Raw genomic sequence first — 54,896 nt, 5'->3', positions numbered from 1 at the left:
GCTGCCGACGTCACGATGCGTGAAGCGCTGCTCGATGCCTGTTTTGGCGAGACCCGCCATGACCGGACCTGCCAGCGCCTGCGCGACGGACGTGCGCCCGCCGCAGGCCTTGCCCTGTCGGCGACGCGCGAGGGCAAGCTCGTGGGAACCGTGCGGCTGTGGCACGTCAGCGCCGGAGGCAGGCCCGCTCTGGTCCTCGGACCGCTGGCGGTGGACCCTGCCTGCCGCGAGCTCGGGATCGGCGCCGCGCTGATGAATCAAGCGCTGGCCGCCGCCCGGGCGCGCGGGCATGCCGCCGTCATCCTTCTCGGCGACGCGCCCTACTACGCCCGCTTCGGCTTCTCGGCCGAGAAGACCGGCGCGCTCGCCCTGCCCGGCCCGTTCGAGCGCGACCGCCTGCTGGCGATCGAGTTCACCGACGGCGCGCTCGATGGCGCCGAGGGAATGATCGTCCCGACCGGAGCTGCCCTGTCCAAACGGAGGATAGTTCGCGGCCTCGAGGCGCGCGCGGCCTAAGGGATCGCCATGATGGCGACGACCGAAGCCGCGTTGAGCGGCAACGCCCGGTCGCGCCTGCGCTGAGCTCTATTCCTTTGGGGTTGCGCAGGCCCGAGAAACGCCCTTTAACCCCACGAAATTCCCCCTTTCAGTCGAGGCCGAACCCATGTCCCGTCGCCTGATCTCCACCGGATCCCCCTTCGAGAAGACCGCCGGCTACAGCCGCGCCGTGGTCGATGGCGAGTTCGCCTTCGTCGCGGGAACCACCGGCTACGACTACACCACGATGACGATGCCATCAGATGTCACGAGCCAGTCACGCAACTGCTTCAAGACCATCGAAGCCGCCCTGAAGGAGGGCGGATTCGAGATGGCCGACATCGTCCGCGTGACCTACTACCTCACCGACGCCAAGGATGCCGACGCCCACTTCGCCGTCTGCGGCGAGGTCCTCGGCGAGATCCGCCCGGCCGCAACGCTGCTCGTCGTCTCCGCGCTGTACAAGCCCGAGATGAAGGTCGAGATCGAAGCCACCGCCAAGCGCCGCAGCGCCTGATCCACCCCTCACCCTTTGTCCGCCAGCACGTTCCGGAGAAACCATCCCATGAGCCCTCCCTCGCAGATCTACGCGAAGATCACTGGTCCCATCGTCATGGTCGGCTTCGGCTCCATCGGCAAAGGCACCTTGCCGATGATCGAGCGGCACCTCGATTACGACAAGTCGCGCGTCACCGTGATCGACCCCAAGGACGAGGGCCGCAAGGCGCATTGCGAGAAGCAGAATGTGCGCTTCATCCAGAAGGCCGTGACAAAAGACAATTATCGCGAGCTGCTGACCCCGCTGCTCACCGAAGGCGGCGGCCAGGGCTTTTGCGTCAATCTCTCGGTCGACACCGGCTCGACCGACATCATGGAGCTCTGCAACGAGCTCGGCGCGCTCTATATCGACACCGTCAACGAGCCCTGGCTCGGCTTCTATTTCGATGCGTCGAAGGGCCCGGAAGCGCGCTCCAACTACGCGCTGCGCGAGGTGACGCTGGCGGCCAAGAAGGCGCGTCCGGCGGGCTCGACCACGGCCGTCTCCTGCTGCGGCGCCAATCCCGGCATGGTCTCCTTCTTCGTCAAGCAGGCGCTGCTCAACGTCGCCGCTGACCTGAAGCTCAATGCCCCCCGGCCGAAGACCAAGGCCGAATGGGCGGATCTGATGCGGCAGGCCGGCATCAAGGGCATCCACATCGCCGAGCGCGACACCCAGCGCTCCAAGAAGCCGAAGGAGCCGGATGTCTTCGTCAACACCTGGTCGGTGGAAGGCTTCCTGTCGGAGGGCGTGCAGCCGTCCGAGCTCGGCTGGGGCACCCATGAGAAATGGATGCCGGAGAATGCGCGGACCCACGAAGCCGGCTGCGGCGCTGCCATCTACCTGATGCAGCCCGGCGCCAACACGCGCGTACGCACCTGGTGCCCGACCCGCGGCGCGCAATACGGCTTCCTCGTCACCCACAACGAGTCGATCTCGATCTCCGATTACTTCACCGTGCGCGACGCCTCGGGCAAGGCGGTCTACCGGCCGACCTGCCACTATGCCTATCATCCGGCCGACGATGCCGTGCTGTCGCTGCACGAGATGTTCGGCCGCGCCGCGAAGATGCAGGAGAAGCACCACATCCTCGACGAGAACGAGATCGTCGACGGCATCGACGAGCTCGGCGTGCTCTTGTTCGGCCACGACAACAATGCCTATTGGTACGGCTCGCAGCTCTCGATCGAAGAGACCCGCCGACTGGCGCCCTATCAGAACGCCACCGGCCTGCAGGTGACCTCCGCCGTGCTCGGCGGCATGGTGTGGGCGCTGGAGAACCCGAAGGAAGGCATCGTCGAAGCCGACGAGATGGACTTCGATCGCCTGCTGGAAATCCAGCTGCCGTATCTCGGCCCGGTGAAGGGGTTCTATACCGACTGGACGCCGCTGACGGATCGGCCGGGACTGTTCCCGGAGGATATCGACACCAGCGATCCCTGGCAGTTCCGGAATATTCTGGTGCGGTGACCGGTCATTCCGGGGCGCGCCACTTGGCGCGAGCCCGGAATCCATCGGGCGGCAGAGTGTGCGGACAAATGGATTCCGGGCTCGCGCTTCGCGCGCCCCGGAATGACGAAGACCGGCTACTTCTTCTCAATCGGCGGCGCGATCTTCTCGGCCGGGGCCGGCGGCAGCGCGGGCTTGGCTGCACCTGCCGCGCCTTGCGTCTGCGGATCGGGGCGCGCGGGCTCGGGGGCCGGCGTGGTCGGCCGGTCGCCGCCGGGTTTTGCCTCGGCGGGCGTCTTGTCCTGATCGTTGGACGGGGTGCCCTGGAGCGGCTGGGTCGCCTGCGCCAGGTCCAATCGGCTCTCGGCGCGGATTTGCGCCAGCGACATCACCGTCACCACCATGCCCGCTGCAAACAGCGAGGCGGCAATGGTCAGGTCGAGCTTCAGTCTTCGGTTGTCGTTTGGGCCGGGCATGTCGATCACCGCCTTTATCCGGGGGATCAACGAAATCGAAACGGCCGGGTTCCGCACCGGCGGACTGGAACCACCTGCCCGCGTTCCAAAGCGCCGCGCTCACTCCGTGGTGCTGACCTCCCAGGTGGCGTGGCGCACGCCCGGCTGATGCTGAAGATCGGTCGCCACCGCATTCAGCTCGTTCGGATCGACCGCGGTCGCGACCAGCTTGGCGACGACTTCCAGGATGTCGTCGCCGATCTCGACCACATCGACATCGGCGACCGGGTATTGCGCGGCCTCGAGCCTGTCGACGAGGCGGTCGCGCATGTCGGGCAAGGTCTCGGTCGTGACCGCAAGCTTGAAGTAATAGGTCGCCTCCAGCGCCTTCACGTTCAGCGGGATACGGTTGATGGCGTTGACCAGCGGGCGCAGCATGGTGTTGCCGGCGATGACGAAGACCGTCAGCGCCGCCGCCTGCGCGACCATGTCGGCACCGGCGCAGGAGCCGACCGCCGCCGAGGCCCACAGCGTCGCCGCGGTGTTGAGGCCGCGCACGTCCATGCCCTGCTTCATGATGACGCCGGCACCGAGGAAGCCGATGCCGGAGACGACATAGGCGATCACCCGGACCGCACCGTCGGCGCCGTCCAGGTGCATGGCGAGATCGACAAAGGCGGCAGCGCCCACCGCGACCAGCACATTGGTGCGCAGGCCCGCAGTGCGCTGGCGGTACTGCCGCTCGGCGCCGATCAGCGTGCCCAGCACGAAGGCCGTGGTCAGGCTGACCAGCGTGTCCGCGAAGTCTGCAATCTGGAAAGTCGTCAGAAACCGCATGGTCCCCTATACGGTCAGAACCATGACAGATTAAAGCTCCAGCAATCCGCCGTCCCCATTTTCGTCAGCGAACGCCAGCAGCGTGCCCTTGGCGTTCCAGGCGATCGCCGCGACCGGCGGCGTGCCGTTGCGTCGGACGAGAATCTCCGCGCCGTCCTCCAACCGCACCATCAGCACGGTGCCGTCGCTGTAGCCGGCGGCGAGGATGTCGTTCTTCGGATGGCAGGCGACCACGGACACGCGCGCCTGCAACGGCGCGAGCATCGCGGGCTCCTTGCCCATCGGGCCGTCCTTGCTGCCGAACGGCCAGATGATGACGGTGTCGGCACCCGAGGTCGCGAGCCCCTTGCCGCCCGCGCTCCAGGACATCGAGCGGACGCGGCCGGGATAGCCGGTCATGCGCATGTGCCGGTTGTCGGCGAGCCGCCAGCCGTGCAGGGCCGCCTCGTGCATCGAGGTAACCAGGAATTTGTTGTCCGGGCTGAAGGTGACGCCGAGATGCGAGCCGGCCCAAGGCAGGAATTCGGCCGACCCCTCCATGTTCGGAAACCACAGCGTCGCGCCGTTGTAATGGGCGATCGCGAGCCGCAGGCCCTTCGGCGCGAACGCGAGGCCGCCGACGGTCGAGGGCACTTCGAGCGACTTCTCTTCGTTCTTGCCGCTCTTGACGGTGGCCGTCTTGCCGGCCGACCAGGCGAAGGCACCATCGGCGTGCAGCGCCACCGCGTCGATCCAGCGCCGCTTCGGGTCGGTGGCGAGCAACGCCACCTCGCCCTTGGCGTCGAGCGAGACGACCTTGCCGTCGTCGCCGCCCATGACGAGGCGTTTGCCGTCACTTGCCGTCGAGAGAATACCGCCGCTGTGCACGGCAACCGTGGTGATCTCGCCCTTGGCGTCGACGAACGCGACATTCTCCTCGCCGCCGACGAAGGCGGCGCGGGGACCAAGAAAGTGCACCGAGGTCACGCCCATGCCGAGCGTAACCGGCTTGACCTTGTCGGTGACGGATACGATCGAGGCGGAATCCGAGGCCGGCGTGAACTCTTTCATCACGAGACGATGCAGCTCTCAAAGCCCTCGCGAATGGCCTTTTCCGGCAACTCGCGGCCGATGAAGACGAGGCGGCTCTCGCGCGACTCACCCTCCTTCCACTTCCGCTGGTGGTTGCCCTCCAGCATCATGTGGACGCCCTGGAAGACGTAGCGGTCGTCGTCATCGTGGAAGGCGAGGATGCCCTTGGAGCGCAGGATCTTGCCGCCTTCGACCTGCACCAGGTTCTGCAGCCAGGGCATGAACACGTTCGGATCGAGCGGCTTGTCGGTCTTGAGCGAGAGCGACTGCATGTCCTCGTCGTGATAGTGCTTCAGGCCGTGGCCGTGATCATGATGGTGATGGTCGTGGCCGTGATGGTGGTGATGATCATGGTCGTGGTCATGATCGTCGGCTTCCAGAAAGTCCGGCTCGATGTCGAGGATGCGGTCGAGGTCGAACGCGCCGCGATCGAGCACGTCGGCCAGCGCCACTGAACAGCGTTCGGTGCGATGCAGCTTGGCATAGGGGTTGATGCCGCGGATGCGGGCCTCGACCTCGGCAAGCTCGCCCTTGTTGACGAGATCGGTCTTGTTCAGCACGATGACGTCGGCGAAGGCGATCTGGTTCTTGGCCTCGGGCGCGTCCTTGAGACGATCGGACAGCCATTTGGCGTCGGCGACCGTGACGACCGCGTCGAGCCGGGCGTTCTTCTGCACGTCCTCGTCGACGAAGAAGGTCTGGGCGACCGGCGCCGGATCGGCAAGGCCGGTGGTCTCGACGATGATGGCGTCGAACTTGCCCTTGCGCTTCATCAGGCCATCCATGATGCGGACGAGGTCGCCGCGCACGGTGCAGCAGATGCAGCCGTTGTTCATCTCGAACACTTCCTCATCGGCGCCGATGATGAGGTCGTTGTCGATGCCGATCTCGCCGAATTCGTTGACGATGACGGCGTATTTCTTGCCGTGGTTTTCCGACAGGATGCGGTTGAGCAGCGTGGTCTTGCCGGCACCGAGATAGCCGGTCAGGACGGTCACGGGAATTTTGGAGGCGGTCGCTTCAGACATAACAACTCCGACTTCGGGCTTTTTCGCGCGACGCGAGGCGGGGTGGCCCCTGCCCTAATGGTCAAGCGCGCTGGTCAGGGCCTTTATATTGTGCCTGACCATGTCAATGTAAGTGGGTGCAGTCCCCTTTTCGCCGGTCAAACCGTCCGAAATCAGGGTCCCGCCGACCTTGGCCCCGGTCTCGGCCGCGATCCGCCGGATCAGGCGGTCATCGCTGATATTTTCCAGAAATACCGCCGGGATTTTCTGGGCCTTGATCTGGCCGATGATGGCAGAGATGTCCCTCGCGCTGGGCTCGGTTTCGGTGGAGACGCCAAGGGGGGCGACGAACTGGACGCCATATTCGGCGGCGAAATAGCCGAAGGCGTCATGGGTCGAGATCACCTTGCGCCGTTCGGGCGGGATTTTGGCCACGACGTCCCGGACCTCGCGGTCGAGGGCTTCGAGCTTTTCCAGATAGGCTTTTGCCTGGGTGCGGAAGAACTCGGCATCATCCGGGTCGGCGGCAGCCAGTGCGTTGGCAATATCGGTCACATAGACCTTGGCATTGGGAACGGACTGCCAGGCATGAGGATCGGCGGCCGCGCCGAGCTTCAGCGGCGCAATGCCGGCGCTCGCCGTGACCACCTGGGCCTTGCTGCCTGCAGACTGCACGAGGCGCGGCAGCCAGCCCTCCAGCCCGAGCCCGTTGACGATGACGAGCTTTGCATCCGCGATGCGCTTCGCATCGCCCGGCGCCGGTGTGTAGACATGGACATCGCTGTCGGGACCGACCAGCGTCGTCAGGTTGACGCGGTCGCTGCCGACATTGCGGACGAAGTCGGCGAGTATCGAGAAGCTCGCGACGACATTGAGCCGCTCCGCGGCGTGCAGCGGCGAGGCGATCAGCAGCATGGCCAAGAGCAGGAGGAAGCGCATCGTCACGCCTCCAGATGCCGGCCGGGAAACATCTGCCTGACGACGCCGCCGACGCGGCCGAACAGGACGGAGACGATGTAGAACACCGTCGCCACGAGAATGATCGCAGGACCCGAGGGCACGCGGGTCTGGAACGACAGCACCAGACCGGCATAGCCGGAGACAGCCGCGGCGACGACTGCGATGCAGATCATCACGGTGAGATCGCGCGACCAGAACCGCGCGATGCCCGCCGGCAGGATCATCAATCCGACCGCGAGCAATGTGCCGAGCGCCTGAAAGCCGTTGACGAGGTTGATGACGACGAGCGCGAGGAAGGCGAGATGCGCGGGGCCGCCGGCGCGGCTGACCGTGCGTAAGAACAGGGGATCGACGCTCTCGATCACCAGCGGGCGATAGATCACCGCGAGCACCAGCAGCGTCACCGTGGCGTTGAAGGCGACCACCAGCAGCGTCTGGTCGTCCATCGCGAGGATGTTGCCGAACAGGACGTGCAGCAAGTCGATATTGGTGCCCTTGATCGAAACGATGGTGACGCCGAGCGCCAGCGAGGCCAGATAGAAGGTCGCGAGCGATGCGTCCTCCTTCAGCCCGGTCGAGCGCGCGACCACGCCGGCGAGGATCGCGACCGCAAAACCAGCGATCAGGCCGCCGGCCGTCATCGCGAACAGATTGAGGCCGGAGAGCAGGAAGCCGACGGCCGCGCCGGGCAGAATCGCATGCGCCATGGCATCGCCGACGAGGCTCATCCGCCGCAGCATCAGGAACACGCCGATCGGCGCACCTGCGAGCGACAGCGCGATCACGGCGGCAAGCGCCCGCCGCATGAACTCGAATTCGGTGAACGGGCCGATCAGCGTGTCATGGAGCATCGAATATCACGCCGCCTGCGAACGCCCGTCTTCGCCGCACGCCGCGGCACTGTCGTCGAAAGCCTCGCACATCCGCATTGCGACCATGAGGTTTTCAGGCGTCAGCACCTCCGCCGTCGGCCCCCACGCAACGGGGCCGCGCGCCAGAATCAGCGTCTCGCTGAAATGGGTGCGCACCATTTCCATGTCGTGGAGCGCGGCGAGCACGGTGCGGCCCTCGCCGTGCCAGTGCTTCACCAGCGCCAGCAGATCGGCCGTGGTCTTGCTGTCGATGGCGTTGAAGGGTTCGTCGAGCACGATCAGCCGCGCGTCCTGGAGCAGCACGCGCGCAAACAGCACGCGCTGCATCTGCCCGCCCGAGAGCGTACCGATCGGGCGGTTCTCGAAACCATTGAGGCCGACGGAGGCGATCGCGCGCAAAATCCTTCCGCGCGCGGCCTTGCCGATGCCGCCGAACAGGCCGGCATCGCGCCACAGCCCGGTGCCGACGAAGTCGAACACCGAGATCGGGAAGCTGCGGTCGATCTCCGCGCTCTGCGGCAGATAGGCGATGTCGCGGCTGTCAAGTCCGCCGAGATGGATGCTGCCGTCGAGCAGCCGGAGGATGCCGACGATGCCACGCAGCAGCGTCGACTTGCCGGCGCCGTTCGGGCCGATCACCGCGACGAGCGCGCCGGGCGCGACCTCGCCGTTGAGATGATGCACGGCCGGATGGCGGTCATAGCCGAGCGTGACGTTGTGGAAGGTGAGCTGGGCCACGGTCACCTCATCGCCAGAAAGACGATGCCCCAGAGCACCGCGCAGACGGCGACGGCAGCCGAAAGGCGCCCGGCCATGGTCATGCGCAGGATCGACCAGGGCGCATCCTGGGCCGGATGCGGCGAGGCCGCATCGTGGACATGGGCGTGGGTGTGGTCGTGCCCGTGCGCGTGATCATGGGAATGGCCGTGGGAGTGGCCATGAGGTTGACCATGGGCATGGTCGTTATGATGGGCGTGGGACGCGGCGGGAACCATGCTAAGGACGTTATATTATAACATTGCGCCTGTCCACGGCCAGCTCAGGGCTTGCCGATCAGCATCGCGATGGCGGCGGCCACGAACGGGAACGGCACCGAGACGGCGCAGCGGAACCAGACGAAACGGGCCGGCATGAACGGAATTTCCCACAAAATCACGCGCTGGAAGGCGAACAGGGCCCAGGCAACGACATAGGCAACCACCTGCGGCACCCCGCCGCCCGACTTCAGCGCCACGGTGCCGATCGAGAACCCGATCACCGGGCCGCCGGGAGTGGCCGCGCCCGCGACCACGGCGGTCGTAACCCCAAGCCAGCCGCTGTCCGGGCCGAGCCAGCCGGTGATCACCTCCTGCGGGATGATCGCGGCGATATAGCCGGAGCCGATCACGCCGAGCGCGATCCGCGGCACGACGTTGATGAAATCCATCGAACCTTCACGCAGCGAGGCCTTGAACACCGGGGGGCCGCGGCGAAAGGCGATCAGGCCGACGCCGAACACCGAGCCCCACAGCAGGATGTCGATCAGGAGCGCCGCGCTCATGCCGCGTCCTCGTCGCGGTCGCGCTTCGGATAGAGCCGGACATAGACGAAGCGGCCGAGCGCGCCGGCCAGCACCGGCAGCGGCAGCGAGATCAATATCCGCCACAGCGTGAAATCGGTGCCCATGATCGGGATTTCCCAGGCGACCGCCCGGCCATAGCCGATCAGCGTCCAGCTCACGACCATGGCGATGGTAGCGCCGAAATCGGCGCCGACCGCGAGCAGCGCGCTCGCCACCGGATAGGCGGTAAAGGGCCCGCCCGGCAGGATCGCACCGAAGGCGGTGCCGATCAGAAGCCCCATCAGCCCGGATTTCGGCCCGAGCGAACGGGAGACTTTTTCGTGCGGCAGGATCTCGGAGATGAAGGCGCCGAGCAGGCAGCCCGCCAGCACGCGCGGCAGGATGCCGCCGAACAGCGAGAGATCGTGGGTGAGAATATCGAGAACGCCGTCGGTGCCGTCACGCCGCCAGACCAGGCCCGCGCTCACCGCCACCAGGGCGGCAATGATGATCGTCGACCAGCCGATCGGCTTGCGAACCCGTCCCGGCCGCGGCTCGGAGTCCGCGTCCTCGGCAGGCGCCGGATTGTTCGGGGAAGGTTCTGACAACGGGCTTGGTCGTATCGAGGGTGATGCCCCTCCTGATTAAGGGTGGCATCGAGGTGATGCAAACGGAACGATGACAGACCCGTGCGCGCGCCCCGCAGGGCAATTCCGCACAGCAAAAAGGCGGCCGCGCGAGCGACCGCCCTTGTTGTCGTTCCGGGGCGCGCGAAGCGCGAGCCAGGAATAATGTGACTGCCTTACGCCTTGTCGAACAGGGACTCGACGTATTCCCAGTTCACGAGATTCTCGACGAACGCCTTGAGATAGTCGGGACGGCGGTTGCGATAGTCGATGTAGTAGGAATGCTCCCAGACGTCGCAGCCGAGGATCGGGGTGGCGCCGTGCACCAGCGGATTCTCGCCGTTCGGGGTCTTGGAGATCTCGAGCTTGCCGTTCTTGACCTGGAGCCAGCACCAGCCAGAGCCGAACTGGCCGACGCCGGCCGCCTGGAAGTCGGTTTTGAACTTCTCGAAGCCGCCGAGGTCCTCGTTGATCTTCTTCTCGAGCTTGCCCGGCAGCTTGGTGCCACCGCCATTGGGCTTCATCCAGCTCCAGAAGTGGATGTGGTTGTAGTGCTGGCCGGCGTTGTTGAACACCGCGGGGTTCTTGCCGAACGAGCCCTTGACGATCTCCTCAAGGGACTTGCCTTCCCATTCGGTGCCCTTGAGCGCGTTGTTGCCGTTGGTGACGTAGGCCTGATGATGCTTGTCGTGGTGGAATTCCAGCGTCTCCTTCGACATGAACTGGCCGAGGGCGTCATAGGCGTAAGGGAGGGGGGGCAGCGTAAAGGTCATGGGATGTTGTCCGCAACTGATGGGGAACTGGCTTAACGGCGACTCTTATAGAAGGTTCCACCGCCGTTAAATACCGCCAATTTGCGAAATTGCGTGATGCGGCCGATTGGCCGGATTGCATAAAATCGACGCAAGCGCATGGGCGTTTCGGCCAGCCGCAAAATATCATTGCCTTTGAGGCGCTTATGGCAGAACGAACGCACTACGGCGCGGAGATGCGAAAAGAGAGCACGATGAGCATCGAGATCGACATCCTGAACGGCGACGCCTCGTGGCGGATCGCGGAGCCGCTGCATCAGGCGGTCTGGGGCCCGCAGATGGTCGCGGACAAGCCCTGGGCCCATGTCAAATGGGCCAATGCCGATTTGCGCGTCCTGCTCGAGACACCCGAGGACGGGCTCGTCTGCCATGTCGGCATCTACTTCCGCACCGTCACCTGGAACGGGCAGAAGGTGCATATCGGCGGCATCGGCGGCGTCTGCACCCGCGAGGATCGCCGCGGCCGCGGCTATGCCACCATGGCGATCGACGCGGCCGTGCACACCATGCGCGCGAACGAGGCGGTCCGCTTCGCGCTGCTGTTCTGCGAACCGCACAATTTCGCCTTCTACGCGGCCCGCAGCTGGCTGCCCTTCAAGGGCGAGGTCTATTGCGAGCAGCCGGAGGGACGGATCCGCTTCGATTATATGGCGCCCTATGTCTTCAACATTGTCCGCGCGCCGACGCTGGGCACCATCGACCTCTGCGGCCTGCCCTGGTGAGCCCTGCGTGACGGCAGGCTGGCGCGGGTGCTGACCACCCGGTAATATGTCGATCGTCATTTGATATTCCGCCCGGTGAACATGACGATCGACGCCCCGCTAGACGCCGTCCCGCCGCGCGCGCCGATCGCCTCCCCGATCGCCAGCCTGCTGACCGCGCCGATCCTGCCGACGCTGCTGCGGCTCGCGATTCCCAACATGATCGCGATGGTCGGCAGCACGCTCGTTGCGATCGCCGAGACCTCCTATATCGGCCGGCTCGGCACCATTCCGCTGGCCGCGATCGCGCTGGTGTTTCCGTTCGCGATGCTGACGCAGATGATGAGCGCGGGCGCGATGGGCGGCGGCGTTTCATCGGCGATCAGCCGCGCGCTCGGCGCGGGCAATCGCGACCGCGCCGCGACGCTGGCGGTGCATGCCGCCATCATCGGCATCTGCGGCGGACTGTTCTTCACGGTGATGATGCTCGCCTTTGGCCGCTCCTTCTTCACGCTGCTCGGCGGCCGCGAGCGCGTGCTCGAGGAGGCCTGCGGCTACTCGCAAATGCTGTTCTCCGGAGCGGTCGCGATCTGGCTCGTCAACACGCTGGCCTCGGTGATCCGCGGCACCGGCGACATGCGCCTACCTTCGATGACGCTGATCGGAACGAGCGTGCTGCAGATCGCGCTCGGCGGCACGCTCGGGCTCGGCCTGTTCGGCGTGAAGCAATTCGGCATGCCCGGCGTTGCCGCCGGCCAGTTGATCGCATTCAGCTGCGCCGCGGTCTTCTTTCTCTGGTATCTGCTCTCCGGACGCAGCCGGCTGCCGTTGAATTTCCGCGCCTTCCATTTCGAGCGGGCGATGTTCCTGGACATTCTCAAGGTCGGCGCGGTGGCCTGCCTGTCGCCGCTGCAGACCGTGCTCACCATTTTGATCTTCACAAGAATCCTGGCGACCTTCGGCACCGAGATGCTGGCCGGCTATGGCATCGGCTCGCGGCTGGAATTCCTGCTGATCCCGATCACCTTCGCCTTCGGCATCGCGTCGGTGCCGATGGTCGGCATGGCGATCGGCGCCAGCGAAATGAAGCGCGCGCGGCGTGTCGCCTGGACCGCGGCCGCGGCCTCCGGGCTCACCGTCGGCCTGATCGGCCTCGTCATCGCGCTTGATCCGTCGCTCTGGGTGTCGCTGTTCACGCGCGATCCCGGCGTCACCGCCGCCGCACACAGCTATTTCCATTGGGCGGGGCCGGCCTTCGCGTTCTTCGGCGTGGGCGTGTCGCTGTATTTCTCCTCGCAGGGCGCGGCGCGCGTCGGCGGGCCGGTGCTGGCGTCGACAGGCCGGCTTCTGATCGTCGCGATCGGCGGCGTCGGCCTGATGATGGCCCAGGCGCCGGCCTGGACCTTGTTCGCGCTGGTCGGCGGCGCCATGGTCGTGTTCGGGCTCTCGACGGCGGCCTCGGTCGCGCTGGTTCGCTGGGGCAAATGAGCGCAGGCGAAGTAAGCGCAGGAATGTGATTCCATCGGGCGTTGCACGCGCCCGATTTGCTGCTATTGAGGCGCTCCATTCTGGGGCACTTCCATGACATTCAGATTCGCCGCTTTCATCGTCATTCTGGCTGCGCTGTTTGGCGCGACTTCCGCCCATGCGCAGAGCGCCGACGGCACCTGGCTTACCCAGGCCGGCGATGCCCGCGTCAAGATCGGCAAATGCGGCGGCGGCATCTGCGGCCACATCGTCTGGCTGCGCGAGCCCATGGACACCGCGACCGGCCAGCCCGCCACCGACAGCAAGAATCCCAATCCAGCGCTGGCCAAGCGCCCGATGATCGGCCTGCCGCTGTTCAGCGGCATGCAGCCCTCAGGGCCGAACAAATGGTCGGGCCAGATCTACAATGCCGACGACGGCAGCACCTATGCGAGCAGCGTCTCGGTCACCGGCGCGGACTCGCTGCGGGTCGAAGGCTGCGTCGGCGCGCTCTGCGGCGGCGAGACCTGGACCCGCGCGGGGCGTTAACTCCCCACCACCATCGCCTTCAACGCCGTCGCCGCCGAGGCATAGCCGCCTCGTGCGCCGTCGATGAAATGCACATGGTCGCTGCGCAGCGCCGAGGGCGTGAAGCAGGTCATCATCGCAGCGTCCTGCTGGTAGAGGCCGTAACGCACGATGCCGTCGCGCGCGGCAGTTGCGAGACGATCGCTGAGGGCACGCTCGAGCTGCGGGGTGCAGTCGAGGATCATGCGCAGGCCGTCGTCATATTTGCGGAAGTCCGAGTTCTCGACCACCTGCCGCTTGTAGACGTTCGGCACGAAGCCGCCGACCTTGAGGTCGAAGCGCATGATCAGATAGGCGAACAGCGTGTAGGCCAGCACGCCGGCGCGACGGGCCATCAGTGGACCGCCACGCTTGGTGCGGGCCTCGAAATCCAGCCCCTGCGGCGGCCATTTCAACGGCGGCCCCTGCGGCGGCACCGGCCGGCCACCATCGGGGCTGCGCTCGACCAGGTGGATGACGTCCTCGATCACCTTGCGAAACGCCGAAGGATCGGCGCCGCGGGCGGGCATCACCAGCACCGACAGGATCAGGCCGCGCGCCGCCGGCATCACCTCGAAGCGGCAGGACAGGCCGGAAAGATCGGGCTGCGTCCCGGCGGGCGCTTCCGTAACCGCGAACTCGCCGCGCTTCATCGCGGCGTCGGCCCAGGCGAGCCCGCCGCCGGAGAACATCGCGTAGGACAGGTTCGCCGACGGACCGAAGCGCGCGACGCGCACGTCGAGACCCTGGGCGCGGATGGCGCTGACCGGCACCAGCGCGACACGCATCCTCAGATCGAGATCTTCCCGCACCCAGGTCGCGGTTGCGGCCAGCGCGTCGCGGGCGCGATCGAGGTCGTCAGGCGCAACGGCGAAGCTGGCGCCATCGCCGCCGAACACGAAGGGGAATTCGCGCCCCTCCAGGGCATTCGTCACCGCCGCGATCACGGCGGCGCCGGCCATGTTGACGGCCTTGTAGCGCTGTGCCGCAATCGCCTTGGTGGAATCGACGATATCGGCAACGCCGATGCTCCAGTCGTCGGGCAATGGTGCATAGAGCGTGGGATCCATCAGGCTGGTGAAGCCGCGAAAGACGGGAATGCCGCCATAGAAGGATTTGCCTGATGTCATCGGATGATGCCGGATGGTTGGGAAGCGCGTCCGAGGAAGATACGTGGCAGGATCGATCCGGGTTCGCCGGTGCCCTTGCAATCATTGGCCGAAACCGGCCCGGACAACAAGACGACGCCGCGCTGCAATGCCGCAGTACGTTATTGATCGACGTCAAACGGGCTGCAGCCCAGAGCGGCTACGCTTCGGGCAACTCCAGATATCGCATGGGATATCGAATTGTCCGAGTTCGGCAACAAGGACTCCACCGCTCCGGTCGGCCGGCGCACGGGGCTCGACCCGATCAGCGCAGTGAAGATGCCGGAACGATTGACCCATGCTGTCGATGCCTGGGCCGAGGCGCATCACCTCACCCGCTCGGACGCGATCCGCAAGCTGATTGAGATCGGCCTGAAGGTCGCGCCGGCGGTACCCATCTCAACGCACACCGTCGCATCGGACGCGACCAAGATCGAGGAAGTTGCCGTGCACGAGATCGAGGGCCTGCTCGATCCCGCATTGCCGGTGGACGAACGCGAGCGCCGCATCCGCCGCCTCACCGAGGGGCCGCCGGAATTCTCACATCAGCGGATTGACCTGCCAAAGCAACGGACGTGAGCGCCCGAGTGCTTTAATGCAGCTTCTCGTCCTCGCGCTTGCGCAAGGCATCGAGCGAGGCGTCGTGACAGCCGACCAGGCGCACGAACTGCTGCGGATACATTTCGTAGCCGTGACTGCCGGAATTTTGATTTGCCATCGGCGGACAGCGCATGTCGTCCGGCTTCGCGCAAGGTTGCTCGGCACGATCCGGATTTGAAGCGATCATGTTTTGCGTGGCCATCGACTGCTCCCCGTCGTTTAGGGCAGATCGATTGACGTAATCCAATCGACTGCGGGGCATCATACGACCAAATCCGGCTTGCTGTCATTGCGCCGGATCAACGCAATTGTGGCAGCGGGGTTCCGCCTACGCGGTGTTCCCCGCGTCAATCGTGAACACGGTGCCGGTGACGTTGCGGCCGCCCTCGCCGAGCAGATATTCCACCATGCGCGCGACGTCATCGGTCTCGGGCAAGCGGCGTAGCGCGCTGCGGCCGGCGATGCGCTTGCGGCTCTCGTCGGAGAGATTGTGCGTCAGCTCGGTGTCGATGAAGCCGGGCGCGATCGCGTTCACGGTGATGCCGAGCTTGCCGACCTCGCGCGCAAGTGACCGCGTGAAGCCGGTCGCCGCAGCCTTGGTCGCGCCGTACACGGAGAGGCCGTTATAGCCGGTGGTCGCGATGATCGAGGAGATGTTGATGATGCGGCCGGCACCATCCGCCATCATCCGCCGCGCGACATATTTGGTGAGGATGATCGGCGACAGCACGTTGAGCTGCACCAGCGCCTCGATCTCCGAATTATGCATGGTCGCGAGCAGGCCTTCGGTGCCGAGGCCGGCATTGTTGACGAGGCCGTAGATCGGGCCGAACTCGTCGCGCACCAGCTTTGCGAAAGCGGGAATCGCGTCGATCACCGCGAGATCGCAGGAGCGGAAATGCAGGCGGCCTTCGGAGGCCGCGATCGCAGCCTTGAGCTCGTCGCTCTCGCGACGCGCCGCCGCGATCACGTTGAAGCCGCCGCCGACGAGACGCCGGCCGATTGCAAGGCCGATACCGCGGCTGCCGCCGGTGACGAGGACATTATGCATCGGTGCGCGCCAGTTTGCCGGCCGGGGTGACGTCGAGCGCCTCGACGAAGCGGATCACTGCCGGCACCTTGTGCAAGGCGAGCTGCGCGCGGCACTGATCCAGGATCTGGTCGCGGATCTCCTTCGCGCGCGCCGGATCGGTGCCATCGGCGAGGATCACGTCGGCGACGACGATGCCGCCGGTGATCGGGCTGCGGCGCGATTTCGCGCGCGACATCCGGACATCGGCATGCCGGTTGATGACCGCCTCGATCTCCTCGGGGTGAACCTTCAGCCCGCCGATATTGATGATGCCGCCGCGGCGGCCGACGAAATAATAGCGATCGCCGCGCAGCTCGACGATGTCGCCGCTGTCGACGAACCCGTCGGCATCTGTGAGCGCGGCGGCGTTGCGGCCGACATAGGCGTGCGCCGTACGCGTCGAGCGGATGCGCAGCGAGCCGTCAACAACCTTCATCTCGACGCCGTTGCGGTTGCCGAGATAATCGGCCGGAAAACCTTCGAGCCCGTCGTTGACGGCAAAACCAACGCCGGCCTCGGTCGAAGCATAGGCATGGCCGACGGAAGAGTTCGGGAATGCCGTTTTCAGGCCGTCGAGCACCGCCTGGTCGGCGATCTCGCCGGAGAGACGGACATAGCCCGGTGCGAATTGCGCCGCCGAGCCGCTCATCAGCAGCTTGCGCCAGTGCGACGGCGTGCCGGAGATGTGGGAGACGCTACGTGCATTCAGCCGCGCGACGTGATCGCCGAGCGCCTCATGCGGATCGGACAGCACCATCGAGCCGCCCGAGAGCACGGCGCGAAGGAATATCTGCAGGCCGCCATAGCGGCGGATGTCGTAGAACGTCGCCCACACCGGCGCGGGGCCCTTCGCAGGACCTTCGGCAACGATGGCGCCGGTGAGCGCTTCCAGCGTATGGCCGACGATCTTCGGCACGCCCGACGTGCCCGAGGTGAGCATCAGCCATTCGGTGGCGCGCTCGGTCTTCGCTGCCGCGGCAGGTTGAAGCGGCAATTGTGCGGTGACGACCAGCGGCACGCCAGTTTCGGCCCAGCGACCGGGCTCGTCGGTAACGACGGCATCGATCCCGGCATCGGCGATCAGCGCTTCGAGATAGGCGGGATTGAGATCGGGCGGGCACAGCAGCATACGACGAGCGATGCCGTCGAGCTCGATCATGGCAATGCCGGACCGGAGCTGGTCGGACAATTTCAGCAGTACCGCGCGGCCGGACAGCTCGCGCAGGCGGCCGCCGAGGACCGTCTGCGACAGGATATCCGTCAGCGACGCGACATGGTGCGCATCCGACAGCGTGCGGCCGGTCAGCTCCGGGCTCAGATAGTCGCGGAGCGCAAAGATCTCACGCGGGGACATTTTCGTAGGCCCGCACGAAATCGCCCACGGTGGCGGGGAACGCTGCGTCCTCGGAAATGGTGAAGGGGTCGACGCCGATCTCGTCCTCGAGGCGCGCCACCAGAATGGCGAAGGCGAGCGAGTCGAAACCCGTCTCGTGCAGGGACAGATCGTCCGAGAGGGCGGGAAGCGTCACGTGCTGCTCTTTGGCGATCTGTTGGATCGCTTCAATGACCTTAGACCGTACCGACATGGCTGGCTCGCTCTTGTTATCGATATCTATTGTTGCGGCGGCTCTTGATGACCGCCTCCCCATGGCCGTCTGTTTACCCGACAGAAGTAAATGGCTTCTTGGACAATTCAGATAAAATTGGACTTATCTTGCGATTTCCGCGGCGCTAGAGCCTGATCGTGCCCTCAATGATCTTGGTAAACGTTCCGGCATCGAGCGCGACATAGGCGCTGGATTTCGGGTCGAGCATGAACAGCGGGTCGGCAACCGTGCCAGGATCGAATCCCTCCCCCGCCAGCTCACCTTTCTTCTGCTTGAACGTTTCGGTCGCATCGAGCTCGCGCGAGATGCGGATGAAGACGGGGCGGGCGTAGGCCGGCAGACGCTGCGCCAGATGCGCGGGCAGCGCTTCGATGTCAAAACCCTCGTTCACGACGATCGCGCTCATGCCGGCGCGACCGTCGGCGCCCAAAATGCTGACGCCGTAGGTGGTGGCGTCGATCACGCCGGTGAAATCGCGCACGGCGTCGTTGACCTCCGAGGTCGCGACGTTCTCGCCCTTCCAGCGGAAGGTGTCGCCGATGCGATCGACGAAATGGAAGAAGCCCTTGTCGTCGAGCCGCATCAGATCGCCGGTACGGAACCAGGCATCGCCCTTGGCGAAGACATCGCGCAGGATTTTCTTCTCGGTCTCGCCCGCATCCGTGTAGCCCTCGAAACGGCCGCCGCCTTCATCCGCCTTGCCGATGCGGCCGATGGCTTCGCCGGCCTCGCCGCGGGCGCAGGCGATACAAAAGCCCTCGTCATTGCGCAGCGGTGCAGCGCCATCAGGGTCGAGCTTGACGATGCCGGCGGGAAACCGATGCGCGAGCAGCGGCGGGATGCGGCCGATCGCGCCCGGCTGACCCTCGACATTGAACAGCGAGAAATTGCCTTCGGTCGCGGCATAGAATTCGAGGATGCGCGGAATGGCGAAGCGGCCCTGAAAATCCTCCCAGATGTCGCCGCGCAGGCCGTTGCCGCAGACGAGCCGCAAGCGGTGCCGGTTCTCGTATTCCGACGGCGGCGCCTTGAGCAGATAGCGGCAGAGCTCGCCGATATACTGGAACAGCGTGCAGTCGTGACGCACGATGTCAGGCCAGAAATTCGAAGCCGAGAATTTTTCCGCGACCACCACCGAGCCGCCGGCGGCCAGCATGCTGCACGGCGCGACGATGCCGCCGACCGAGTGGAACAGCGGCAGGCAATCGTAGAGGCGATCCTGCGGCGCGGCACCGGTGAGACCAGCGAACCAGAAGCCCCAATTGAGGATACGGCGGTGGCTGATGCTCGCGGCCTTCGGCAGCCCCGTGGTGCCGGAGGTGTAGATCAGCAAAGCGCGATCGTCGATGGTGACATCGCCATGCTCGTCCGGCGCAAGCGGAGCGTCGTCGAGCGCGGCAAGCGCGACGTCGATGGCGCGCTCGCTGCGGGCATCGCCATAGGTCCAGACTTTTGCCTGCGTCTTCTGGTGCGGGGCTGCGCTCTCCAGCGTCTCCATCAGCTCATGCCCAACGATGATATGCAACGGCCCGGCTACGTCGAGGCAATGCGCGAGCGATTGGCCGACCAGCTTGGTGTTGATCAGCGCGACAACGCCGCCGACGCGGCTGATGCCGAGCCAGGCCGCGACATAGTCGATGCCGTTCGGCATGATCAGCGCGACGGTGTCACCCTTGGCGACGCCCACCGAGCGCGCCCAGCGCGCATAGCGGTTGATGCGCTTCGACAGGCCGTCATAATCGAGCGTTGCGTCGTCTGTGACCAGCGCGACACGATCGGGCTGGCGCCGCGCCCAATCGTCGACGACGTCGGCGAACAGCCGGCCCGGCAGCGTCTCGATGCGCGCGGTGAGCTCGATCGCCTTCAGCCAGATTTTCGACGCGGAAGGTGCGCGCGCGGCTTTCGGCTGCGTGATGACGCCGGTGGACATATCGTTCATCTCTTGACGAGTTCTTGGGCGATCTCTGCTGAGCTTCCGGCAGAATAGACCCGCGGGCCCTGCCCAGGTGTTAAGAGACAAGGTAAAACCCGGTTAGTGCGCGATTAACTCTAGTCATCCTTTACCAAGCCGACGGGATCGGCGTGCGCGGCGGCGCAGTTCTTGCGATAGCAAATCCAGCCATTCGGGCGCGCCGCGCGCGCCCTCTCTTCGCGAGAGATGAACTGGAGGCCACAATGATCACCAAGCGCCATTTCCTTCAGACCGCCGCCTGTGTCGCGGCTGCGCTCACAGCGCCGCGCGCTTTTGCGGTCGGCAATCCCTCTTATCCCTCGCGCAGCGTGAAATGGGTGGTGCCCTATGCGCCGGGCGGTGCCACCGACGTACTGTCGCGGCTGCTCTGCCAGCGCCTGTCCGATCGGCTCGGCCAGAGCTTCGTGGTCGAGAACAAGCCCGGCGCCGGCAGCAATATCGGGACACAGGCGGTGATCACCTCGGCGCCCGATGGTTACACGCTGTTGCTGACCTCGACCGCGAATGCGATCAACGCTTCGTTCGATCCGGCACTGCCGTATGACTTTGCCAAGGGCATCGCGCCGGTTGCGGGCGTGGCGCGGATTCCGCTGGTGCTGGTCGTCAACAACGATCTGCCGGTGAAGTCCGTCGCCGATTTCGTCGCCTACGCCAGGGCCAATCCCGGCAAGATGTCGATCGCCTCCTCCGGCATCGGCACCTCGCTGCATCTGTCCGGCGAGCTGTTCAAGTCGCTGGCCGGCGTGCAGTTCACCCATGTGCCGTACCGCGGCTCCGCACCGGGCCTGACCGATGTGATGAGCGGCCAGATCCAGGGCATGTTCGACAACGTCACCTCGTCGTTCGAGCTGGTACGCGCCGGCAAGCTGCGCGCGCTCGGCGTCACCACGCGCGAGCGCTCGGAGATCCTGCCGGACGTGCCGCCGATCGCGGACACGCTCCCCGGCTATGAGACTTCGTCATTCTATGGCGTCGGCGCCCCGCACGACACCCCACGCGAGATCGTCGACCTGCTCAATCGCGAGATCGACACCGCTTTGTCCGACGCCGAGATCAGGGCCCGCATCGCCGAGCTCGGCGCAATCCCGCTGCACGGCAACGCCGGCGAGTTCGGCAGCATGCTGACGGCCGAGACCGACCGCTGGCGCAAGGTCGTCGAGCTGTCGGGGATCAAGAAGGAATAGCGATCCCGCCAACGCGACGACCGGCCTCGCGAGGCTAGGCGCCGACGGGTAAACGTGCCATTATTTGTGCTACCTATCGTTGTCAAGATTGCGACAGGGAGGTAGCCGTGGCTCTCGACCCCTCACAGATTCCTGTCAACGCAACGCCGTTCGAGCAGCCGCTGATCAATTTCGCCGGCCGGCTCAAGGACGGACAGGTCAAGGTGGTCGCGATCGGCTCGTCGACTACGGCGGGCGAAGGGGGCATCGCGCCCTATCCGCAACGGCTGCTGGCGGATCTACGGATACAATTCCCGAAGGCCACGATCGATGTCGTCAACCGCGGCGTCGGCGGCGAAGAGGCCCCCAAGGAGCTCCTGCGCTTCCAGCACGACGTGTTCGACCAGAATCCGGATCTCGTGATCTGGCAGGTCGGCACCAATGCGGTGTGGCAACCGGCCGATCAGAACCCGCCGTCCTTCGAGGACACCACGAAGGCCATCTCCGACGGCGTCGACCAGTTGCTGGCGAAAAAGCAGATCGACGTGATCCTGATGGACCTGCAATACGTGCCGGCGCTGCTGACTCCGGCGAAGAAGAGCAAAGCGATCGACATGGTCGCGGCGATCAGCGAAATCGCGCATGCGAAGGGCGTCAACGTCTTCCGCCGCTTCGAGCTGATGCAGGGCTGGCACGATATCGCAAAGATCTCGTTCGACCGGATGGTCGATCCGGGCGACGACACCAGGCTGCATGCAAGCGACTGGACGACGGACAAGATGACCTGGCAATTGACCACCGCGATCAACGCGGCCGCCAAGAAGGCGCAGCCATCCTGAAGCACATGCGGCAACTCACGCCGCATGCTCTATCGGACCGCCACTCGGTACTAGCCGCCTCGCCGGTGGCGCGGGCGCGGCGGCGGATTCACCGGATAATACGGATTGAGATCGCAGCTCGCGGCACGGCCTGATGCGGTGGCGCGGCATTGCGGCAACGAGGTGAAGGAGCAGTCGTACCACTCCCCGCCCCCGCCATTCGCGCCGGAATAGACGTGCATGCAGACAGGAAAACTCGGGTCGAACGTCTGCGCATGCGACGGCGCTGCCGCGATCAGCGCACCGACGATCAAAGCCAGGCCGAATGAGCGACGCATGACGGATGCTCCTGCCTGCCGCCGTGGGGATCAGTACTGCGGCTTCTTGTGACGCTTGCGCGGAGGCGGCGGCGGTTCGTCGAACGCATAATAGGGGTTGACGTCGCAGGTCGCGGAGCGGCCCGAAGCCGTGGCGCGGCACTGCGGCAGCGACGTGAACGAGCAATCGTAATAGTCGCCGCCACCGCCCCAGCCGCCGGGCGTGTACACGTGCATGCAAACCGGATAGCGCGGATCATAGGTCTGGGCGCGCGCATCTGCCGCAGCAAACAGCGTGACAATTGCGGTGAGGGTCAGGATCGGCAAACGCATGGAGACTTCCTCGAATCGATAGCGCCGGCGGATCTGATGCCGACGGCCTCCTATGGCACAACACCTCGGCGGAGGCGACTGTTCCGGGGACAGATGACGGCAAGGTGAGTGCGATCGCGCAACACACGCGTCACGGCCGGGCTTGCCCCGGCCATGACAAAGCAGCGTCAGCCGAGCCCCTGCAGCACCAGCCGGTTCAATCTCGCCGCAAACGCGGCCGGGTCTTCCGGCAGTTCGCCGTCCAGGATCTGCGCCTGTTCGAGCAGGAGCAGGCTGAGATCGTCGACGTCCCTGGAGCCGGCTTGCGCCCTGGCGATCGCGCTCACCACCGGATGGCGCAGATTGATCTCGAGCACCGGCCTGGTGCGCATGCCGCGGTTCTGCTGCGCCAGGATACGCTCGAGCTCGCGGCTCGGGCCCTGGCTGTCGGCGACGAGGCAGGACGCCGAGCTGGTGAGGCGCGTCGAGGCCTTGACGTCGCTGACGCGCTCACCGAGCGCGGCCTTGATCACGGCGATGGTGGCCGCCTCATCGGCGACGGGCTCGTCCTTTTTCGCCTCGTCGGTCTCGTCGACGCGCGGGATCAGGTCGAGATTGAGATCACCCTGGCTCAATGACTTCAGCGGCTTGCCCTCGAACTCGGTCGGCATCGAGGTCCAGAAGGCATCGACCGGATCGGACAGCAGCAGCACCTCGATGCCGCGCGCAGCCGCGGCTTCCAGCCGCGGATTGGACTTCAGCCGCTCCAGGCTGTCGCCGACGAGATAATAGATCTCGGTCTGGTTCGGCTTGAAATCGGCGACGATCTGCTTGAGCGAGCGCTTCTCGCCCGACGTGGAGGTGAAGCGCGACAGCGTCAGCAGCTTTTCGCGCCGCTCGAAATCCTCATAGATGCCTTCCTTCAGCACCGCGCCGAAGGCGTCCCAGATCTTGGCAAAATTCTCCGGGTCCTTCTCGGCGAGGCTTTCGAGCTCGGACACGACGCGAGTCGCCACGGCCTTGCGGATCTGCGCGAGCTGCGGATTGTTCTGAAGCATCTCGCGCGAGATATTGAGCGGGAGATCCTCGCTGTCGACCACGCCGCGGATGAAGCGCAGGTAGCCCGGCAACAGATCGGCGTCGTCGGTGATGAAGACGCGGCGGACGTAGAGCTTGACGCGGCCCTTGCGGTTCGGCTCGAACAGGTCGAACGGCTTCGTCGACGGCGCGAACAGCAGCACTGCGTAGGAGTAGCGGCCCTCGGCGCGATAATGCAGCGTCATCGAGGGATCGTCGAAGGCGGACGCAATCTGCTGATAGGCCTTCTTGTAGTCTTCCGGCGTCAACTCGGATTTCGAGCGCTGCCACAGCGCGCTCGCCGAGTTGATCTGGCGCGGCTCACCCTCTTCCGGCACGAGCTCGATGGGGAAGAGGATGTTGTCGGAATAGGCCCCGACGATGCGCTCGATCTCGAAAGCCTCGAGGTATTTCTTGGCGTCGTCCTTCAGGTGCAGGACGATCTCGGTGCCGCGGGTCAGGCGCGCCGCTTCCTCGTCGCTGGCCCGCGCGATCTCGAAGCCAGAGCCGCCCGAGGAGGTCCAGGTCCAGACATCGCTCTCGCCGGCGCGGCGGCTGACGACGACGATCCTGTCGGCGACCATGAAGGCGGAATAGAAGCCGACGCCGAACTGGCCGATCAGGCCGAGGCCGTCCTTGGCCTCCTTCAGCTTCGACACGAAGGCCTTGGTGCCGGAGCGGGCGATGGTGCCGAGGTGGTCGATCAGCTCCTGCCGCTCCATGCCGATACCGTTGTCGGCGATCGTGAGCGTTCCCGCGGTCTTGTTCGGGATGATCCGGATCTTGAGCGCGTCGCCCTCGCCCAGCAAAGCGGGAGTGGCGATCGCCTCGTAACGCAGCTTGTCGCAGGCATCCGAGGCGTTGGAGACCAGCTCGCGCAGGAAGATGTCGGTCTCCGAATAGACGGAGTGCACCATGAGGTGCAGAAGCTCGGAAACCTCGGCCTGGAAAGGCTGCGTATGCACAGCCGTGTCTGACGTCGTCATGCGTTTACCCGGTCAATCAGAAGTGGAGAAAACCGGGATATAACGCGACGGGATCGGGGATCAAGTGGACACGAACAATCACCCTCCCGAGGGTGGGCGATTGGTCGGTGGGGCCCAGTGGCTGCCAGCCGGCTCAGGTCACGCAGCGGCCGGGCTGGAGCAGCTTGGCGACCTCGGTCAGGGCGCTGACCATTGGCTCGCAGGCGATGGGCCGGTTGCGGCCCTGCTTCTGGAGCAGCGACGGCGGCTTGGCATTGCCGGTCTCGATCACGGCGGGGACCCGCAGCAGCACCGAGGTGTCGGGAAGCTCGGTCAAACGCATCGACACGGTGCGGGTGGGAACTGCCGACGGCTTGATCTCGGCAAGCCGGTCGGACTTGCCGGCACGATTGACGTTGTGGTCCGGCACGTCCGCGGCCGCCTGCGTGTGGTCGGTCAGGTCGTGGCCGGAGGCCAGCTGAACGGCGCCGACTTGTACGGCACAAAGTGTCGCAGCAATTGCGACGGCACCCAAAAATACCTTTTGAATCTGTGACATGGCTGTCGATCCCTCGCCCCATGGCGATCGCGGGAACAACGCGAGGACAGGACCGGGAGTTCTCAGCCGTTAAGATCACTTAACCGTGTACGAAAAAAACACACCCTGGAAAAAATTTTGCAACCGGCTGGAACGACTCCAGTGCCTGAGAGTCGTCTCAACAGCCGGCTATTCCCCCCTGCCCCATAAGCCGGTGACGTAGGGCGCGACTGTGGTGATGCCAGTCGCGCCTTACTTTTTTCCGGAAATGGCTCCCGTCTCGCCGGTCCGTTCCACTTTTGGCTTCTGCCCCACCCCTGGGGGGAGAAAAGCGACGACTTGACCCCACTATTTTTTTGACCCCTGCCTCGGGGTCTGCATGATGTGAGCGAGAGCATCGCGTTTTTGCCACTTCTCTAATCCGCCACGCATACATGTGGAGTGGAGATAGTGCCATGGAGCAGAAGCGGCCGGTCCGGCTTGAACGCAGGTTGGCTGCCATAATGGCCGCTGATGTCGCAGGCTATTCGCGACTGATGCACCGCGACGAAGAAGCAACCCACGCCCTGACGACAACCCTCTTTGCGGAGGGTATCGCGCCCGCCATTGCCGAACATGGTGGCCGGATTGTCAAGAACACCGGCGACGGGTTCCTGGCGGAGTTTCCAAGTGCCGTCGCAGCGGTTCGCGCCGCCGTTCAGTTTCAAGCTCATATCCGAGAGTTCTCGACGACCATCGCCGAAGACCGACGGGTCGTCTTTCGTGTCGGCATCAACGTCGGCGATGTGATTGCCGAACCGCATGACGTCTTCGGCGACGGTGTAAATATTGCAGCACGGCTGGAGAGTATCGCCGAGCCCGGCGGCATCTGCATTTCGTATTCAGCTTACGACCATGTCCGAGGCAAGGTCGGCATTGAGTTTGTCGATCTCGGAGAGCAGAATCTCAAGAATATTGATCGCCCGATCCGAACCTATGCCGTAGCTTGGGAAGAGCATAGCCTGATTGCGCCCGGTGAGCGCGCGAAGGAAAGTCTACTTTCGCCACCTCGCCTTTCTATCGTGGTGCTGCCTTTCACCAACCTCAGCGGCGATCCCGCGCAGGATTACTTCGTGGACGGCGTGACTGAGAGCCTGACCACGGATTTATCTCGCATCAGAGGCTCGTTGGTGATCGGCCGGCACACCGCATTCACTTACAAGGGCAAGGCGGTCGATCTCAGGCAGATTGGCCGCGAGCTAAACGTGCGCTATGCGTTGGAAGGCTCTGTGCAGCGCGGCAACAATCGGCTTCGGGTCAACGTCCAACTTGTCGATGCTGAGAGCGGCAATCACCTCTGGGCTGATCGCTTCGACAAGCCCATCGCTGATTTATTCGAAATGCAAGACGAAATCGTGTCGCGGGTCGCTCGCACACTGGACACTCAACTTGTTGCGGCAGAGGCCCGGCGGGCGGAGAATTTACCCCATCCAGATGCCACGGACCTCTACTTTCAAGGCCGCTTTCGGGCGAACGAAGCGCCTTCTCCCGAAGGCTTGATTACAGCGCGCGACTTTTTCGAACGTGCTTTGGTCCTCGATCCCGGCAATGTGCGTGCGCTGGCGGGCCTGGCAGGCGTTGATCTGACAATGGGTGCCGATCATCTTATGGAGGATCGAACCACTCTCCTCTCGACGGCCGAAGCGAATGCGATCAAGGCCGTTTCATTATCCCCGGACTACGCGGTAGCCCGCTTTGTTTTGGGCTCTGTCTACATTTGCACAAACCGCGCAGATCAAGGAATTGCCGAATGTGAGATGGCATTGAGCCTTGATCGGAATTTTGCCAATGCACACGCTGCCATCAGCCTGGCGAAATACTACATGGGCCGCGCCGCCGAGACTGAAAATCACATACGCGAGGCGTTTCGTTTATCCCCGCGCGACGCCCAGAGCTATCGCTGGATGCATTTTGCTGGCCTAGCCAAGTTACAACTTGGCGCGGATGTGGAAGCAGTCGACTGGCTTAGACGAAGCATCGAGGCGAACCGGAATTCCCCAAACACCTACTTCGTACTTGGGGGCGCACTGGGCTTGCTTGGCGCGATTGATGACGCGAGAGCGGCCACAATCGCAGGGCTGGCCTTTGTTCCCGACTTCACAATCCGCCGCTTACGCACCGCCAAATTCAGCGACAATCCGACTTATCTTGCGGGGCGCGAGCGCATTTGTGAGGGCATGCGGATCGCTGGCGTACCTGAGGGGTAGCGCATCGGGACGAAACCCCATGTGGCGCCATCCACCGCTCCCGGAATCTATCTTCGTCCGCGGCTCATTTCGCCTTCCCCGCGAGCCATTCGCGCCCTTCGCCATAGAGCTTCTCGACCTCAGGCCCGATCAGGCCCGGCATGTCGCGCTTGACCTTGTAGCCGATCAGCTCCTGCATGTAGGCGAGATGGCGGTAGCCCTCAGGGAGCGCAGCCAGCGCCGTCTGGTCGAGGCGGAGCGTGGCGGCGGGATCGACCGGGTCAATCCGGTCCTTCTCGTAGATCGGCTGACGGCGGACGATGCCCCACTTACCCTGCCGCTTCTCCAGGAAATCATAGAAGCGTCCGGTGCAGACGACGTCGCAGAGCACGTCGTGCACGAGGGCCCGCTGCGAGATCGTCATCTTGGTCTGGGCAATCGCCCGGTCGCCGGCGAGGTCGATGCTGGTGCCGCCGAGGAAATGCAGGATGCGCACGCCCTTGGCAAACCCCTCCTGGCTGACCCGCATGAAATCTCGTGCCGGTCCCTGAAACCAGGTGGCGGACATCCAGCCCTCGTCATGCCAGACGGTCGCAAAGCGCTCCCAGTCACCGGCGTCGCGCCATACCGCCCAATTCTCGACGAGGTCGCGGATGGCGAGACGATCGAGGAGTTGCTGGTCCATGATGCGAAATCTCCTGGCGGCTTGAAGCGGCGATGTGTGTCATCGCCCCGAAATATCAACGGGGCAATGAAGCTGCCGTCAAGCGGGCTTCCCAGTCCTTCGAATTGCCCACACCTAGGCGAACGCGGTGCGAGCAGCCGGCCTTGCAATCAACCTGATGGCGATTACTATCCGCATCGATGCAAATGAAATTCCCCATGCTGGCCGCGCTCCTCGGATTGCTTGCGGCTTTCCCCGCGCATGCGCAGACTGAACCGCAGAGCGAGAGCGTCAAAGCCTGGAAGGTAAGGCTGTCGGCGCACATAGCCGGCTATAGGCAATTTCCACCTGAAGCGCTGGGGCAAGCCGGAGAGGCCAAGGTCACATTCGTCATCGACCGGTCCGGCAGGCTGATCTCTCAGGCTCTGACGGTAAGCTCCGGCTCTCGACCGCTCGACGCTGCCGCGCTGCAGATCGTCGGACATGCCCAACCGTTTCCGACGCCTCCCTCGGAGCTCAAGGATAGCTCGCTCACTTTGACCGTTCCGATTGTCTTCGACGGCCGTCGATTCCAGGTGCCGCCTTCCGGGCTGGTGCTGAGCAGGCCGGCTCCCATCCTCACGGAGGACGATGCCATGGCCGCCTGGCGCAAGGCGGTCACCGAGCATGTCTGGCGCAACTTAACGTTTCCCCCGACGGCTGTCGGCCAGCGGGGCGATGCCGGCGTCACTTTCGTGATCGACCGTTCAGGCAAATTGATCTCGAATGCATTGGTGGAAAGCACCGGAATCGCGCAGCTCGATGCGGAGGCGCTCGCGATGGTCGAGCGATCCAAGCCGTTCCCGAAGCCACCCGCCGCGGCGAAGGACGATCTGCAGAGAGTGATAGTCCTCATGACTTTCGACGGGACGCCGCGCCCCCCGGCTCCGCCGTCGCCGGAGAGCGAAAAATTTCTCCAATCCTGGATCGCGGATCAGGCCAAGCTGAATGCGAAATCGCCCGGGCCGAGCGACGCCAAGCTCAATTCCATGCTTCGCAGTATTTGCCGCGGCTGCTGAGACGGAGCAAAACTAGTCTCCGCCACATGCAAGACGGCGCGCCTTGCGCCGCGCCGTCTTCTTGTTCGATGAAGCTTCGTTACGCCGCCGGCGCCGTGTTAGGCCGCTGGCGCCTTGGGCGTACGGTTGCGCGAGTTGCGCTGGAAGAACAGCGCCTGGCTCGCCACCGCCGACACCATCGCGGGCTGGAACGGCTTTGAGATCAGGAACGCCGGCTCGGGGCGCTCGCCGGTGAGAAAGCGCTCCGGATAGGCGGTGATGAACACCACCGGCACCTCGAAGGTGCGGAGCAACTCGTTCACCGCGTCGAGGCCCGACGAGCCGTCGGCGAGCTGGATGTCGGCGAGGATCAGGCCGGGCCGCTTGTTCTTGGCCAGTGCCACCGCGTCGGCATGGGTGCGCGCGACGCCGACGACGTTATGGCCGAGATTCTTCACCAGGCTCTCGAGGTCCATGGCGATGAAGGTCTCGTCCTCGATGATCAGAACGTCGGTGGCGATCTCGGCCGCCATCTCGCGTCCCGCTGCGTCCGCAAGCCGCCGCGTGTCGGCGACGTCGGAGCCGAGGATATAGGCGACTTCCTCCTCCGAGAATCCTTCGAGCGAAAGCAGCAGGAAGGCCTGCCGCGGCAGCGGCGTGATGTTCGACAGCCGGCGCTCGGGCGGCATCGGCAGGGTCGTCACCTCGGAATCGTCGTTGACGGAGACCGAATTCCAGATCTGGGTGAACAGCCGGAACAGGCCGGCACGCGGCCCATGGCTCTCGTCGAGCACCGACGGATCTCCCAGCATGGCTTCCAACATGGCTGCAACGTAGGCGTCGCCGGAGGCCTGGCTGCCTGTCAGGGCGCGTGCATACCGGCGCAACAACGGCAGATGTTCAGCAACAAGCTGTGAACGGGACATCCCCACTCCATTCATTTCGGGCCAACCTTGCGAACGCGGGGGGCCCGGGTTCCCCTGCTGGGCTGTTTACGCCTCAGCCCAAGAAAAGTTCCGCAGAGGGGGGAACTTTTTATCGAACCTGGAATTGAGCCTATCCAGGGAACGGCTCCCGGTTGAGAAAACTTCTCGAATTTACAGTCACTTAACTCGGGGAAACGTGGAACAGGTCATGAAAGATCTCAAGTCTCAAGCCAGCAAAAGCACGACCCCCGGCAAGGGAGGGCTCACTCCGGAGATCCAATCCCGGATCGGGCATCAGCTCCGTGCCATGTACGACGACGTCGTGCGGCAGGGGGTTCCGGATCGGTTCGCAGAACTGATCAAGAAGCTTGATGCCCAGGGAGCGGCGCCCCAAGTTGAAAATGACGGGGGCTCAAACGACAACAACAATGGGAGGGATTAATGCCTCTCACCGACTCCCTGCGTAACGACATCCTGGCGGCCGTGCCGAGCTTGCGCGCGTTCGCCATCTCGCTCAGCGGCAACGCGGACCGCGCCGACGATCTGGTGCAGGAAACGCTGCTCCGCGCGCTCGCCAACATCGACTCGTTCCAGCCCGGCTCCAACCTGCCGGCGTGGCTGTTCACGATCCTGCGCAACCTGTTCCGCTCCGACTATCGCAAGCGGCGGCGGGAGGTGGAGGATGCCGAGGGCAATTACGCGAAGACGCTGAAGACGCAGCCCTCGCAGAACGCCCACCTCGAGTTCGAGGAGTTCCGCGGTGCGCTCGAGAAGCTTCCGCAGGACCAGCGCGAAGCGCTCATCCTGGTCGGCGCCTCCGGCTTCTCCTATGAGGATGCAGCCTCGATCTGCGGCTGCGCGGTCGGCACGATCAAGAGCCGCGTCAACCGCGCGCGCTCGAAGCTCGCCGCGCTGCTCTATGTCGACGGCGCCGAGGACTTTGGCCCCGACGAGACCGTGCGCGCCGTGATCGGCGGCAGCGGCGGATAGCGGAAGTCACCTGATCGAGACGAGACGTGAAGGCGGCTGCTTCTGCGGCCGCCTTTTCGCGCGTGCGGGAACCCGGTGGCGCGCGCCTTAAGCCGCGCGATCACTTGTCCACGAACGTCACGGTGTCAGCGATGGTTGCGCGCGAAGTGCGGTAGCTGTTCACCTTGTGGGCATTGTCGGCGTAGCCGAACGAGATGCCGCAGACGACGCGGCGATCATCGGGCAAATTGAAGTGGCGGCGGATCAGGCCGGAGTGACGCGCCAGCGCCGCCTGCGGAATCGTGCCGAGCCCCAGCGCCTGTGCGGCCAGCATGAAGTTCGAGACGTAAGCACCGCAGTCGATCGCACCGTAGATGCCCAGTGGCTCGTTGGTGTGAATGATGGCGACATGCGGCGCGCCGAAGAAATTGTAGTTCTCCAGCGCCTGCTTGGCGTAGCCCATCTTGTCCCCGCGCGGAATGCCGAGCGTGTTGTAGAGCTGAAAGCCGCTCTCGCGGCGACGCTCGAGATAGACGCCGACATATTCGCGTGGCGGGGTGAAATCGTAATCGTCGCCGAGGCCGCCCGAGGCCTCCCTGTAGATCGACTGGCGAAAGCGCTCCTTGGCCTCGCCGCTGGCGATGATGACCTGCCAGGGCTGGCTGTTGCACCAGGACGCAGTGCGCTGCGCGGTGGTCAGCACATGCTCGATGGTCGCGCGATCGACCTCTTTGGGGAGGAAGGCGCGGACGGAGTAGCGCTCGTTGAGGAGCTCTTCGAGCACGCCGATGCGGTCTTGGGTCTGGGTTACTTTTGCGTCCATGGATCAGCTCGCGCTCTTCTTGCAGGGTGGGCAAACGTGCTTAGCGCCGTGCCCACCGACAGATTTACCCCGGCGCATCTGCATATGGTGGGCACGCTTCGCTTTGCCCACCATATGAGATGCCGCGAGAGGCGATATCACCGCCCCTTGGTCGGGATCTTGTTATACGGCACATCCTTGTCGACGCGGATGTCGCCTGGCAGGCCCAGCACGCGCTCGGCGATGATGTTGCGCAGGATCTCGTCGGTGCCGCCGGCGATGCGCATCCCGGGCGAGGACAGCAGCATCTGCTGGAACTGGCCCTGGACGGTTTCCTCCGCATCCCCGGTGAGCAACCCGGCAGCGCCCTGGAGATCCATCGCGTAGGTCGCGATATCCTGCAGCATCACGCCCGACACCAGCTTGCCGATCGAGTTTTCGGGGCCGGGACGTTCACCCTTCGACAGTGCCGAGATCGCGCGGTAGCTCGTGTATTTCAGCCCGCTCGACTTCACCGCCCAGCTCGCAAGCTTCGAGCGCACGGCGGGATCGTCGATCGCGAGGCCGTCTTCGAGCATGAGGTTCGAGCAAAAGTCGAACAGCTCCGGCACGCCGGTCGCAAGCCGTGCGCCGATCGACATGCGCTCGTTCATCAGCGTGGTCAGCGACACGCTCCAGCCTTCGCCGACGGCGCCGAGACGCTGGCTGTCGGGGATCACGACGTCGGTGAAATAAACCTCGTTGAACTCCTGCATGCCGTTGGCCTGCTTGATCGGCCGCACCTCGACGCCTTTGCTCTTCATGTCCAGGAAGAACATGGTGAGGCCTTTGTGCTTGGGCACGTTTGGATCGGTGCGGGTGATCAGGAGGCCGTAATCGGAGTAATGCGCACCGGAGGTCCAGATCTTCTGGCCGTTGATGATCCAGTTGTCACCCTGCTTTTCCGCGCGCGTGCGAAGGCCTGCGACATCGGAGCCGCCGGCGGGCTCTGAGAACAACTGGCACCAGATTTCCTCGCCCGAGGCGAGCTTCGGCAGATAGCGGCGCTTGTGCTCTTCGCTGCCCCAGGCCATCACGGTCGGGCCGCACATGCCCTCGCCGATCTGGAACGGCTGGGTCAGCTTGCCGAAGACGCCCTCCTCCTGCTGCCAGATCACCTTCTCGATCGGCGTGGCGCCGCGGCCGCCATATTCCTTCGGCCAATGCAGGCAGGCCCAGTTGCCGTCCGACTTCTTCTTCTGCCAGGCCTTGCCGACTTCGACCATGTCGTGGTTGGCAAGCTTGATGCGGCCGAGCGAGGATTTTGACAATTCCTCCTCGAGCTCCTTCGGCGCGTTGGCCGCGACCCATTTGCGCGCGGTCTCGCGGAATGCGGCTTCCTGCGGGGTGTCGTCGAAATTCATGGCGGACCTCTAGCCTCTTCCCTTGGTCGGGATCTTGTTGAACGGCACGTCCTTGTCGACACGGATATCGCCGGGCAGGCCCAGGACCCGCTCGGCGATGATGTTGCGCATGATCTCGTCGGTGCCGCCTTCGACACGGGTGCCGGGCGCACGCAGCAGCATCGCCTGGAAACGGCCGGCGAGCTCGGCCTCCTCGGGGCCGCTGATCACACCGCTCGCACCTTGCAGATCCAGCGCGTAGCTCGCGACGTCCTGAATCATCGAGCCCGCCACAAGCTTGCCGATGGAGTTTTCCGGTCCCGGGCGCTCGCCCCTCGACAACGCGGAGATCGCGCGCATGCTGGTGTATTTCAGCCCGCTTGCCTTCACCGCCCAATTGGCCAGCTTCGAGCGCACCGCGCGATCCTCGATCGCCGGACCATCGTCGAGCATCAGGCTGGAGCAATATTCGAACAGCTCGGGGAAACCGGTCGAGACGGCCGCGCCGATCGCGCTGCGCTCGTTCATCAGCGTGGTCAGCGAGACGTTCCAGCCGTCGCCGACCTCGCCGAGGCGCTGGTGATCGGGAATGCGGACATTGGTGAAATAGACCTCGTTGAAGTCGGAGGCGCCGCTCGCCTGCTTGATCGGCCGCACCTCGACGCCCGGGCTCTTCATGTCCAGGAAGAACATGGTGAGGCCCTTGTGCTTGGGCACGGTCGGATCGGTGCGGGTGAGCAGAATGCCGTAGTCGGAATAATGCGCGCCCGAGGTCCAGATCTTCTGGCCGTTGATCACCCAGTCGTCACCGTCCTTCTCCGCGCGCGTGCGGAGCCCTGCGACGTCCGAGCCGCCGGCCGGTTCGGAGAACAGCTGGCACCACACCTTCTCCCCGGAAGCGAGCGGCGGCAGATAGGTGCGCTTATGCTCCTCGCGCGCAAACGCCATCATGGTCGGCCCGCACATGCCGTGGCCGATGATGAACATGCGGGACAGCTGGCCGAACGGCCCTTCTTCCTGCTGCCAGATCACGCGCTCGATCGGCGACGAGCCGCGCCCGCCATATTCCTTCGGCCAGTGCAGGCAGGCCCAGCCGGCATCGGCCTTCTTCTTCTGCCAGGCCTTTGCGACTTCAAGAATGTTGGCGTTCTTGAGCACGGTGCGGCCGAGCGAGGATTTGCGCAGCTCTTCCTCGTACTGCTTGGGCGCGTTGGCGCCGATCCAGGCACGGGCGGTTGCGCGGAACTCGGCTTCCTGCGGGGTGTCGTCGAAGTTCATATTCGTGTCCTTCGCTTACGCCGCGTTCTTCTTGCGCATGCGGTCGATCAGCTGGTCTTCCCAATAGGACAGGCTGCCGAGCCCGAGCGCCATCGCGTTGGCGCGGCGGTAGTACATGTGGCAGTCGAACTCCCAGGTGAAGCCCATGCCGCCGTGAACCTGGATGTTGTTCTTGGCGCAGTGCTGGAACGCCTGCGTCGCGCTGATGCGCGCGGCGGCAGCGGCTTCCGGCAGTTCGGCGGCGTTGGTCGAGAGCGCCCAAGCACCATAATAGCTGTTGGAGCGCGCGAGCGTCGCCGAGACATACATGTCGGCGAGCATGTGCTTGACCGCCTGGAACGAACCGATCTGACGGCCGAAGGCGATGCGGTCGAGCGCGTAGTCGCGGCCCATCTCAAGCGCGCGGTCGGAGCCACCGACCTGCTCGAAGGCGCACAGCACAGCGGCGCGGTCGAGCACCTGAGTCAAAATGCTCCAGCCTTCGCCGGCGGCGCCGAGCGGCTCAGCCTTGGCATCCTTGAAAGTGATCTCGGCCTGCCCGCGGGTCGGATCGAGATTGGTGAGGCTCTTGATCTCGACACCACCGGCCTTGAGATCGACCAGGAACAGCGAGATGTCGGCATCCCGCCCGCTCGATCCCGTGCGTACGGCGACCACCGCAAAGTCGGCGATGGCGCCGTCGGCGACCGGCTTCTTGACGCCGTTGAGCACACCGTTCGCCGTCGTCAGCTTGACGTTCTTCGGCGCCGGATTGCCCTTGCCCTCGAACAACGCCAGCGTACCGATCGCATCGCCCGAGGCGATCGCCGGCAGCCATTTTTTCTTCTGCGCGTCGCTGCCGGCGATCAGCAGCGCTTCGGCGGCAAGATAGACGGTCGAGGAAAACGGCACCGGCGCATTCGCCCGGCCCATTTCTTCTGCGATCACGCAAAGCTCGAGATGGCCGGCGCCGGCGCCGCCGAATTCTTCCGGGATCGCGACGCCGAGGAAGCCCATCTCGGCGAGGCCTTTCCAGAGCTCCTTGTCGTAAGGGGCCTTGCCGTCGAGCACGACGCGCACCGCCTTCGGCGAGCATTTTTCAGCGAGGAATTTGCGCGCCTGATCGCGGAGCTGCTTCTGGTCGTCGGAGAAATCGAAGTTCATGGCGGCTTACCCTTGTTTTTGCTGTTCTGTAGGATGGGTGGAGCGAAGCGATACCCATCAATTGTCTGACTCAAGGCGATGGGTTTCGCTGCGCTCTACCCATCCTACGGATTTCATTTCAGCACGATCACGTCCTGATCCGGCTTGTCCGCATACAACCGCTCCACCAGCGCGGCGCGGCGCTCCAGGCCGGCGCGCTGGTTGATGTAGCCCTTGTCGGTGAGCTCGTTGCCGTCGATCGAGGGCGGCTCGGCCATCAGCATCGCGCGGGCGATGATGCGGCTGCTGGCGCCTTCGCACTCCCGGTTGTGCGCTTCAAGCCCGCGCCTGAAGCAGGCAATCACCTCGGGGTGCTTCACCGCCTCTTCGAAGCTGAGATCGGCATTGCCGACGAGCTGACGGCAGGCGTGCAGGTTCGGCCAGGCAAGCAGACCGATGAAGGCACGATCCTGCCCCGCAACCAGCGCGTCATGCACAACCGGCGTCGCGGCCGCGATGGTATCGGTGCGAAGCGAACCGACATGCACGAAGGTGCCGGTGGTGAGCTTGAAGTCCTCGACCACGCGGCCGGCGAAGATGATGCCCTTCACCGGATCCGCATCGTCGACAAAAATGCCGGCATCGCCGATGCAGTAAAAGCCCTCCTCGTCGAACATCTTCCTGGTCAGATCAGGCTGACCGAAATAGCCGGGCGTCACGTTGACGCCGCGCAGGCGCAGCTCGTATTTCGAGCCGCACGGCACCATCTTCAATTCGACGCCGGGGAACGGCAGGCCGATCAGGCCGACGCGCTCGGTGTCCCAATAGGTGCCGGTCGAGGTTGGCGCGGTCTCGGTCGAGCCCCAGCCGGTGTAGAACACGATGCGCTCGCCGGTGGTCTTCACCGCCAGCGCCTGCATGCGGTCGTAGAGATCATCCGGCAACCGCGCGCCGCCATAGGCCATGATCGAGAGGTTCTTGAAGAACGAGCGGCACAGCACGTCGTCTTTTTCCATGGCGGCCGCGAGCGCGGCGTAGCCGGCGGGCACGTTGGCGTAATAGGTCGGCGAGATCTCGCGGAGATTCTTGATCGTCTCCTCGAGCTGCCCCGGCATCGGCCTTCCGTCGTCGATATAGAGCGTGCCGCCGTCGACCAGCACCGGATGGAATGCGGCATTGCCGCCCATGGTGTGATTCCACGGCATCCAGTCGAGCACGATCGGCAGCGGGCCGCCCGGTATGCGCGGCCTCACCTGCATCATCATCGCCGCATTGGCGCACATCATCGCCTGCGTGTTGATGACGGCCTTCGGCATGCCGGTCGAGCCCGACGTGAACAGCAGCTTGCCGACGGTGTCGGGCGTGATCCTTGCGATCGATGCGTCGACATCAGCCGTCACCGGCGTTGCGGCGAGCTCGGCAAAACTGACGCTCTTGATGCCCTCGCAGGGCCGCACGACGTGAACGACGGTGACGCCGGTGAGATCGAGCGCCTTCAGTGCCTTCTCGAAGGTCGGGCCGTCCTGGACCATCACCACGGCCGGCTTGATCAGGTCGAACAGGTATTTCAGCTTGACGTGATCGTGGCTCATCAGCGAGTAGGCCGGCGACACCGGCGCTGCCGGGACGCGCGCCTGCATCGCGGCCTGCGTCATCAGCGCGTGCTCGATCGAGTTGCCGGAGAGGATCGTGACCGGGCGTCCCTCAAGCTTGAGGTTGAGCAGCGCCTGCGTCAACGCATCCACGGTGCGCTTGGCCTCACCATAGGAGACCTTGCGCCATTCGCGGTTCGGACCGCCGCGCTGCGCGAGCCAGATGCGCTCGGGCGCTTCCCTCGCCCATTTCGCCAGCGAGGCCGGAAGATGTTTTTCGTAAGCCTGCAGCGGAATGCGCGACTTCAGCACCACCGTGCCGTCAGCGCGGCGCTCGACATCGATGTCGCGCGCGAGCCACTCGACCTTGCGAAAGGCGGGCTTTGACATCACCGCCGCCGCGCTTCCACTCATTTTGCGTCTCCCGGAATTATTGTCCTTTGCGGATCTTTGTTGTTTCAGCGCTTGATATAGACAGGCTTTCGCTTCTCAAGGAAGGCCCTGATGCCCTCCGAAAACTCCTCGGAGCGGCTGCACAGGACTTGGTTGCGGTCCTCCATCGCGATCGCTGCTTCCAGCGATCCGGCATCGACGCTCATGTTGAGACATTCTTTGGACAGCCGTAGCCCCACTGGCGAGGCCGTCATCATCGCATCGACGTAAGGCTCGGCCGCTGCGTCGAGCTTGTCCTCGTCGACAACCTCGGAGACGAGCCCGACCGCAAGCGCGCGCTCGGCGCCGATGAAACGACCAGTGAGGATCAGTTCCGACGCCACCGACACTCCGACGAGCCGCGGCAGAAAGTAGCTGGTGCCGATGTCGCAGCCGCCAAGACCAAGCTTGATGAAGGCGCAATTCATGCGCGCCGACTTCGTCGCGATGCGGATGTCGGAGGCGAGCGCCAGCGCAAAGCCGCCGCCGGCCGCGGCGCCCTGCACCAGCGATAGGATCGGCTGCGGACAGCGCCGCATCAGCATCACGATGTCGGCAATGCGTCGCTGCGAGTCCAGCGACTCCGTGACGCCAGGCGGCTCCTGCTGTCCGGCCCGGCGCGTCATCGCGGCCTTGAGGTCGAGGCCGGCGCAGAAATTCTTGCCGGCGCCGCGAAGCACGACGACGCGCGTGTCGCGGTTGCGCTGCAGGCCCTGGAAATAGACGTTGAGCGCATCGATCAGCGCGGGATCGAGCGCGTTGAGACTGTCGGGACGATTGAGCGCCACCCGGTCGACACCGTCGTCATGCTCGATCAGCAGCGGTTGGGACATGGGGCGCTCCTGCATCCGCTCTTTGAGTGGCGGTTATTGTGCCCTCTCCCCTTGCGGGAGAGGGCATGTTCGTCGCTGACCAAGAACTCGCTTGGGTGAGGGGTCTGTCTCCGCGGAGAAACCCCCTCATCCGGCGCGCTCAGGAGCGCAATTGCGCTCCAAAGCGCGCCACCTTCTCCCGCAAGGGGAGAAGGAAGAGGAATGCCGCTTAGCGCGGAGCCATACGAATGGCGCCGTCGAGGCGGATGGTTTCGCCATTGAGCATGGCGTTCTCGACGATGTGCACGGCGAGCGCGCCGTATTCCTTGGCATCGCCGAGACGCGAGGGATGCGGCACCTGGGCGCCGAGGCTCTTGCGGGCTTCCTCGTTCAGACCCATCAGCAGCGGCGTGAAGAACAGGCCGGGCGCGATGGTGTTGACGCGGATCTTCTGGCTGGCGAGATCGCGCGCGGCCGGCAGGGTCAGGCCGACGACGCCGCCCTTCGAGGCCGAATAGGCGATCTGGCCGATCTGGCCTTCGTAGGCGGCGACCGAAGCGGTGTTGATGATGACACCGCGCTCTTCACCGACCGGCTCGATCGTGACGAGGCGCTCGGCGAACAGGCGCAGGCAATTGAACGTGCCGATCAGATTGACGTTGATGATGCGCGCGAACTTTTCCAAGGGATAGACGCCGTCGCGGCCGACGATGCGCTGCGAGCCGCCGATGCCGGCGCAGTTCATCAGCACGCGGGCAACGCCGTGCGCGGCTTCCGCCTTGGCGATCGCCGCCTTGATCTGCTCCTCGGAGGTAACGTCGGCGTGGAGCGCGACGCCCTTCACTTCGGCAGCGACCTTCTCGGCGTTCTCCTTGTTCTGGTCGATCACACCGATCTTGGCGCCCTTGGCCGCCATGGCGCGGGCGGTCGCTTCGCCGAGGCCCGAACCACCGCCGGTGATGAGAACGGCTACGTCTTTCAATTCCATCGCTTGTACCTTTCCTTGGGCGTTTCTTCTCTGGACTTGAGAGTGATGGCCGGATTATCCGGCCGCGGCGGCTTCCCCGGCTTGCGTGAGGATGCCACCGCAGATCAGCGTTTCCATGTGCTTGATGTATTGCCGGCAGACGTCATCGGTGACCGGACCGACGCCGGTCGCGCGAGACATCGCGTGCCGGCCGAAGAACAGGTGATCGCAAGCGCCGATCAGGCTGGTGTAGAACAGCACCGGATCGGTGGCGCGGAACTCGCCGCGGCTGACGCCCTCGGCGAGCAGGCGGCGATGGAAATCCAGCAGCGGCGCGACGAAAAACTTCGAGACCTCGTCCGCGGATCCGGCAACGCTCTCGTGCAGGAGATAGTGGATCAGCCGGTTCATATAGGGGAACCGGTGATAGGCGCGAATGATGCCGGCAATATGCAGCTTCAGCTTCGCCGTCGAGGTGATCGGCTGCGCCAGCAGATATTCGAGATTGGACACCTCGGTTGCGGCATCCCGCGCGAGCAGCGCCAGCAGCAGGCCGTCCTTGTTGCCGAAATGATATTTGACCAGCGCGGCGTTGGCGCCGGACTTCTGGGCGATATCGGAGAGCGAGATCTCGATCGAAGAGCGTTCGATCATCAGCTCGCTGGCGGCCACGAGCAATTTCTCTGCCGTGGAATTCTTTCCGCTGGGGAGCCTGTTCGGTACGCTGGTAGTCACGGAGATCCCTGTTCTCGCCGCATGAACGGGCCGCAGATAAGCCGAAGCAGCGCCTCATCACAAGAGTTAATTGATCGATTGACTAAACGATATCCCGCCCCTTAAATCCGCCCCCGACAACCCAACCCTATCAAGAACAATCATGGGAGAGACCGAAATGGCCGAGGCTTATATCGTCGCCGCTGCGCGTACCGCGGGCGGGCGCAAGGGGGGCCGCCTCGCCGGCTGGCATCCGGCCGATCTCGCCGCCAAGGTGCTGGACGAGCTGGTCGATCGCAGCAAGGTCGATCCAGCCCTGGTCGAGGACGTGATCATGGGCTGCGTGATGCAGGTCGGTGAGCAGTCCAACAACGTCGCGCGCAACGCGATCATGGCCTCGAAGCTGCCGGAGAGCGTGCCGGGCACCTCGATCGACCGTCAGTGCGGCTCCTCGCAACAGGCACTGCACTTCGCGGCTCAGGCCGTGATGTCCGGCACCATGGACGTGGTGATCGCGGCCGGCGTGGAATCGATGACGCGCGTGCCGATGGGCCTGTCCTCGCAGCTCGCCGCCAAGAACGGCTTCGGCCACTACAAGAGCCCGGGCATCGAGGCGAGATATCCGAACATCGTGTTCAGCCAGTTCACCGGCGCCGAGATGATGGCCGAGAAGTACGGCCTGTCGAAGGACGATCTCGACGAATACTCGTTCAACAGCCATCAGCGCGCGATCGCGGCAACGCAAGGCGGTCACTTCAAGAAGGAGATCGTGCCGCTCGAGATCACCCGCGCCGACGGCAGCAAGGACACCCACCACATCGACGAAGGCATCCGCTTCGATGCCACGCTCGAAGGCATCAAGGGCGTCAAGCTGATCGCCGAGAACGGCAAGCTCACCGCCGCCAGCGCCAGCCAGATCTGCGACGGCGCCTCCGGCGTGATGGTGGTCAACGAGCGCGGCCTCAAGCAGCTCGGTGTCAAGCCGCTGGCGCGCGTCCACCACATGACCATGACCGGTGGCGATCCCGTCATCATGCTGGACGCTCCCCTGCACGCCACCAAGAAGGCGCTGGAGAAGGCCGGCATGAAGATCGACGACATCGACCTGTTCGAGGTCAACGAGGCGTTCGCCTCGGTGCCGACCGGCTGGCTGAAGACCACCGGCGCCGATCCGGCTCGCCTCAACGTCAATGGCGGCGCGATCGCGCTCGGCCATCCGCTCGGCGGCTCCGGCACCAAGCTGATGACGACGCTGGTGCACGCCCTGCACCAGCGCGGCAAGCGCTACGGCCTGCAGACCATGTGCGAAGGCGGCGGCATGGCCAACGTGACGATCGTCGAACGACTGTAAGAAGAACAAAAGCGAGTAGCGAGTGGCGAGTAGCGAATGGTGAGTAGGCGAAGAGCGGCTTGCCCTTCTTCCCTATTCGCCATTCGCTGCTCGCCATTCGCGTTCTGAGGAAACGCCATGACCCATCCGTCCGTCTACGCAAAGATCACGCCCGACAAGATCGCCTACCAGATGGCCGGGACCGGCAAGGCGATCACCTATCGCGAGCTCGACGAACTCTCGAACCAGGGCGCGAACTTGTTTCGCTCGCTCGGCCTGAAGGCCGGCGACCACATCGCGCTGCTGATGGAAAACCGCCTCGCCTTCATGGAGATCTGCTGGGCGGCACAGCGGAGCGGGCTCTATTACACCGCGATCAGCCGTTATCTAAAGCAGGATGAGATCGACTACATCACCGGCGATTGCGGCGCCAAGGTCGTGATCACCACGCCGAAATGCGCCGACCAGATCAAGGCCCTGATCAAGGGCACGCCCGGCGAGCCGATCTTCTACATGGTCGACAAGCCCCTGCCTGGCTTCCGCTCCTACGACAAGGAAGCGGCCGCGCAGCCGACCATACCAATCGCGGACGAGGTTGCTGGCTACGACATGCTGTATTCGTCGGGCACGACCGGCCGCCCGAAAGGCATCAAGAAGGCGTTCGAGGGCAACAAGATCGATGTGCCGAACGCGTTCCTGCGCGTGCTCTGCGCTGACATGTGCGGCATGAATGCCGAGAGCATCTATCTGTCGCCGGCGCCGCTCTATCACGCGGCTCCCTTGCGCTTCAACATGATGGCGATCGTGCTGGGCGGCAGCTCCATCATCATGGAGCACTTTGACGCCGAGGACTTCTTGAAGCTCGTCGAGAAGTACAAGGTCACGCAATCGCAGCTCGTGCCGACCATGTTCGTGCGCATGCTGAAGCTGCCCGACGAGGTCCGCGCCAAGTATAACGTCTCGACGCTGAAGGGCGCGATCCACGCGGCTGCACCCTGCCCGGTCGACGTCAAGGCCAAGATGATCGAATGGTGGGGCCCAATCCTGATCGAGTACTACGCGGGCTCGGAAGGCAACGGCGTCACCGTCTGCAACTCGCAACAATGGCTGGAGCATCGCGGCAGCGTCGGCCGCGCCGTGGTCGGCAAGATCAAGATCCTGGACGAGAACGACGAGGAGCAGCCGGTAGGCGAGATCGGCACGGTCTATTTCGCCGATGCGCCCGTCTTCATCTATCACAACGACCCCGAAAAGACGAAGAAGGCCTACAACGCCAAGGGATGGTCGACGCTCGGCGATGTCGGTTATCTCGACAAGGACGGCTTTCTGTTCCTCACCGACCGCAAGTCCTACATGATCATCTCGGGCGGGGTGAACATCTACCCGCAGGAGACCGAGGACGTGCTCATCACCCATCCCGAGATCGCCGACATCGCCGTGTTCGGCGTGCCGAACGAGGAGATGGGCGAAGAGGTGAAGGCGGTGGTGCAGCCGCACGACATGACGCGCGCCGGCAAGGAGCTCGAGGCCGAGCTGATCGCATATTGCAAGACGCGTCTGTCAGCCATCAAGTGCCCGCGCTCGATCGATTTCGAAGCCGAGCTGCCGCGCACGCCCACGGGCAAGCTGGTGAAGCGGCATCTGCGCGACAAGTATTGGCCGAAGACGGCGGCGAAGATTTAGCGGAGGTCTTGTGTCCCGGACGCGGTGCAGCGCGGAGCGGTGCGCCGCAGAGCCGGGACCCATCTCGCTGAGATGCTGGGCCGCGGCTCAGCAGTGCAGCACTTCGTGCCGCACTGCATCCGGGGCACGATCAACACCGCCTCAATCAAACAAGCTCGGCGTGTGGTTCACCAGCGCGCCCTCGATCTCGAGCATCTTCAGCTTGGTCACCACGCCGCCATTCGCCGAGAAGCCGCCGGGCTTGTTGCCGGCCGCCAGCACGCGATGGCAGGGCACGACGATCGGGCACGGGTTGCGGCCGAGCGCCTGGCCGACGTCGCGCGACAGCTGGACACCGCCCAGCTGCTTGGCGATATCGCCATAGGTGATGGTCTTGCCGGGCGGAATGGCACGGGCGATCTCGTAGACGCCGCGGTTGAACTCGGGCACGCCGTCGAGATCGAGCGGGATGTCGGTGAGGTCATCCGGCTCGCCTGCAAGCAGCTTGACGATGCGGTCGATCGCCTGCTGCACCTCGGCGGTCGGCTCCGCCTCGCTGGCGTCGGCGTGGCGCTGGCTGATGCGGGTGCGGATCTTCTGCTCGCCACCCATCGGAAGCTGGGTGCCGTTGATGCCGCGCGGGCCCCAGGCGATGGCGCAGAGGCCGATCTTGGTGTCGAACAGGGCAAAATGCTGGTCGGTCATGGCTTGGTTCCTGGCTTGCGTCCTCTCGCATGCCCCCATTGTGATCTCGGCCTAAATCTAGGCTTGGAAATAGTTGCGATCCACCCGGTTTCCGGGAATCTTGCACAGGAGTTCCGCCCCCTTTCCGCGAGCCCCGAATGCAAAGCCTCCACGTCAATGGATACGACATGCCCTATCTCGACGTGGGCGAGGACAAACGCGGCCCGCCGCTGGTCTGCGTGCACGGCTCGCTGTCCGACTTCCGCGTCTGGGGCTGCGTGCTCGGGCCGCTGACGCGGCGGCACCGGATGATCGTTGTCAGCCTGCGGCATTTCTTCCCGGCACAATGGGACGGCGTCGGCGACACCTATTCGATTGCCCAACATGTCAGTGACGTCATCGCTTTCATCGAAAAGCTCGACCTCGGTCCGGTCGATCTGATGGGCCATTCCCGCGGCGGGCACATCTGCTTCCGCGTCGCGCAGCAGCGGCCCGACCTGCTGCGGCGGCTGGTGCTGGCGGAACCTGGCGGCGAGCTCGATGCGAGCCTCGATCCGGACTACGCCGGCGGCCCCTCACCGCTGCTGGCGCGGTTCACGGCCTCGGCCGAGAAGATCGCGGCCGGCGATATCGACGGCGGCCTTGCCGTCTTCGTCGACACGCTGGAAGGCGCCGGCACCTGGCCGCGGCTGCCGGCGATGGTGAAGCAGAATCTGCGCGATAATGCCTATACGCTGATCGGACAGGTCCGCGACAACCGCCCGCCGTTCTCGAAGGCGGATGCGGAATCGATCAAGATGCCGACGCTGTTCATCCTGGGCGCGCGGACCAAGGGCCTGCTGCCAAAGGTGCTGCACGCGCTCGCCGCGCACGTGCCCTATTCCAAGACGGCGATCATCCCGAACGCGACGCATCCGATGTTCGAGCAGGCGCCGCAGAAATACTCCGAAGTGGTCCTGGATTTTCTGGCGAGCTGATCATGCAGAGCTTTCGCGTCAACGGTTACGACATGGCCTATCTCGAAGTCGGCGAGGGCCATCCGCTGGTCTGCGTGCACGGCACGTTAGGGGATTTCCGCACCTGGTATTCGGTGCTCGGCCCGCTCTCAAAGAAGCATCGCGTGATCTCGGTTAGCCTGCGGCATTTCTTTCCCGAGCATTGGGACGCCGTCGGCGAAGACTACAAGATGGCGCAGCATGTCGCGGATACGATCGCCTTCATCGAGCAGGTGCAGCCCGGCCCGGTCGACCTGATGGGCCATTCGCGCGGCGGCCATATTGCCTTCCGCGTCGCGCAGGCGCGACCTGATCTGTTGCGAAAGCTGGTGCTGGCCGAGCCCGGCGGCGATCTCGATGCCAGCCTGCCGCTGCCCGAAGGCACGCCCGCGCATCCGCCGCTCGCCGCAAAGACGGTGCGCTCGGTCGAGATGATCCGCGCCGGCGACATCGAGGGCGCATTGCAGAACTTCTACGAGGGCATCGAAGGCGACGGCTCCTGGCGGCGGGTGCCTGCGGCCGCAAAACAGCAGCTGCGCGACAACACGCTCACCTTCCTCGGCCAGATCAACGAGCAGCGCCGGTCGTACACACTTGCGGACGCGCAGGCGATCAAGACGCCGACGCTGCTGATCGGCGGCGGCGCCACCACCGGCAGCCTGTCGGTGATGTGGCGCGTTCTTGCCGAGCATATCGAAGGCGCGCAGACGGCGGTGATCCCCAACGCCGGCCACTGGATGTTCGAGCAGGCGCCGCTGGAATACGGCGAGGTCGTGAACAGGTTCCTGGCGGAGTAGCTCTCTCCCCGCGTGCGGGGAGAGAGAAGCAAAGGCCTCACACCTTCCACACACCGACCGGCATCTTGATGGTCGCGTTCAGCCGATTCCAGACGTTGATCGTCGCGATCGAGAGGATCAGGGTTGCGAGCTCGCGCTCGTCAAAATGCTTGGCGGCCTCGTTCCAGATCGCATCCGGCACCGGGTCTTCGCGATCGGCAACGCGCGTGACGGCCTCGGTGAGCGCCAGCGCGGCGCGCTCGGCGTCGGTGAAATAGGGCGCCTCGCGCCAGGCGGACACGGCGAACAGGCGCTCGTCGGTCTCACCGAGCTTGCGGGCGATCTTTGGATGCATGTCGACGCAGACGCTGCAGCCATTGATCTGGCTGGCACGCAGGTGCACCAGTTCCAGGAGCTTTTCCGGCAGGCCCTGCTTGGTCACATTGCCGAGGGCTTGAAGGTGGTTCATGGCTTCGGGCAGGACCATGACGGGGTGGTTCATGCGGGCGTGCATCATCTTGCGTCTCCATCTATCGATTTTCGAAGGTTCCGGTCACATCGGCCGGATTGGCTTCGTCATGGGCATGACGGATCGCGACGAGGGGATGTGACCGATGAGCGAAGAAAATTTTGTGACCCGGCAGTTCGAGGCCAATCGGGACCATCTGCGCGCGGTCGCCTACCGGATGCTGGGCGCGAGCGGCGAGGTTGACGATGCCGTGCAGGAGGCCTGGCTGCGGCTCAGCCGCAGCGACACGTCCGACGTCGCGAACTTGCGCGGCTGGCTGACCACCGTGGTCGCCCGGATCTGCCTCGACATGCTGCGCGCACGAAAATCGCGCAAGGAAGATCCAATGGGCCCGCACGTGCCCGAGCCGATCGACGAGACCTGGGAGCGCGAGGCGGAGATGGCCGATTCCGTCGGCGCGGCGCTGCTGGTCGTGCTCGAGACGTTGCAGCCGGCGGAGCGGCTCGCCTTCGTGCTGCACGACATGTTCGCGGTCCCGTTCGAGGAGATCGCGCCGATCGTCGGCCGCTCGGTCGATGCCTCGCGACAGCTCGCGAGCCGCGCGCGGCGGCGCGTGCAGGGCGCCCCGGTGCCCGAGGCGGACCTGTCGCGCCAGCGCGCGATCGTCGATGCCTTCCTCAAGGCGTCCCGCGAGGGCAATTTCGAAGGCCTCCTCGCGGTGCTCGATCCCGACGTCGTCTTCCGCGCCGACGACGCTGCGGTGCGGCTCGGCACGCTGCCGGAAATCCGCGGCGCGGATGCGGTCGCGCAACTCTACAGGGGCCGCGCCCAGGCCGCACGGACGGCGCTGGTCGATGGCGAGATGGGCGTCGCTGTCATCCTCGGCGGCCAGCTGCGCATTGCGCTGCGCGTCAGCTTCAACGGCGACCGCATCGCCGGGATCGAGGCACTCGCCGATGCGGAGCGGATCGCGACGCTGGAGGTTGAGGTGCTGGAGAGCTGAAGCGGTCACAACCTGCGAAAACAACCCCATGCACAGTAGGCAGGCCTAGCGATATCAATGACTTAGCGAGGCCCCCAACAGCGGCCTGAGCGGGTCGCGAAGGCCTGCCTTGACGCCCTCGCCCTCTCGGAGTACCTTCGAATACGGAATTCCGTATTCCCTTTTGTTGTCCGGAGCTGCTGGCGTGATCCCTCTCGACCCGCTCCCGAACCTGATCGACCAGGTCTATTCGCGGATCCTGGAGGCGATCTCCGACCGCACGCTGCAGCCCGGCCAGCGCATCCGGCAGAACGAGCTTGCCGACAAGCTCGGCGTCTCGCGCCAGCCGGTGTCGCATGCGCTGCATCTCTTGCACCGTCAGGGGCTCGTCGCCGAGAGCGGCAAGCGCGGTTTTGAAGTCACCCAGCTCGACCCCTCACGCATCCGCCAGCTCTACGAAGTGCGCGGCGCCATCGACGCGCTGGCCGCACGGCTTGCGGCGATGCGCGCGGCGAGTGACGCGGTGGGGCGCGCGCGGCTGGACGCCGCGCTCGCCGCCGGACGCGGCATCGACCGCAACACATCATTGTCCGAGCTGATCACGCTCGACGTCGATTTTCACCGCGCGATCTATCAGCTCGCCGGCAATCCCGTGATCGAGGAAACGATTGCGCCGCAATGGCCGCATATGCGCCGCTCGATGGCGGCGGTGCTGTCCGAGCTGGATTATCGCGGCAGCGCCTGGGCGGAGCATGTGACGATTGCTGGGCACATTCTCGCGGGCGATGCGAAGGCGGCCGAGCGCGCGGCCCTGGCGCATGCGCAGACGGCGGGACGGATGACCGAGGAGAGATTGAGGGCGACGGACGAGGCCGCGGCGTAGCGAGCCGTCATTCCGGGGCACGCGAAGCGTGAGCTTTGATGCGCAATTGCGCATCAGAGAATCCATCGGGCCGCAGAGACTGACGAAGAATGGATTCCGGGTTCGCGCTTCGCGCGCCCCGGAATGACAACAATAAACGGCAAAACAAAACCAAGGAGGACGGCCCATGAAATTGTCTCAGGAGCAATTGGAGTTCTTCCACCGCGAGGGCTGGCTGTTCCTGCCCGAGCTGTTCAGCCAGGAGGAAGTCGACTTCCTCGCGCGCGAGGCGGTCAGTATTTATGATGCCAACCGGCCCGAGGTCTGGCGCGAGAAGAGCGGCGCGCCGCGCACGGCGTTTGCCGCGCATCTCTACAACGACGCCTTCGGCGTGCTCGGCGCGCATCCGCGCATGATCGATCCGGTCGAGCAGCTCTTCGGCGAGCCTGTTTACATGCATCAGTTCAAGATCAACGCGAAATCGGCCTTTACCGGCGACGTCTGGCAGTGGCACCAGGATTACGGCACCTGGAAGCGCGACGACGGCATGCCGGAGCCGCGCGCGATGAACATAGCAATCTTCCTCGACGAGGTGATGCCGATCAACGGCCCCCTGATGCTGGTGCCGCGCAGCCAGAACGCCGGCGATCTCGAAGCCTCGCATGACCTTGCCACCACATCCTATCCGCTGTGGACGCTGGACGAGGACACCGTGACGCGCCTCGTCAAGCAGGGCGGCATCGTCGCGCCGACCGGCAAGCCCGGCGGCATGCTGATGTTCCACGGCAATCTCGTGCACGGCTCGGCCGGCAACATCACGCCCTACCCGCGCAAAATCGTGTACCTGACACTGAACGCGGTCTCGAACTACATCCGCACCCCGACGCGGCCGGAATATATCGCGCATCGCGATTTTGCGCCGATCAAGACAGTGGGTGATGATGCGCTGGTGCGGCTGGCACGGGCACCGCGGCAGGCGGCGGAGTAAACTGTCATTCCGGGGCGACGCGTAGCGTCGATCTATGATGCGCAATTGCGCATCAGAGAATCCATTAGGCCGCAGAGTTTGTGGATGAATGGATTCCGGGCTCGCGCTTCGCGCGCCCCGGAATGACGAGCTTTGATTGTTGCACCTACGGATTTCCAACATGAACCTCTTCCGCATCCTCCAGGCCCGCGCGTCCGCCGGAATGCCAGTTCGTGTCGCGCTGATCGGCGCCGGCAAGTTCGGCTCGATGTTTCTGGCGCAGGTGCCGCATACGCCAGGACTTGAAGTGTCCATCATCGTCGACATCGACCGCGAGCGCGCGCGTGAGGCCTGCCGCACCGTGGGCTGGAGTGCCGAGCGGATCGCGGCCACCGTCTTCACCGATGACGGCGCGCGCGCCATCGCTGGCGGCGCGATGGACGTGGTGGTGGAGGCGACCGGCAATCCCGCCGTCGGCATCCGCCACGCCCGCGCCGCGATCGCCGCGGGCAAGCATATCGTGATGGTCAATGTCGAGGCCGACGTGCTGGCGGGCCCGCTACTTGCCGAGGAAGCGCGCAAGGCGGGCGTGGTCTATTCGCTCGCTTATGGCGACCAGCCGGCGCTGACGGCCGAGATGGTCGACTGGGCGCGCGCCACCGGCTTTCGGGTCGTCGCGGCGGGCAAAGGTACAAAATATCTGCCGGCCTATCACGACGTGACGCCTGACGGCGTGTGGCAGCATTACGGCCTCACCGCCGGCGAAGCGCAGTCGGCCGGGATGAATCCACAGATGTTCAATTCCTTCCTCGACGGCACCAAATCGGCGATCGAGATGGCCGCGATCGCCAATGCCTGCGGCCTCGACGTGCCGTCGGAGGGATTGTTGTTCCCGCCCTGCGGCGTGGACGATTTGCCGCACATCATGCGGCCGCGATCGCGCGGTGGCGTGTTGGAGCGATCCGGCGTGGTGGAAGTGGTGTCGTCACTCGAACGCGACGGCCGGCCGGTGTTCCGCGATCTGCGCTGGGGCGTCTATGTCGTGCTGGAGGCGCCGAACGACTACGCCGCCGATTGCTTCAAGCAATATGGCCTGAAGACGGACGGCAGCGGGCGTTTCGCGGCAATGTACAAGCCGTATCATCTGATCGGGCTCGAACTGAACATCTCGGTGCTCTCGGCCGCGCTGCGAGGGGAGCCGACCGGCCAGCCCTACGGCTTCCGCGGCGATGTCGCCTCCGTGGCCAAACGCAATTTGCGCGCCGGCGAGATGCTGGACGGCGAAGGCGGCTACACGGTGTGGGGCAAATTGGTACCGGCGGCGGCGAGCCTGAAGGCCGGTGCGCTGCCGATCGGCCTGGCGCATCGCGTCAAGTTGAAGCACGACGTCGCCCATGGCGAGATCGTGCGCTGGAGCGACGTCGAGTTCGACGCGAACAACGAGACGATCAAGACAAGGAAGGCGATGGAGGCTGCGTTCGCGAAGGAGGAGTAGAGGGGAAACGAGCAGAGCCGCAGGCTCCTCACGAAGCGCCGGGTGAGGGCTTTTTCCTCTTGGGGAGTCTTGGTTGTTGAAGCACGCTCTCCCCGGCCCTCCCCAGCAAGCGGGGGAGGGAGCGCACCGGCGTCGTGGCTGTTGGTTGCCCAATCATGCAGCAGCTACCGATGCCTCGGACTTTCGTCTGCCAGCGCAATTGCGAGGCCGGCTTCAGGCTTGATTATCGCGCGGCGACCGGTCATCCTTGCTGACGGAACCGCAATGATCGGAATTCCAACAACAAGAGCCCATCAGGGCCATTCGGAAACGCCAACGAACCTCAAACAAAACAACGTCGAGCCTCGGCGAAGAATAAACGACACCAAGATCGTTCCCTTAAGTCGAAGCATCGGCACTACGGAGGGTACGCATGAAACGTCGTGATTTCCTGAAGGTAACGGGCGCGAGCCTGGCCGCGAGCACAGCCGTGGCTGCGCCTGCGATCGCGCAGGGCTCGCCCGAGGTCAGGTGGCGCTACGCCACGAGCTGGCCGAAGTCGCTCGACACGCTCTATGGCGGCTGCGAATATTTCACCAAGAAAGTCGCCGAGATCACCGACAACAAATTCCAGATCCAGCCGTTTGCGGCCGGAGAGATCGTCCCTGGCCTGCAGGTGCTCGACGCCGTCTCGAACGGCACCGTCGAGATCGGCAATACCGCGCTCTACTACTACTGGGGCAAGAATCCCGCTTTCACCTTTGCAACAGCACTGCCGTTCGGATTGAACACGCGCCAGCAGATCTCTTGGCTGTTGTGGGGCGGCGGGCAGGAGCTGGTGAACGACCTCCTGAAGGAGCACAATTGCTATGGCATTCCGACCGGGTCCACCGGCGCCCAGATGGGCGGCTGGTTCCGGAAGGAAATCAAGACGCTGGACGACATCAAGGGCCTGAAATTCCGCATCGGTGGATTTGCCGGCACGATCCTGGCCAAGCTCGGCGCAGTACCGCAGCAGATCGCCGGCGGCGACATCTATCCGGCGCTGGAGAAGGGCACCATCGACGCGGCCGAATGGGTCGGTCCGTACGACGACGAGAAGCTCGGCTTCGTCAAGGTTGCGAAATACTACTACTATCCGGGCTGGTGGGAAGGCACGAGCCAGGGCCACAACATCATCAACCTCGACAAGTGGAATGCGCTGCCGAAGCACTACCAGGCCGCGGTCGACGCCGCCTCGCGCGATACCTTCACCTGGATCACCGGCAAGTACGACGCATTGAACGCGCCGGCGCTGAAGCGGCTCCTGGTGTCGGGCGCGGTCCTGAAGGCATTCCCGCAAGACGTTCTCGAAGCCTGCTACGCTGCCGCCAACGAGACCTATGCCGAGCTGTCCAAGTCCAATCCACATTTCGGCAAGATGTATGCGAGCTTGGCCGCCTATCGCGGCGAGGCACTGCCCTGGTTCCAGGTCGCGGAGCTGAGCTTCGACAGCTTCATGATGCGGATGCGGACGAAGACGTGAGGCGGTAGCGATTCACACGACGAAAGGATGAGAAGCCCCGGAGATGGCAGCATCTCCGGGGCTTCTTGCGTTGAACACGACTATCCTCGGGTGCGCAAAGCGACTTGTCCGCCGTAGCTCGAAGCGCGAAGGCGGAAGTGCGCCCGCGATTTCCGGCTGAACGAAAAGATCGCGGGCACGGCGCTGTCGCGCCTTTGCCCTCCCTGCGGCAGTGGAGTTCGGCGAGAGGTCAAGCCGCCGGGACGGCTTCATCGGCAGCGAAGCCTTCGCAACTGCGAGCACTCCAACGACGCTTGATTATCGCAAAGCGACCCGTCATCCTCACCGCCGGAGCCGCAACGCACGGAATCCACAAGAGCCCTGCAGGGCCATCAGGCACATTCACACAACACAACGTCGGTTATCGGCGAAGCCAAGACGACACGAAGATCGTTCCCTTAGGTCGAGCAATCGGCACCTTGGAGGGATACGCATGAAACGTCGTGATTTCCTGAAAGTGACGGGCGCCGGCCTTGCGGCAAGCACCGCGGTCGCTGCGCCGGCCATTGCGCAAGGCTCGCCGGAAGTGAGATGGCGGCTCGCCGCAAGCTGGCCGAAGGCACTCGATACGCTCTATGGCGGCTGCGAATATTTCTGCAAGCGCGTGGCCGAGGCCACCGACAACAAATTCCAGATCCAGCCGTTCGCGTCGGGCGAAATCGTCCCGGGCCTGCAGGTGCTCGATGCCGTGTCGAACGGCACCGTCGAGATGGGCAACACGGCGCTGTATTACTACTGGGGCAAGAATCCCGCCTTCACCTTCGGCACCTCACTGCCGTTCGGCCTGAACACGCGCGCGCATATTTCCTGGCTGCTGTTCGGCGGCGGCTCCGAGATGCTCAACGACCTCCTGAAGGAATACAACACCGTCGGCATTCCGACCGGCTCGACCGGCGCCCAAATGGGCGGCTGGTTCCGGAAGGAGATCAAGTCGATGGAGGATTTCAGGGGACTGAAATTCCGCGTCGGCGGTTTTGCCGGCACGATCATCGCCAAGGTCGGCGGCGTGCCGCAGCAGATCGCGGGCGGCGACATCTATCCGGCGCTCGAGAAGGGCACGATCGACGCGGCCGAATGGGTCGGACCCTATGACGACGAGAAGCTCGGCTTCGTGAAGGTGGCCAAGTATTACTACTATCCGGGCTGGTGGGAAGGCACCGGGCAAGGCCACAACATCATGAATCTCGACAAGTGGAACGCGCTGCCGAAGCACTACCAGTCCGTGGTCGAGATGGCCTCGCGCGACACCTTCACATGGGTCACCGGCAAGTATGACTACGTCAACCCGCCGGCACTGAAGCGCCTGCTGGTCGCCGGCGCGGTGCTGAAGCCGTTCCCGCAGGAGGTGCTCGAGGCCTGCTACAACGCCGCGGGCGAGATCTACGCGGGCCTCACCAAGACCAACCCGCACTTCAACAAGATGTACACTAGCCTGTCGGCGTTCCGGAACGAGTCGCTGGCCTGGATGCAGGTGGCGGAGCTCAGCTACGACAGCTTCATGATGCGGATGCGGACGCGGACGTGACGACAGTTCGCTGCGCCTGAAAACGACGAAAGCCCCGGAGATGTCTCCGGGGCTTTTGCCATTGAACGGCTCTCGTAGGGTGGGCAAACCGACTTGTCCGCCGTAGCTCGAAGAGCGAAGGCGGAAGCGTGCCCACCGCCTCTCTCCGTCGAGAATATCGTGGGCACGGCGCTGTCGCGCCTTTGCCCACCCTACGGCGGCGAACGCGCGGCGTTAGCGGCGCACTGCGCCGTTCTTAGTTCTGATCATCCCCCAGCGCGGCGACGAGCTTGTCGTAGTACTTGCCGACGAGATCGATGTTGCCCTTGTTCTCGACCTGCGGCGCCGGCGTCTTCAAGGCTTCGTTGAGCTCGTCGAGAGCTTCCTTCTTGTCCTTGGCGGGCATCTTCTTGTCGGTCTGGATCTGCGCGATCTGCGCCTTGATCACGGCTTCGGTGCCGATATATTTCTTGCTCGCGGGATCGAAGCCGCCGAGCACCAGGCTGATGTTGTCGACGATGTTGTTATAGTCGTCATAGCTGGCGAAGCCGTATTTCTTGGCCACACCGTCGAGCTGACCGATCACCTTCTGGTCGGGCGCGGTATTCTCCGGCAGTTTTTCCGTGATCGCATCCATGTCCTTCTGCGCGGCGAGCACGCCGTCGAGTTGCTTGTCGGTCAGCGCGATCTGCTTGAGCGTCGGGGCCTGCGCGGGCGCGGCCTGCGGCGCCGGCGCGGCCTGCTTGGCCTGCGCGAACGCTGTGCCGGAGGAGGCAAGCGATGCTGCGGACACGAGGCACGCGACGCCGAACGCAGTGAGGGCGGGACGAAGCAATGCTGGCATGAGAGTCTCCTCCTGAGGGGGATGGTTGATTTTGGCGCTGGAAGATCTTGCCGGTGGAAGGTCCAGACGTGTGGAAAGCTAGGGAACCCGAAATGAACTCCACATGAACTCGGCCTGGTCCTGCTAACGGCCGATCATGGCTGAATGATCACAACCTTGTGGAGGCTTCGGCGATCACCAAACATTGTTCGGCGTGCAATCCATCTGTTGTGCGGCCAGACTGTCTCGCCGATGCTCGCATGCACCAGAGAAGGAAAGAGACATGCCCACCTATCGCGGCTCATGCCATTGCGGCGCGGTGACGTTCAGCCTGGTGTCAGATATCACCTGAAATCACGACCTGCGATTGCTCGCTGTGCCGGCAGAAGAATGCGCTGATGACGAAGGTGCGCGAGAGCGCGCTCACGATCGAGAGCGGCGAGGATCTGTTGTCGGCCTACGAATGGAATACGCACCGCGCGAAACATTTCTTCTGCTCACGCTGCGGCATCTACACGTTTCACCGCAAGCACGCGGCGCCGGATCATTTCGGCGTCAACGTGTTTTGTCTCGAGGATTTCGATCCGGCCTCGGTGCCGGTGCGCGCGACCGAGGGCATCGGCATGTCCGTGGTCGATCGCAACGCGCGGAGCCAATGGCCAGGACCGCGCGAACCCGGCTAGCGCAGCGGACCTTTGAAGACGACAGCGCAAGCTGAAGACGTCAGCACAAGCAAAAACGCCGCCTCCGTTTCCGGAAGCGGCGTTTTGTATTCGAACATCGTAAGAGGAGGATTTCTTGTCCTTGGCAGGCCTGGCAGCGACCTACTCTCCCAGGGCTTAAGCCATAGTACC

The 54,896-nt window shown here is 64.4% G+C and carries 58 protein-coding genes (1 of these 58 running past the window's edge); 24 read left to right on the top strand and 34 right to left on the bottom strand.

From position 1 onward, the window contains the following. The 3 genes from RAD16_RS21930 to RAD16_RS21920 all read left to right on the top strand — a co-directional run. On the top strand, window positions 1-516 hold the 3' portion of the coding sequence (locus RAD16_RS21930; protein WP_458159942.1) for a GNAT family N-acetyltransferase. It extends 72 nt beyond the left edge of the window; 516 of the gene's 588 nt are visible here — the last part of the coding sequence; its start codon lies off the left edge, out of view; its stop codon occupies window positions 514-516. A 148-nt stretch (window positions 517-664) separates the two neighbouring features. After that, a complete protein-coding gene (locus RAD16_RS21925) occupies window positions 665-1,054 on the top strand; it encodes a RidA family protein (protein WP_458159941.1) in 390 nt (129 codons plus the stop codon). Window positions 1,055-1,102: 48 nt separating this feature from the next. Continuing rightward, window positions 1,103-2,545 carry a homospermidine synthase gene (locus RAD16_RS21920; protein ID WP_458159940.1) on the top strand — a complete coding sequence of 481 codons (1,443 nt, stop codon included), beginning with the start codon at window positions 1,103-1,105 and terminating at the stop codon, window positions 2,543-2,545. Window positions 2,546-2,661: 116 nt separating this feature from the next. Here RAD16_RS21920 and RAD16_RS21915 read toward each other — a convergent pair whose 3' ends face one another. The 11 genes from RAD16_RS21915 to RAD16_RS21865 form a co-directional block, all read right to left on the bottom strand. Next, complete coding sequence (locus RAD16_RS21915; protein ID WP_458159939.1) at window positions 2,662-3,000, bottom strand: hypothetical protein; 339 nt, start codon at window positions 2,998-3,000, stop codon at window positions 2,662-2,664. Window positions 3,001-3,099: 99 nt separating this feature from the next. Then, complete coding sequence (locus tag RAD16_RS21910; RefSeq protein ID WP_458159938.1) at window positions 3,100-3,816, bottom strand: MgtC/SapB family protein; 717 nt, start codon at window positions 3,814-3,816, stop codon at window positions 3,100-3,102. A 30-nt stretch (window positions 3,817-3,846) separates the two neighbouring features. Beyond that, window positions 3,847-4,866 carry a WD40 repeat domain-containing protein gene (locus RAD16_RS21905; protein WP_458159937.1) on the bottom strand — a complete coding sequence of 340 codons (1,020 nt, stop codon included), beginning with the start codon at window positions 4,864-4,866 and terminating at the stop codon, window positions 3,847-3,849. Next, entirely contained in the window at window positions 4,866-5,915 is a 1,050-nt protein-coding gene (locus RAD16_RS21900; protein WP_458159936.1) for a CobW family GTP-binding protein, read from the bottom strand. Before RAD16_RS21900 ends, RAD16_RS21905 begins: the two co-directional genes overlap by 1 nt. Before the next feature lie 54 nt (window positions 5,916-5,969). Further along, window positions 5,970-6,833 (bottom strand): metal ABC transporter solute-binding protein, Zn/Mn family, encoded by an 864-nt coding sequence (locus tag RAD16_RS21895; protein WP_458159935.1) that lies wholly within the window; start codon window positions 6,831-6,833, stop codon window positions 5,970-5,972. A 2-nt stretch (window positions 6,834-6,835) separates the two neighbouring features. Next, window positions 6,836-7,705, bottom strand: coding sequence for a metal ABC transporter permease (locus RAD16_RS21890; protein ID WP_326897363.1), 870 nt, complete (start codon window positions 7,703-7,705; stop codon window positions 6,836-6,838). A gap of 6 nt (window positions 7,706-7,711) precedes the next feature. Beyond that, window positions 7,712-8,464, bottom strand: a complete 753-nt coding sequence (locus RAD16_RS21885) for a metal ABC transporter ATP-binding protein (RefSeq protein ID WP_458159934.1) — start codon at window positions 8,462-8,464, stop codon at window positions 7,712-7,714. Between the two features lie 2 nt (window positions 8,465-8,466). Further along, on the bottom strand, window positions 8,467-8,721 hold the full coding sequence (locus tag RAD16_RS21880; RefSeq protein WP_458159933.1) for a hypothetical protein: 255 nt from the start codon (window positions 8,719-8,721) through the stop codon (window positions 8,467-8,469). Window positions 8,722-8,765: 44 nt separating this feature from the next. Further along, complete coding sequence (locus tag RAD16_RS21875; RefSeq protein WP_458159932.1) at window positions 8,766-9,266, bottom strand: hypothetical protein; 501 nt, start codon at window positions 9,264-9,266, stop codon at window positions 8,766-8,768. Further along, entirely contained in the window at window positions 9,263-9,874 is a 612-nt protein-coding gene (locus tag RAD16_RS21870; protein WP_458159931.1) for a permease, read from the bottom strand. The genes RAD16_RS21875 and RAD16_RS21870 overlap by 4 nt, the downstream gene beginning before the upstream one ends. 194 nt (window positions 9,875-10,068) lie before the next feature. Beyond that, window positions 10,069-10,665 (bottom strand): superoxide dismutase, encoded by a 597-nt coding sequence (locus RAD16_RS21865; protein WP_014491764.1) that lies wholly within the window; start codon window positions 10,663-10,665, stop codon window positions 10,069-10,071. A 233-nt stretch (window positions 10,666-10,898) separates the two neighbouring features. On the opposite strand from RAD16_RS21865, the gene RAD16_RS21860 reads away from it, so the two are divergent. From RAD16_RS21860 to RAD16_RS21850, 3 genes are all read left to right on the top strand, one after another. Then, window positions 10,899-11,426, top strand: coding sequence for a GNAT family N-acetyltransferase (locus tag RAD16_RS21860; RefSeq protein ID WP_458159930.1), 528 nt, complete (start codon window positions 10,899-10,901; stop codon window positions 11,424-11,426). A gap of 81 nt (window positions 11,427-11,507) precedes the next feature. Then, window positions 11,508-12,893, top strand: a complete 1,386-nt coding sequence (locus RAD16_RS21855) for an MATE family efflux transporter (protein WP_458159929.1) — start codon at window positions 11,508-11,510, stop codon at window positions 12,891-12,893. Window positions 12,894-12,986: 93 nt separating this feature from the next. Continuing rightward, entirely contained in the window at window positions 12,987-13,421 is a 435-nt protein-coding gene (locus tag RAD16_RS21850; protein WP_458159928.1) for a DUF2147 domain-containing protein, read from the top strand. On the opposite strand, the gene RAD16_RS21845 is transcribed toward RAD16_RS21850, so the two are convergent. Beyond that, window positions 13,418-14,569 carry a DUF3095 domain-containing protein gene (locus RAD16_RS21845; protein ID WP_458159927.1) on the bottom strand — a complete coding sequence of 384 codons (1,152 nt, stop codon included), beginning with the start codon at window positions 14,567-14,569 and terminating at the stop codon, window positions 13,418-13,420. The two genes, RAD16_RS21850 and RAD16_RS21845, sit on opposite strands and share 4 nt — an antisense overlap. 213 nt (window positions 14,570-14,782) lie before the next feature. On the opposite strand from RAD16_RS21845, the gene RAD16_RS21840 reads away from it, so the two are divergent. Beyond that, complete coding sequence (locus RAD16_RS21840) at window positions 14,783-15,166, top strand: hypothetical protein (RefSeq protein ID WP_458160113.1); 384 nt, start codon at window positions 14,783-14,785, stop codon at window positions 15,164-15,166. 13 nt (window positions 15,167-15,179) lie between these two features. Here the strand turns inward: RAD16_RS21840 and RAD16_RS21835 are convergent, their stop codons facing one another. The 5 genes from RAD16_RS21835 to RAD16_RS21815 form a co-directional block, all read right to left on the bottom strand. Further along, window positions 15,180-15,389, bottom strand: coding sequence for a hypothetical protein (locus RAD16_RS21835; protein WP_458160112.1), 210 nt, complete (start codon window positions 15,387-15,389; stop codon window positions 15,180-15,182). A 126-nt stretch (window positions 15,390-15,515) separates the two neighbouring features. After that, window positions 15,516-16,238: an SDR family NAD(P)-dependent oxidoreductase gene (locus tag RAD16_RS21830; RefSeq protein WP_458159925.1), complete on the bottom strand. Its 723-nt coding sequence runs from the start codon at window positions 16,236-16,238 to the stop codon at window positions 15,516-15,518. After that, a complete protein-coding gene (locus RAD16_RS21825; protein WP_458159924.1) occupies window positions 16,231-17,613 on the bottom strand; it encodes a class I adenylate-forming enzyme family protein in 1,383 nt (460 codons plus the stop codon). The genes RAD16_RS21830 and RAD16_RS21825 overlap by 8 nt, the downstream gene beginning before the upstream one ends. After that, complete coding sequence (locus RAD16_RS21820; protein WP_370137778.1) at window positions 17,600-17,845, bottom strand: acyl carrier protein; 246 nt, start codon at window positions 17,843-17,845, stop codon at window positions 17,600-17,602. Before RAD16_RS21820 ends, RAD16_RS21825 begins: the two co-directional genes overlap by 14 nt. 145 nt (window positions 17,846-17,990) lie before the next feature. Further along, entirely contained in the window at window positions 17,991-19,805 is a 1,815-nt protein-coding gene (locus RAD16_RS21815) for a long-chain-acyl-CoA synthetase (protein WP_458159923.1), read from the bottom strand. A gap of 236 nt (window positions 19,806-20,041) precedes the next feature. Between RAD16_RS21815 and RAD16_RS21810 the strand changes: the two genes are divergently transcribed. Both RAD16_RS21810 and RAD16_RS21805 read left to right on the top strand, forming a co-directional pair. Further along, window positions 20,042-21,022, top strand: a complete 981-nt coding sequence (locus RAD16_RS21810) for a Bug family tripartite tricarboxylate transporter substrate binding protein (RefSeq protein ID WP_458159922.1) — start codon at window positions 20,042-20,044, stop codon at window positions 21,020-21,022. Between the two features lie 107 nt (window positions 21,023-21,129). Further along, window positions 21,130-21,840, top strand: a complete 711-nt coding sequence (locus RAD16_RS21805; RefSeq protein ID WP_458159921.1) for an SGNH/GDSL hydrolase family protein — start codon at window positions 21,130-21,132, stop codon at window positions 21,838-21,840. Window positions 21,841-21,890: 50 nt separating this feature from the next. On the opposite strand, the gene RAD16_RS21800 is transcribed toward RAD16_RS21805, so the two are convergent. From RAD16_RS21800 to RAD16_RS21785, 4 genes are all read right to left on the bottom strand, one after another. Beyond that, a complete protein-coding gene (locus RAD16_RS21800) occupies window positions 21,891-22,157 on the bottom strand; it encodes a DUF3551 domain-containing protein (RefSeq protein ID WP_458159920.1) in 267 nt (88 codons plus the stop codon). 30 nt (window positions 22,158-22,187) lie between these two features. Continuing rightward, the gene (locus RAD16_RS21795) at window positions 22,188-22,469 is read right to left on the bottom strand and encodes a DUF3551 domain-containing protein (RefSeq protein WP_458159919.1); all 282 of its coding nucleotides are present in this window, start codon (window positions 22,467-22,469) and stop codon (window positions 22,188-22,190) included. Between the two features lie 167 nt (window positions 22,470-22,636). Continuing rightward, the gene (gene htpG, locus RAD16_RS21790; protein ID WP_458159918.1) at window positions 22,637-24,511 is read right to left on the bottom strand and encodes a molecular chaperone HtpG; all 1,875 of its coding nucleotides are present in this window, start codon (window positions 24,509-24,511) and stop codon (window positions 22,637-22,639) included. A gap of 133 nt (window positions 24,512-24,644) precedes the next feature. Further along, on the bottom strand, window positions 24,645-25,049 hold the full coding sequence (locus RAD16_RS21785) for a hypothetical protein (RefSeq protein WP_458159917.1): 405 nt from the start codon (window positions 25,047-25,049) through the stop codon (window positions 24,645-24,647). A 434-nt stretch (window positions 25,050-25,483) separates the two neighbouring features. On the opposite strand from RAD16_RS21785, the gene RAD16_RS21780 reads away from it, so the two are divergent. Next, window positions 25,484-27,274 carry an adenylate/guanylate cyclase domain-containing protein gene (locus tag RAD16_RS21780; RefSeq protein ID WP_458159916.1) on the top strand — a complete coding sequence of 597 codons (1,791 nt, stop codon included), beginning with the start codon at window positions 25,484-25,486 and terminating at the stop codon, window positions 27,272-27,274. Window positions 27,275-27,338: 64 nt separating this feature from the next. Here RAD16_RS21780 and RAD16_RS21775 read toward each other — a convergent pair whose 3' ends face one another. Further along, on the bottom strand, window positions 27,339-27,938 hold the full coding sequence (locus tag RAD16_RS21775) for a nuclear transport factor 2 family protein (RefSeq protein ID WP_458159915.1): 600 nt from the start codon (window positions 27,936-27,938) through the stop codon (window positions 27,339-27,341). Window positions 27,939-28,135: 197 nt separating this feature from the next. Here RAD16_RS21775 and RAD16_RS21770 point away from each other — a divergent pair, with 197 nt between their 5' ends. After that, window positions 28,136-28,975, top strand: a complete 840-nt coding sequence (locus RAD16_RS21770; RefSeq protein ID WP_458159914.1) for an energy transducer TonB family protein — start codon at window positions 28,136-28,138, stop codon at window positions 28,973-28,975. A gap of 98 nt (window positions 28,976-29,073) precedes the next feature. Here the strand turns inward: RAD16_RS21770 and RAD16_RS21765 are convergent, their stop codons facing one another. Beyond that, the gene (locus RAD16_RS21765) at window positions 29,074-29,880 is read right to left on the bottom strand and encodes a response regulator (RefSeq protein ID WP_458159913.1); all 807 of its coding nucleotides are present in this window, start codon (window positions 29,878-29,880) and stop codon (window positions 29,074-29,076) included. A 208-nt stretch (window positions 29,881-30,088) separates the two neighbouring features. On the opposite strand from RAD16_RS21765, the gene RAD16_RS21760 reads away from it, so the two are divergent. Further along, window positions 30,089-30,322 carry a NepR family anti-sigma factor gene (locus RAD16_RS21760; protein ID WP_326897331.1) on the top strand — a complete coding sequence of 78 codons (234 nt, stop codon included), beginning with the start codon at window positions 30,089-30,091 and terminating at the stop codon, window positions 30,320-30,322. After that, complete coding sequence (locus RAD16_RS21755; RefSeq protein WP_220014240.1) at window positions 30,322-30,870, top strand: sigma-70 family RNA polymerase sigma factor; 549 nt, start codon at window positions 30,322-30,324, stop codon at window positions 30,868-30,870. The genes RAD16_RS21760 and RAD16_RS21755 overlap by 1 nt, the downstream gene beginning before the upstream one ends. A 100-nt stretch (window positions 30,871-30,970) precedes the next feature. Here RAD16_RS21755 and RAD16_RS21750 read toward each other — a convergent pair whose 3' ends face one another. The 8 genes from RAD16_RS21750 to RAD16_RS21715 all read right to left on the bottom strand — a co-directional run bounded on the left by RAD16_RS21750 (window position 30,971) and on the right by RAD16_RS21715 (window position 39,914). Further along, entirely contained in the window at window positions 30,971-31,672 is a 702-nt protein-coding gene (locus tag RAD16_RS21750; protein ID WP_458159912.1) for a nitroreductase, read from the bottom strand. A gap of 137 nt (window positions 31,673-31,809) precedes the next feature. Next, window positions 31,810-33,054: an acyl-CoA dehydrogenase gene (locus tag RAD16_RS21745; RefSeq protein ID WP_458159911.1), complete on the bottom strand. Its 1,245-nt coding sequence runs from the start codon at window positions 33,052-33,054 to the stop codon at window positions 31,810-31,812. A gap of 9 nt (window positions 33,055-33,063) precedes the next feature. After that, window positions 33,064-34,311, bottom strand: coding sequence for an acyl-CoA dehydrogenase (locus RAD16_RS21740; RefSeq protein ID WP_458159910.1), 1,248 nt, complete (start codon window positions 34,309-34,311; stop codon window positions 33,064-33,066). Between the two features lie 15 nt (window positions 34,312-34,326). After that, window positions 34,327-35,454 carry an acyl-CoA dehydrogenase family protein gene (locus RAD16_RS21735; RefSeq protein ID WP_458159909.1) on the bottom strand — a complete coding sequence of 376 codons (1,128 nt, stop codon included), beginning with the start codon at window positions 35,452-35,454 and terminating at the stop codon, window positions 34,327-34,329. 113 nt (window positions 35,455-35,567) lie between these two features. Next, window positions 35,568-37,439, bottom strand: coding sequence for an AMP-binding protein (locus RAD16_RS21730; RefSeq protein WP_458159908.1), 1,872 nt, complete (start codon window positions 37,437-37,439; stop codon window positions 35,568-35,570). 44 nt (window positions 37,440-37,483) lie between these two features. Continuing rightward, complete coding sequence (locus RAD16_RS21725) at window positions 37,484-38,290, bottom strand: enoyl-CoA hydratase/isomerase family protein (protein WP_458159907.1); 807 nt, start codon at window positions 38,288-38,290, stop codon at window positions 37,484-37,486. 208 nt (window positions 38,291-38,498) lie between these two features. Beyond that, complete coding sequence (locus RAD16_RS21720; protein WP_128954145.1) at window positions 38,499-39,257, bottom strand: SDR family NAD(P)-dependent oxidoreductase; 759 nt, start codon at window positions 39,255-39,257, stop codon at window positions 38,499-38,501. 54 nt (window positions 39,258-39,311) lie between these two features. After that, window positions 39,312-39,914 carry a TetR family transcriptional regulator gene (locus RAD16_RS21715; protein ID WP_458159906.1) on the bottom strand — a complete coding sequence of 201 codons (603 nt, stop codon included), beginning with the start codon at window positions 39,912-39,914 and terminating at the stop codon, window positions 39,312-39,314. 214 nt (window positions 39,915-40,128) lie between these two features. On the opposite strand from RAD16_RS21715, the gene RAD16_RS21710 reads away from it, so the two are divergent. Both RAD16_RS21710 and RAD16_RS21705 read left to right on the top strand, forming a co-directional pair. Further along, window positions 40,129-41,301 (top strand): acetyl-CoA C-acetyltransferase, encoded by a 1,173-nt coding sequence (locus RAD16_RS21710; protein ID WP_458159904.1) that lies wholly within the window; start codon window positions 40,129-40,131, stop codon window positions 41,299-41,301. 117 nt (window positions 41,302-41,418) lie between these two features. Next, window positions 41,419-42,963, top strand: coding sequence for an acyl-CoA synthetase (locus tag RAD16_RS21705; RefSeq protein WP_458159903.1), 1,545 nt, complete (start codon window positions 41,419-41,421; stop codon window positions 42,961-42,963). A 141-nt stretch (window positions 42,964-43,104) separates the two neighbouring features. Here the strand turns inward: RAD16_RS21705 and RAD16_RS21700 are convergent, their stop codons facing one another. Continuing rightward, window positions 43,105-43,647 (bottom strand): methylated-DNA--[protein]-cysteine S-methyltransferase, encoded by a 543-nt coding sequence (locus tag RAD16_RS21700; RefSeq protein WP_458159902.1) that lies wholly within the window; start codon window positions 43,645-43,647, stop codon window positions 43,105-43,107. 137 nt (window positions 43,648-43,784) lie between these two features. On the opposite strand from RAD16_RS21700, the gene RAD16_RS21695 reads away from it, so the two are divergent. Both RAD16_RS21695 and RAD16_RS21690 read left to right on the top strand, forming a co-directional pair. Continuing rightward, a complete protein-coding gene (locus tag RAD16_RS21695) occupies window positions 43,785-44,603 on the top strand; it encodes an alpha/beta fold hydrolase (RefSeq protein ID WP_458159901.1) in 819 nt (272 codons plus the stop codon). A 2-nt stretch (window positions 44,604-44,605) separates the two neighbouring features. Next, window positions 44,606-45,418, top strand: coding sequence for an alpha/beta fold hydrolase (locus RAD16_RS21690; RefSeq protein WP_458159900.1), 813 nt, complete (start codon window positions 44,606-44,608; stop codon window positions 45,416-45,418). A gap of 37 nt (window positions 45,419-45,455) precedes the next feature. On the opposite strand, the gene RAD16_RS21685 is transcribed toward RAD16_RS21690, so the two are convergent. After that, window positions 45,456-45,911, bottom strand: coding sequence for a carboxymuconolactone decarboxylase family protein (locus tag RAD16_RS21685; RefSeq protein ID WP_212290019.1), 456 nt, complete (start codon window positions 45,909-45,911; stop codon window positions 45,456-45,458). Window positions 45,912-46,011: 100 nt separating this feature from the next. On the opposite strand from RAD16_RS21685, the gene RAD16_RS21680 reads away from it, so the two are divergent. The 6 genes from RAD16_RS21680 (at window position 46,012) to RAD16_RS21655 (ending at window position 53,240) form a co-directional block, all read left to right on the top strand. Then, the gene (locus tag RAD16_RS21680) at window positions 46,012-46,869 is read left to right on the top strand and encodes a sigma-70 family RNA polymerase sigma factor (RefSeq protein ID WP_458159899.1); all 858 of its coding nucleotides are present in this window, start codon (window positions 46,012-46,014) and stop codon (window positions 46,867-46,869) included. A 184-nt stretch (window positions 46,870-47,053) separates the two neighbouring features. Next, window positions 47,054-47,731 carry a GntR family transcriptional regulator gene (locus RAD16_RS21675; protein WP_458159898.1) on the top strand — a complete coding sequence of 226 codons (678 nt, stop codon included), beginning with the start codon at window positions 47,054-47,056 and terminating at the stop codon, window positions 47,729-47,731. A 166-nt stretch (window positions 47,732-47,897) separates the two neighbouring features. After that, window positions 47,898-48,698 (top strand): phytanoyl-CoA dioxygenase family protein, encoded by an 801-nt coding sequence (locus RAD16_RS21670; protein WP_458159897.1) that lies wholly within the window; start codon window positions 47,898-47,900, stop codon window positions 48,696-48,698. A 160-nt stretch (window positions 48,699-48,858) separates the two neighbouring features. Then, entirely contained in the window at window positions 48,859-50,172 is a 1,314-nt protein-coding gene (locus RAD16_RS21665; protein ID WP_458159896.1) for an NAD(P)H-dependent oxidoreductase, read from the top strand. 412 nt (window positions 50,173-50,584) lie between these two features. Beyond that, complete coding sequence (locus RAD16_RS21660) at window positions 50,585-51,676, top strand: TRAP transporter substrate-binding protein (protein ID WP_458159895.1); 1,092 nt, start codon at window positions 50,585-50,587, stop codon at window positions 51,674-51,676. A gap of 472 nt (window positions 51,677-52,148) precedes the next feature. Continuing rightward, window positions 52,149-53,240 carry a TRAP transporter substrate-binding protein gene (locus tag RAD16_RS21655; RefSeq protein ID WP_458159894.1) on the top strand — a complete coding sequence of 364 codons (1,092 nt, stop codon included), beginning with the start codon at window positions 52,149-52,151 and terminating at the stop codon, window positions 53,238-53,240. 235 nt (window positions 53,241-53,475) lie between these two features. Here the strand turns inward: RAD16_RS21655 and RAD16_RS21650 are convergent, their stop codons facing one another. Next, complete coding sequence (locus tag RAD16_RS21650; RefSeq protein ID WP_458159893.1) at window positions 53,476-54,063, bottom strand: hypothetical protein; 588 nt, start codon at window positions 54,061-54,063, stop codon at window positions 53,476-53,478. 377 nt (window positions 54,064-54,440) lie between these two features. On the opposite strand from RAD16_RS21650, the gene RAD16_RS21645 reads away from it, so the two are divergent. Further along, window positions 54,441-54,725 carry a GFA family protein gene (locus RAD16_RS21645; protein ID WP_458159892.1) on the top strand — a complete coding sequence of 95 codons (285 nt, stop codon included), beginning with the start codon at window positions 54,441-54,443 and terminating at the stop codon, window positions 54,723-54,725. Window positions 54,726-54,896: the final 171 nt, after the last annotated feature.

The organism is Bradyrhizobium sp. 18BD (assembly GCF_054185225.1).
This window is presented reverse-complemented; position numbering and strand designations above follow the sequence as displayed.

Bases quoted from the DNA above. Each gene is read 5' to 3' on its own strand.
- RAD16_RS21925 (WP_458159941.1), top strand. From the start codon at position 665: ATGTCCCGTCGCCTGATCTCCACCGGATCCCCCTTCGAGAAGACCGCC.
- RAD16_RS21920 (WP_458159940.1), top strand. From the start codon at position 1,103: ATGAGCCCTCCCTCGCAGATCTACGCGAAGATCACTGGTCCCATCGTC.
- RAD16_RS21915 (WP_458159939.1), bottom strand. From the start codon at position 3,000: ATGCCCGGCCCAAACGACAACCGAAGACTGAAGCTCGACCTGACCATT.
- RAD16_RS21910 (WP_458159938.1), bottom strand. From the start codon at position 3,816: ATGCGGTTTCTGACGACTTTCCAGATTGCAGACTTCGCGGACACGCTG.
- RAD16_RS21905 (WP_458159937.1), bottom strand. From the start codon at position 4,866: ATGAAAGAGTTCACGCCGGCCTCGGATTCCGCCTCGATCGTATCCGTC.
- RAD16_RS21900 (WP_458159936.1), bottom strand. From the start codon at position 5,915: ATGTCTGAAGCGACCGCCTCCAAAATTCCCGTGACCGTCCTGACCGGC.
- RAD16_RS21895 (WP_458159935.1), bottom strand. From the start codon at position 6,833: ATGCGCTTCCTCCTGCTCTTGGCCATGCTGCTGATCGCCTCGCCGCTG.
- RAD16_RS21890 (WP_326897363.1), bottom strand. From the start codon at position 7,705: ATGCTCCATGACACGCTGATCGGCCCGTTCACCGAATTCGAGTTCATG.
- RAD16_RS21880 (WP_458159933.1), bottom strand. From the start codon at position 8,721: ATGGTTCCCGCCGCGTCCCACGCCCATCATAACGACCATGCCCATGGT.
- RAD16_RS21875 (WP_458159932.1), bottom strand. From the start codon at position 9,266: ATGAGCGCGGCGCTCCTGATCGACATCCTGCTGTGGGGCTCGGTGTTC.
- RAD16_RS21865 (WP_014491764.1), bottom strand. From the start codon at position 10,665: ATGACCTTTACGCTGCCCCCCCTCCCTTACGCCTATGACGCCCTCGGC.
- RAD16_RS21860 (WP_458159930.1), top strand. From the start codon at position 10,899: ATGAGCATCGAGATCGACATCCTGAACGGCGACGCCTCGTGGCGGATC.
- RAD16_RS21855 (WP_458159929.1), top strand. From the start codon at position 11,508: ATGACGATCGACGCCCCGCTAGACGCCGTCCCGCCGCGCGCGCCGATC.
- RAD16_RS21850 (WP_458159928.1), top strand. From the start codon at position 12,987: ATGACATTCAGATTCGCCGCTTTCATCGTCATTCTGGCTGCGCTGTTT.
- RAD16_RS21845 (WP_458159927.1), bottom strand. From the start codon at position 14,569: ATGACATCAGGCAAATCCTTCTATGGCGGCATTCCCGTCTTTCGCGGC.
- RAD16_RS21835 (WP_458160112.1), bottom strand. From the start codon at position 15,389: ATGGCCACGCAAAACATGATCGCTTCAAATCCGGATCGTGCCGAGCAA.
- RAD16_RS21830 (WP_458159925.1), bottom strand. From the start codon at position 16,238: ATGCATAATGTCCTCGTCACCGGCGGCAGCCGCGGTATCGGCCTTGCA.
- RAD16_RS21825 (WP_458159924.1), bottom strand. From the start codon at position 17,613: ATGTCCCCGCGTGAGATCTTTGCGCTCCGCGACTATCTGAGCCCGGAG.
- RAD16_RS21820 (WP_370137778.1), bottom strand. From the start codon at position 17,845: ATGTCGGTACGGTCTAAGGTCATTGAAGCGATCCAACAGATCGCCAAA.
- RAD16_RS21815 (WP_458159923.1), bottom strand. From the start codon at position 19,805: ATGAACGATATGTCCACCGGCGTCATCACGCAGCCGAAAGCCGCGCGC.
- RAD16_RS21810 (WP_458159922.1), top strand. From the start codon at position 20,042: ATGATCACCAAGCGCCATTTCCTTCAGACCGCCGCCTGTGTCGCGGCT.
- RAD16_RS21800 (WP_458159920.1), bottom strand. From the start codon at position 22,157: ATGCGTCGCTCATTCGGCCTGGCTTTGATCGTCGGTGCGCTGATCGCG.
- RAD16_RS21795 (WP_458159919.1), bottom strand. From the start codon at position 22,469: ATGCGTTTGCCGATCCTGACCCTCACCGCAATTGTCACGCTGTTTGCT.
- htpG (WP_458159918.1), bottom strand. From the start codon at position 24,511: ATGACGACGTCAGACACGGCTGTGCATACGCAGCCTTTCCAGGCCGAG.
- RAD16_RS21785 (WP_458159917.1), bottom strand. From the start codon at position 25,049: ATGTCACAGATTCAAAAGGTATTTTTGGGTGCCGTCGCAATTGCTGCG.
- RAD16_RS21780 (WP_458159916.1), top strand. From the start codon at position 25,484: ATGGAGCAGAAGCGGCCGGTCCGGCTTGAACGCAGGTTGGCTGCCATA.
- RAD16_RS21775 (WP_458159915.1), bottom strand. From the start codon at position 27,938: ATGGACCAGCAACTCCTCGATCGTCTCGCCATCCGCGACCTCGTCGAG.
- RAD16_RS21770 (WP_458159914.1), top strand. From the start codon at position 28,136: ATGCTGGCCGCGCTCCTCGGATTGCTTGCGGCTTTCCCCGCGCATGCG.
- RAD16_RS21765 (WP_458159913.1), bottom strand. From the start codon at position 29,880: ATGTCCCGTTCACAGCTTGTTGCTGAACATCTGCCGTTGTTGCGCCGG.
- RAD16_RS21760 (WP_326897331.1), top strand. From the start codon at position 30,089: ATGAAAGATCTCAAGTCTCAAGCCAGCAAAAGCACGACCCCCGGCAAG.
- RAD16_RS21755 (WP_220014240.1), top strand. From the start codon at position 30,322: ATGCCTCTCACCGACTCCCTGCGTAACGACATCCTGGCGGCCGTGCCG.
- RAD16_RS21750 (WP_458159912.1), bottom strand. From the start codon at position 31,672: ATGGACGCAAAAGTAACCCAGACCCAAGACCGCATCGGCGTGCTCGAA.
- RAD16_RS21745 (WP_458159911.1), bottom strand. From the start codon at position 33,054: ATGAATTTCGACGACACCCCGCAGGAAGCCGCATTCCGCGAGACCGCG.
- RAD16_RS21740 (WP_458159910.1), bottom strand. From the start codon at position 34,311: ATGAACTTCGACGACACCCCGCAGGAAGCCGAGTTCCGCGCAACCGCC.
- RAD16_RS21735 (WP_458159909.1), bottom strand. From the start codon at position 35,454: ATGAACTTCGATTTCTCCGACGACCAGAAGCAGCTCCGCGATCAGGCG.
- RAD16_RS21730 (WP_458159908.1), bottom strand. From the start codon at position 37,439: ATGAGTGGAAGCGCGGCGGCGGTGATGTCAAAGCCCGCCTTTCGCAAG.
- RAD16_RS21725 (WP_458159907.1), bottom strand. From the start codon at position 38,290: ATGTCCCAACCGCTGCTGATCGAGCATGACGACGGTGTCGACCGGGTG.
- RAD16_RS21720 (WP_128954145.1), bottom strand. From the start codon at position 39,257: ATGGAATTGAAAGACGTAGCCGTTCTCATCACCGGCGGTGGTTCGGGC.
- RAD16_RS21710 (WP_458159904.1), top strand. From the start codon at position 40,129: ATGGCCGAGGCTTATATCGTCGCCGCTGCGCGTACCGCGGGCGGGCGC.
- RAD16_RS21705 (WP_458159903.1), top strand. From the start codon at position 41,419: ATGACCCATCCGTCCGTCTACGCAAAGATCACGCCCGACAAGATCGCC.
- RAD16_RS21700 (WP_458159902.1), bottom strand. From the start codon at position 43,647: ATGACCGACCAGCATTTTGCCCTGTTCGACACCAAGATCGGCCTCTGC.
- RAD16_RS21695 (WP_458159901.1), top strand. From the start codon at position 43,785: ATGCAAAGCCTCCACGTCAATGGATACGACATGCCCTATCTCGACGTG.
- RAD16_RS21690 (WP_458159900.1), top strand. From the start codon at position 44,606: ATGCAGAGCTTTCGCGTCAACGGTTACGACATGGCCTATCTCGAAGTC.
- RAD16_RS21685 (WP_212290019.1), bottom strand. From the start codon at position 45,911: ATGCACGCCCGCATGAACCACCCCGTCATGGTCCTGCCCGAAGCCATG.
- RAD16_RS21680 (WP_458159899.1), top strand. From the start codon at position 46,012: ATGAGCGAAGAAAATTTTGTGACCCGGCAGTTCGAGGCCAATCGGGAC.
- RAD16_RS21670 (WP_458159897.1), top strand. From the start codon at position 47,898: ATGAAATTGTCTCAGGAGCAATTGGAGTTCTTCCACCGCGAGGGCTGG.
- RAD16_RS21665 (WP_458159896.1), top strand. From the start codon at position 48,859: ATGAACCTCTTCCGCATCCTCCAGGCCCGCGCGTCCGCCGGAATGCCA.
- RAD16_RS21660 (WP_458159895.1), top strand. From the start codon at position 50,585: ATGAAACGTCGTGATTTCCTGAAGGTAACGGGCGCGAGCCTGGCCGCG.
- RAD16_RS21655 (WP_458159894.1), top strand. From the start codon at position 52,149: ATGAAACGTCGTGATTTCCTGAAAGTGACGGGCGCCGGCCTTGCGGCA.
- RAD16_RS21650 (WP_458159893.1), bottom strand. From the start codon at position 54,063: ATGCCAGCATTGCTTCGTCCCGCCCTCACTGCGTTCGGCGTCGCGTGC.
- RAD16_RS21645 (WP_458159892.1), top strand. From the start codon at position 54,441: ATGACGAAGGTGCGCGAGAGCGCGCTCACGATCGAGAGCGGCGAGGAT.